The organism is Streptomyces diversicolor (assembly GCF_057537855.1).
Window position 1 is genome coordinate 56,450 of record NZ_BAAJXA010000015.1, and the last position, 57,086, is coordinate 113,535.

Sequence of the window (57,086 nt, forward strand, 5' to 3'; positions counted from 1 at the left end):
CGACCTGCGCATTCCGGCGACTTGATCGGCTATACCACCCGGCGGGACGCCATCCGCGAACTCTGTTGCGCCCGAGACGGGGCCGGCGGCAGGGCGTGATGGGTCAGAGTGCGTGCAGCGTCTTGCGCATGACCGTGCAGGGCCTGCCGTGTGCGCGGTCCGGTCGACGGTCGATCACCTCGTACCCCAGCGCGGTCCAGAAGGCGAGGCCCTTGGAGTTGTTGTCGAGGACGGCGAGCCGGACCGCGGTGCGCCCGGCCGTGCGGAAGCGTTCCTCGACCAGTGCGGCGAACCGCCGCCCGTACCCCCGGCCCTGCACCCCGGCGTGCACCATCAGCAGCCCGATCCACGGGTCCGGGTCGAGCGGATCAGGATGCCGGGCGAGGGTCGCCGCGACGCCGACCAGCCGCCCCTCGCTGCGCGCCAGCAGCACCTCCGCCTCCCGGTGCGCCAGTTCATCGGCCAAGGCCGCCGCCACCTGGTCCTGCCGTACGTCGTCCGGGTCCGGGAAGTCGCCGCTGAGGGCGTGGAAGTCGCGGTTGGAGGCGTACAGCGCGGTGAGTTCGGCGAGCACGGGGGCCGGGATGTCACGGTCGGCGGGCAGGGGCTCCAGGATCACCGGTGCACCGTATCGCCCGTGTCCCGGGCGCCTGTGCCCGGCCGGTACCCGCTCGTCGGCCCCGGCAGCCCCGTCATCCGGCTCGCGCCCTCCGGCGTCGCCCCCGCCGCCGACGCCGGCCGGGGTTGCCTCCGCGAGACCGGACCGGACGACGCGGCCGGGCCGGACCGGTCCTGTCAGCCCGGTTCGGGCCCGGCCGCGTAGGGGTCAGACGTTGACGCCGAAGTCCTGGGCGATGCCGACCAGGCCGGACGCGTAGCCCTGGCCGACCGCGCGGAACTTCCACTCGGCGCCGTTGCGGTACAGCTCGCCGAAGACCATGGCCGTCTCCGTGGCGGCGTCCTCGGAGAGGTCGTAGCGGGCGATCTCGGCGCCGCCGGCCTGGTTGATGATGCGGATGTAGGCGTTGCGGACCTGGCCGAAGTTCTGGCCGCGGTTCTCGGCGTCGTAGATGGAGACCGGGAAGACGACCTTGTCGATGTCGGCCGGGAGGGCCGCCAGGTTGACGTTGATCGCCTCGTCGTCGCCCTCGCCCTCGCCGGTGCGGTTGTCACCCGTGTGGACGATCGTGTTGTCCGGGGTCTGCTTGTTGTTGAAGAAGACGAAGTGACCGTCCGAGTAGACCTTGCCCTGCGTGTTGACCGCGATCGCGGAGGCGTCCAGGTCGAAGTCCGTGCCGGTGGTGGTGCGGACGTCCCAGCCGAGGCCCACGGTGACGGCGGTCAGGCCCGGAGCCTCCTTGGTGAGCGAGACGTTGCCACCCTTGGACAGGCTTACAGCCATGGTTTGGGAGTCCCTTCCCTCGTTACGTACGTACGGCTTCGTACTGGGGACGAAGCTACCGTCACCGGGAAGAACGCCAAGGGGGGTCCAAGAGGTTCCGCATGCCTTTACCTTTTTTACCTTCCGCTAATTCGGGTGACGCGGAGCGGGCGGGGCGCGACCATGGACACATGTCCGGTCCCTACGTCATCCGTGGCTCCGTCTCCCTGCCCGAGGCCGAGCTGATGTGGCGTTTCTCACGCTCCTCGGGGCCCGGCGGGCAGCATGTCAACACCAGTGACTCCCAGGTGGAGTTGCGCTTCGACCTGGCGCGGACCGAGGCGCTTCCCCAGGTGTGGAAGGACCGGGCGTTGCGGCGCCTCGCGGGGCGGCTGACCGATGGCGTCATCGCCGTCCGCGCCTCCGAGCACCGGTCCCAGTGGCGCAACCGGGAGGCCGCCGCGGTGCGCCTCGCGGCGCTGCTCGCGCAGGCGACGGCCCCGCCGCCCAAGCCCCGCAAGCCGACCCGGATCCCACGCGGCATCAACGAGCGGCGCCTACGGGAGAAGAAGCAGCGCTCAGAAACCAAACGAGGCAGATCATCCCGCGACTGGACCTGACCCGCCGCCCCGTCAAGGCGTCCCACTCCGCCCGCCCCACGCCATCACTGCGTCAGCTTCAGTACCCCGACCGTCTGGCCGCCGCTGGTTTCCGTGGTGGTGCTGAAGCCCAGGCGTTGGTAGAAGCTCTCCGGGCCGGTCGGGCCGGGGTGCCAGCTGACGTAGAGGTGGCTGTCGCCGCGGCGGCGGAGTTCGGCGGCGACGGACTCGACCGCGAAACGGCCGTACCCCCGGCCCTGTTCGCCGGCCGCGATGTTCAGCCGCCACAGGCCCGAGCGGACCACGCTCCCGTCGCCGTGCCAGTCGATGCCGAGGAAGGCCATCAGGAAGCCGACCGGGCGGTCGTCGTCGCCGTCCACGATCAGTCGCGGCCAGGCGACGCCCGCGGGGTGCGCGTACGCCTCGGCGAGGGAGTGGGCGACGGGCCGTACCGCGTGCTCCTGCTCGGGCCTGACCCGGATGCCGAGGGCGGCGTCGACGGTGCGCGGTGTGATCTCTGCCAGGCGGGGCGTCATCCCGGCACGCTAGACCGGATGCCGATCACGGACCACGGAATTTCGCCCGCACCGCGCGAACTGTGCCGTTCCCCCCGGCGCTCACCCCAACTGCCGGTAGCGGCCCCGGAAATACAGCAGCGGCCTGCCGTCGGCGCTGGGCAGTTCCGCGGTCAGTACGCGGCCGATCACCAGCGTGTGGTCTCCGGCCGTGACCCGTTGTTCGGTCCGGCACTCCAGGGTCGCCAGGGCGCCGCGCACCAGGGGCGCGCGGGAGACCTCGCCGCGGGCGTAGGGGATGTCCTCGAACAGCAGCCGGTCGCTGAGGCGGCCCTTCATGGCGAACCGGCCCGCGATGTGGCGCTGGCTCTCGGAGAGCACGGAGACGGCCCACAGGGGCTGCTCGGCGAGCAGGTCGTCCATGCGGGCGCCCGTGCGCAGGCTGACCAGGACCAGCGGCGGCTCCAGGGAGACGGACAGGAAGGCCGTGGCCGTCATGCCGGCGTCCTCGCCGGCCGGCGCCCCGGGGTCGTCCGGGTCGAGCGGCGGCTCCTGCGCGGTCACCAGGACCACGCCCGCGGCCAGCCGGGACATGGCGGCCCGGAACTCGTCGTTGCTCACCCCCTCAGCATGCCCGGGAACGGTGGGGGCGGCGGGGGAGGGCAGCGGAGTTGGAGTGTTCAGCACGCCGGAAACGCTAATCTTCGCTGCGAGCGGGTCGCATCGGGCCTCCGCCCGAACCTGGTCCTAGGTCCATGGAACGAAGAAAGAGCGCAGAAGAGCGCAGAACAGCGAAGAAGCACGGCGAAGAGCGCGAAGGCGGACACTCTTCTCAATCGTTCACGTTCTCCTGTGACTTGAGTCACAAGACCGATGAATTGTTGACCCTGTGTACCGAGTGGGCAGCGCGCTGTGATTCAGTGGCGGGGAAGCTGCTGCAAGGGCACCACTGAAGAGAAGCGCCGAAGAGCACCCTTGATTCGCTGCGAGGTCTCGGGGGGAGGGCGAGCATGGAAATGGAGTCGGAGCCCTACGTCCGTCTTGCGTCCCTCCGGCAACTGCACCAGGCCATGGCCGACATGAACACGGCACGCAGCCTGGCGGACACGCTGCAGACCGTCGCCGACGGCGCCGTCACCGCCCTCGGGTACGAGATGGCCTGCGTCAACCTCGTACGCCCCGACGGCGACCTGGTGGTCGCCGCCTTCTCCGGGAACTCCGCCGCCGAGGCCCTCATCACCGGCCGGGTCGGCTCCCGCGAGTCCTGGGAGCGCCGGCTGACCATGGGCGAGGCATGGGGCGACCTGCGGTTCATACCGCACACCGAGGGCTGGGTCCTCGACGACGACGACGTTCCCCAGTGGTACACCGACGGGCCCGCGCCCCGCTTCGAGGACGAGTGGCACCCCGCCGACCGGCTCTTCGCGCCCATGTACGCGCCCGGCGTGCAGGGCGGCGGCTCCGGCGAACTGCTCGGCGTGATCTCCGTGGACAGGCCGCGCAACGGCCGGCATCCGGGCGCCTGGGGCCGCGAGGCCCTTCAGATGTACGCCTTCCAGGCCGCCATCGCGATCAGCAACGCCCGGCTCAGGTCCAACATGCAGCGCGCGCTGGTCCGCCTGGAGCGCGAGCAGCAGGCGCTGCGCGCGAGCGAGGAGAGCTTCCGGCAGGCGTTCGAGTACGCCCCCTCCGGCATGGCGATCGCCGAGATGGGCGGCGACCAGCACGGCCGCATCCTGCGCACCAACGACGCGCTGTGCCGCCTGCTGGGCCGCCCGGCCTCCGCGATGCGCCGCTACTCCTTCTCCGACCTGGTGCACCCCGAGGACATCGGCACGCTGCTGCGCACCTCCGCCGAGGGCGGCCGCGCGGAACTGCGCCTCGGCCGCCGCGACGGCTCCTACGTCTGGGTGTCGCTGCGCAACTCCGTCGTCGCCGACGCCGCCGACGGCCCGCGCTTCCTGCTCACCCACGTCGAGGACATAGAGGAGCGCAAGCGCCGCGAGCTGCAGCTCGCCCACCGCGCCTCGCACGACTCCCTCACCGGCCTGCCGAACTCCGCCGAACTGCGCTCACGCCTGTCGGCCCGCCTGTGCCGGCGTCCCGCGCACGCCGACGAGCTGGACTCCCTGGACGCCGCGTACGGCCATCCCGCCTACGACGTCAACGGCCACGGCTTCGACTTCGCCTCCGGCACGGACGCCTACGACGGCTTCGACCACCATGTGCACACCGTCGCCCCCGAGGACGACCGCGACGACGGCACCAAGGGCCTCGCGGTCCTCTTCTGCGACCTGGACGGCTTCAAGTCGATCAACGACCGGTTCGGGCACAACGCGGGCGACGCGGTCCTCATCGAGGTGGCGCGCCGGCTGTCGCGGGGTGTGCGCGACGGGGACACGGTGGCCCGGCTCGGCGGCGACGAGTTCGTCATCCTGGCCGACGGCCTCGGCAAGGCCGACGCCCAGGACCTGGCCGTACGCCTGCGCAACGAGATCATCCAGCCGATCCGGGCCGAGGGGCGGGCCGTGCGGGTGGGCGCCAGCTTCGGCATCGGCTGGGCACACTGCGGCATGACGGCGGACGAGGTGTTGAAATCCGCTGACGAACGGATGTACGTCGAGAAACGATCTCGTCCCAAACAGCACAGGCGGGCCGGATGAACCCCAGGTCGGTGGGCTGAAGCACATCGCGCCACCCGATTGGGTCAGCGAGAGCGGGTAGGCTCGCTCTTCAATACCCGTCTTCACCTGTCTTCCGTATCCGTACCGCATCCGCCCGCACCTGTTGAGGAGTACCTAGGGATGACGCCCGGCGACAACGGCGCGAGCACGCCCGAGGACGACGACCCGTTCGGCTACCTGTACGCCGATGGGCAGGCCAGGGGAGCCCAGCCGCCGTCCGGTGGCTACGGCTACCCGAACTCGGTCAACAGGGTGCGTGCGGTCGGCGAACGCCAGTACGGCCAGCAGGCCCCGGCCGCCTACGGACAGCAGACCGTGCCCCCGCAGCAGGGCGCCTACGGCCAGCCGAACGCCCACTACCAGGCCCCGGAGACCTTCCCCGGCGGCCCGCCGGCCGGCCAGCAGCCGCCGCCCGGCGGCGGCCGGGGCGGTCGCGGCCCGAACACCAAGGGCCTGCTGATCGGCGCGATCGCGGTGGTCGCCGCGGTTGTCATCGGCATCAGCGTCGCCATGCTCAACGGCAACTCGAACGACGACAAGGCCGACGGCGGCCCCTCGGCTTCTGCCTCGACGGGCAGCGCCGGCTCTCAGGAGTCGGCTTCGCCCAGTCCCTCGGCGACCGCTGCCACAGAGCCAGGTGTCCAGGACGCGGCGGGTCTGCCGCTTGTCGGCGGTGCCAGGGTCAGCACCGAGTTCTCCGGGGCCAGGGCCGACGGCGGCAAGTACGTCGACCAGATGACGCAGGTCGGGGCCTCGGTGACCTGGAAGGTCGACGTGCCCACGTCCGGCACGTACGACCTGTGGATTCGGTACGCCAACGCCGAGAAGGAAGCGGCGAGCGCGACGACCGTGGTCAACGGGAAGCCGCAGAGCTATAAGCCTGATCTGAGGAACTACGGCAAAGAGGGCGACTGGAACGCCTGGTACCGGTCCTACGTCTCCCTCCAGCTGGACAAGGGGACGAACACCGTCGCCATCACCTGCGGCCAGGGAGACGCCTGCCATTTCAACCTGGACCAATTGGCGCTGCTTGAAGAGGGACAGAAGCCTGACTGGTGACGTCTCAGGCGGCAGTGGTCTCGCTGGTTACTGTGACCCGCGGTCGTAGCTCGTCGTACGTCGGGCGGTCGAATTCGCCGGCTGTCGGGGCCGCCACGGTCGCGGCGGACAGGGCTGTCGCGCGGGTCAGGCGGTCCGGCCAGGGGAGGCGTTCCACCAGGCCGGACAGCAGGCCCGCGACCGCCGAGTCGCCGGCGCCGGTCGGGTTGCCGTGCACGGCGGCGGGCGGGGTGGCCCGCCAGTGGCCCTCCGGGGTGTGGGCGAGCAGCCCCCGCGGCCCGAGGGAGGCGACCACCGCGTGCGCGCCCCGCCTGCGCACGTCCCGGGCGGCCCGCAGCGGCTCGTGCGAGCCGGTGAGTTCGGCCAACTCGTCCGCGTTGGGCTTGACGATGTCCGGGCGGGCCGCCACCCCGCGGCGCAGCGGCTCACCGCTGGTGTCAAGGAGCACCGGGACCCCGGCCGACCGGGCCGCCCGTATCAGGCCCGCGTACGCCCCCACCGGCACCCCGGGCGGCAGGCTGCCGCACAGCGCCACCGCCGCGGCCGGCCCGAGCAGACCCGCGTACGCCTCCTGGAACGCGGCCCACTCGGCGGGAGCCACCTGCGGTCCCGGCTCGTTCAACTGGGTGGTGTCACCGGTGCGTTCGTCCACCACGGCGATCGTGCGCCGGGTCGCACCGGCGATCGGGACCAGCGCGTCCGCCACGCCCGGAATGTCCGCGAGCCGGTCGCGCACCTCCCGGCCCGTGCCGCCGCCCGCGAACCCGGTGACCGTCACCTCGTGCCCGAGGGCCGCCAGCACCCGGGCCACGTTCACACCCTTGCCGCCCGGCCGTTCGGCGACCGCGGACACCCGGTGCGAGGCGTGCGGCCGCAGCGACCGCACGCGGTAGGTGAGATCGAGAGCGGTGTTCAGTGTGACCGTGAGGATCACCCGGGCCGACCTCCCTCACTGCCTGAGCTGTGCCGTGTGTTCTGGTCCCGATCATGCCAAACAGTTGGCGACGGGCCCAGACCACGGGCGGTCGACCGGCTCCGGCCGACGCGCTGACCGGGGGACGTATCAGGGCAGTCGGGGATCGACCACCCACGCGCCCTGCCGCATCACGCCCCTGACCTCGAAGTCCGCGTCGAGGAGCACCAGGTCGGCGTCCTTGCCGGGTTCCAGGGAGCCCACCCGGTCGGCCAGGCCGAGCAGCCGCGCCGGGTTGGCGGACAGGGCCGCCACCACGTCCGGCACCGGCAGCCGGTCGACCGTCACCGCCCGCTTGAAGGCGCGGTCCAGGGTCAGGGTCGAGCCGGCGATCGAGCCGCCCCGCACCAGCCGGGCCACGCCGTCGCTGACCTCGACCTCCAGCGGGCCGAGCATATAGCGGCCGTCGCCGGTCCCGGCCGCGTCCATCGCGTCGGTGATGAACGCGACCCGCCCGGCGCCCGCGTGCCGGAACGCCAGTTCCAGCGCGGCCGGGTGCAGATGGGTGCCGTCGTTGATCAGCTCGACCGTGACCCGTTCGTCCGCCAGCAGGGCGGCGACCGGGCCGGGGGAGCGGTGGCCGAGCGGCGGCATCGCGTTGAACAGGTGGGTGGCGACCGTGGCGCCCGCGTCGATCGCCTGCACCGTCTGCTCGTACGTCGCGTCGGTGTGCCCGACGGCGGCGATGACGCCGTGCGCCGCCAGGAGCCGTACCGAGTCGATGCCGCCGGGCAGTTCGGCGGCGAGGGTGACCATCCGGGTCCAGCCGCGCCCCGCGTCGACCAGCCGGCGCACCTCCTCCGGGTCCGGGTCGCGCAGCAGTTCCTCGGAGTGCGCGCCCTTGCGGCACGGCGAGATGAACGGGCCCTCGAAGTGGATCCCGGCGAGTTCGCCCTGTTCGGCCAGCTCGGACAGCAGCCCGGCCTGCTTGACCAGGAAGTCCATGTCGTCGGTGACGGTGGAGGCGAGCAGCGTGGTGGTGCCGTGCTGCCGGTGGGTGCGGATGGCCGTCAGGATCTCGTCGGCCGTGCCCGAGAACGAGGCGCCCCCGCCGCCGTGGTTGTGCAGGTCGACGAAGCCGGGCACCAGCCAGTGCCCCCGTACGTCGATCACCCGGGCGTCCGCGGGGGCGGCGGCCGTGATCCTCGTGCCCTCGACGATCACGCGTCCGTCGGTCACGATCCCGGTGGGCAGCACCACCCGGGCGCCGGCAAGAACCGTACTGGGGGCCATCAGGCGGTTACCTCCGAAGGGTCAGTGGTTTCGAGGAGATCCCGGGCGAGGAGCCCCGCGCCCAGGCAGCCGGCGGTGTCCCCCAGGGCGGCGGGGACGATCGACGGGAGTTTCTGGAAGGTGACGCGGCGCCGGACGGCGTCCCGCAGCGGCCGGAACAGGGTCTGTCCCGCCTCGGCGAGCCCGCCGCCGATGATCAGCGTGCGCGGGTCCAGCAGGGTGAGCGCGGTGACCAGCCCGTCGGCCAGCGCGTCCACCGCCTCCTGCCAGACCCGGACGGCGTTCGGGTCACCGGACGCGACGGCCCGCGCGCAGTCGGCGGCGTCCGCGTCGGGCTTTCCGGAGGCGGCCGCCCAGGCCGCGCTCACCGCCGAAGCGGAGGCGTACCGCTCCAGGCAGCCGCGCTGCCCGCACGGACAGGCGGTACCGCCGGGCCGTACGACGACATGGCCGATCTCGCCCGCGAAGCCGTGCGCGCCGGCCTCCACCCGGCCGTCGAGGCCGATGGCGCCCGCGATGCCGGTGCCCAGGGGCACGAACAGGAAGCGGTCGGCGCCCTGGCCCGCGCCGATCCGGCCCTCGGCGAGACCGCCGGTGCGCACGTCGTGGCCGAGCGCCACCGGGATGCCGAGCCGGTCGGCGAGCAGGGCGCGCAGCGGTACGTCGCGCCAGCCCAGGTTGGCCGCGTAGGCGGCGATGCCGCGTTCCTCGTCGACGATGCCCGGCACCGCGATGCCGGCCGCGACCGCGGGTTCGCCGAACCGTTCGGCGCCGTGGGCGCGCAGTTCGGCGGCGAAGCCGAGGATGCCCTCGACCACCGCCTCGGGTCCGCGTTCGCGGCCGGTCGCGCGGCGGTCCTGGTACAGCAGCTCGCCGCCGTCCCCGACCAGGGCGGCCTTCATCCCGGTGCCGCCCACGTCGAGGGCGATGACATGTCTCACGGAGAACAGTGTGGACCGCGGACCCTCAAGAGGTCTAGTCCACTTACGCGGCGGAGGCGCCACGAGGCCGGGGCGAAGGGCGACTGGGACCACGGGGCAGGGGTACGAACGGCGACTTGGGGCATGGGGCCGGGAGACGAGCGGCGACTTGGGACATGGGCCGGGGGTGAAGGCGGCCGGATTCGCGGGGCTGGGGGTGAAGGGCGGGCGGAACCACGGGGCCGGGGGACGAGTGGCGACTTGGGGCATGGGGCATGGGGCATGGGGCAGGGGGTGAAGGGCGCCCGGATTCGCGGGGTCGGGGGACGAGCGGCGACCGGGACGCGGACGCCATGACGAACGGCGACCGGGACGCGCGGACGCTAGCCCTTCCGCACCGGGACCCCAGGAACGTCACCCCTTCCCGGACCGGGGCCCCCGGAACATCGCCCCTTCCTGGACCGGGACCCTGGGGACGTCATCACCCCTTCCTGGGCCGGGACCCTGGGGACGTCATCCCTTCCTGGGCCGGGGCCCTGGGGACGTGATCCTTCCCGGGCCTGGGCCCCGGGGGCGGGGTGGTGTCGGTGGTCGGCGTTACCGTTCAGGCATGGAAACGGACGACCGCCATGAGCTGGGCCGCCGTGAACAGGCCATTCTCGCGCTGGAGCGCCGGGGCTTTCCGGGGCCCGGCGCCAAGGAACGCGCGATACGCGAGGAGCTGGGCCTGGCCCCGGTCCGCTACTACCAGCTCCTGAACGCCCTGCTGGACGACGGGCGCGCACTGGCCCACGACCCGGTGACGGTCAACCGGCTGCGCCGGATCCGCGAGACCCGCCGCACCGAGCGCTGACCCACGCTGCCAGGCGTGCGGGGCGGTTCGCGTGGATAGGGTCGGGTCATGGGCACCCATATGACGGACTCGACCGAGCCCCAGGACGCGCTTCCGACGCCCGTGACACAGGCCGGGCGGGCCGGGCTCGCCGCCGTGATCGCACGGCCCCGCACCGCGGTGATCGGCCTCGACTTCGACGGGACGCTCGCGCCGATCGTGGCCGACCCCGATCAGGCACGCGCACACCCGGACGCCGTACCCGCGCTCGCCGCCCTCGCCCCGAAGGTGGCCGCCATCGCGGTGGTCACAGGACGCCCGGCCGGCGTCGCGGTCCGCTACGGCGGCTTCGCGGGCGTACCCGGCCTGGAGCACCTGGTCGTCCTCGGCCACTACGGCGCCGAACGCTGGGACGCGGTCAGCGGCACCGTCAGCGCCCCCGCCCCGCACCCCGGCGTCGCCGCCGTCCGTGCCGAGCTGCCCGGCTTCCTCGACCGGATCGGTGCCTGGCGGGGCACCTGGATCGAGGAGAAGGGGCGGGCCGTGGCCGTGCACACCCGCCGCGCCGAGGATCCGCAGGCCGCGTTCGAGGCGCTGCGCGGTCCGCTCGCCGAGCTGGCCACCCGGCACGGCCTGATCGTCGAGCCCGGCCGCCTGGTCCTCGAACTGCGCCCGCCCGGCATGGACAAGGGCGTCGCGCTGCTGGAGTACGTACGGGAGATCGGTGCGGCGTCCGTCGTGTACGGCGGCGACGACCTCGGTGACCTGCCGGCCTTCGCGGCCGTCGACAGGCTCCGCTCCGACGGCGTGCCCGGCCTGCTGGTGTGCAGCGGCAGCAGCGAGGTGACCGAACTCGCCGACCGCGCCGACCTGGTCGTGGACGGTCCGGCCGGAGTGGTGCGGCTGCTGCGGACGCTCGCCGGTCAGCTGGACCGGCCGGCCTGAAGGGCGTGCAGCTGGTCCAGGAACCACTGGGCCGGCGGCAGCGCGGTGGCCGCGGCGGCCAGCCGCTTGGTCCGCTCCGCCCGTTCGTCGCCCGGCAGGGTGAGCGCCCGGTGCAGGGCGTCCGCCGTGCCCCCGATGTCGTACGGGTTGACGGTGATCGCGTCCTCGCCCAGCTCCTCGTACGCCCCGGCCTCCCGGGACAGCACCAGCGCGCAGCCCTGGTCGGAGACGACCGGCACCTCCTTGGCGACCAGGTTCATGCCGTCCCTGATGGGGTTCACCAGGGCCACGTCCGCCAGCCGGTAGGCGGCCAGCGAGCGTGCGAAGTCGTCCTCGACGTGCAGCAGCACCGGCGTCCAGCCCGGCGTCCCGAATCGCGCGTTGATCTCCTCCGCGACGCGCCGCACCTCGGCGGTGTAGTCCCGGTACACGGCCAGGTCCTGGCGCGAGGGGTAGGCGAAGGCGATGTGCACGACCCGCTCGCGCCACTCGGGGCGGTCCGTCAGCAGCTGCCGGTACGCCAGCAGCCCGCGCACGATGTTCTTGGACAGCTCGGTGCGGTCCACCCGCACGATCGCCTTGCGGTCCGCGCCGATCTCCGCGCGCAGCGCCGTCATCCGCTCGGCCACGTCCGGCTCGTGCGCACGCGCGCGCAGGAAGTCCGCGTCGGCGCCCAGACCGTGCACGCCGATGCGGGTGCCGGACGGGATGCCGGGACCGAGGACCAGGTGGCAGCAGTCGGTGAAGGCGTCCGCCCAGCGCCGGGTGAGGAACGCGGCGCGGTCCGCGCCCAGGATGCCGCCGAGCAGTTCGGCCGCGATGTCGTCGGGCAGCAGCCGGAAGTAGTCGGGCGGCGCCCACGGGGTGTGCGAGAAGTGGCCGATGCGCAGGTCGGGGCGGAGCTGCCGGAGCATCCGGGGGGCCAGCGCCAGGTGGTAGTCCTGTACGACGACGGCCGCGCCCTCGGCCGCCTCCTCGGCCAGCGCCTCGGCGAACGCCCGGTTGTAGGTCTGGTACGACGCCCACTGCCGCCGGAACTCCGCGTCGAAGACCGGCTCCAGCGGGGTCTGGTAGAGCATGTGGTGCACGAACCACAGCACCGAGTTGGCGATGCCGTTGTAGGCGTCGGCGTACACGTCGGCCGGAATGTCCAGCATCCGCACGCCGGGCTCGCCGACCCCGCGGCGTACCGCCTCGCGGTCGCCGTCGGACAGCGCCGAGCACACCCACAGGGCGTCCGCGTCGGGGCCGATCGCCGAGAGCCCCGAGACCAGGCCGCCGCCGCCTCGCCGGGCGGCCAGCGAGCCGTCCTTGCGGACGGAGTACGAGACCGGGCCGCGGTTGGACGCGACCAGCACCTGGGCAGCACCGTACGTGAAAGCCATAAGCCCCAACCTAGCCCGCCCCACAAACCCTCAAACGTACGGTCCGCTCCCGTGTGGGCCGGGCACCTCCGGCGTCGGCTTCAGGCCACTTGGCGGGTGGTGTATTCCGTTATCTGGGTCATGGGTGGGCGTTCCTCGGTGTCCACCGGGTAGGTGCGCGGTTCGAAGCCGTGCTCGCCGCGTTCGAACTGGGTGAGGGAGGGGCGTACGAGGTGCCCGCGGGCCAGCCGCAGCTGCGCGGTGCGGTAGATCGCGGCGGCCATCCGGCCCAGCGCCTGCCCGTCCTGGTGCCGGTGCTTGCGCACGCCGACGTCGACCTGGGCGAGGGCGTCCAGGCCCACCAGGTGCAGGGCGTCGATGAGCATGCCCAGTTCGACGCCGTACCCGACGGGGAACGGCAGCCGCTCCAGCAGTGAGCGGCGGGCCGCGTACTCGCCGCCGAGCGGCTGCACGAAACCGGCCAGCTGCGGCCAGTGCAGATTGAGCAGCGGTCGGGCCATCAGCTCGGTGACCCGGCCGCCCTGGCCCGCCGCGCCGGCCAGCGGGCGGTCGTACATGGCCTTGACCAGGTCGACGTCCGGTTCGGTGAGCAGCGGCCCGACGATCCCGGTGACGAAGTCGGCGGAGAACTCCCGCAGGTCCGCGTCGACGAAGCAGACGATGTCCCCGCCGGTGACGAGCAGCGAGCGCCACAGGACCTCGCCCTTGCCGGGCGCGGCGGGCAGCCGCGGCAGGATGGCGTCGCGGTGCACCACCCGGGCGCCCGCCGCGGCGGCCACCTCGGAGGTGCGGTCGGTGGACCCGGAGTCGACCACGACGATCTCGTCGACCAGCGGCGCCTGCCGCATGAGGTCGCGCCGGATGACGGCCACGATGTCGCCGACCGTCCCCTCCTCGTTGAGCGCGGGCAGCACGACGGAAACCGACTGGCCCGTACGCTGTTTCGCGGCGAGGATCTTGTGCAGCGGCCGGTCGGTCACGGACCAGGAGCGGGTGGCCAGCCAGCGCTCGACTTCTTCCAGCACAGTCAGCTGCTCCTCACTGTCGTGATCACACCGGGTGCATGTGTGATCCATCTCGCGGTTCGGACGACTATCTCAACTGTCCTGGCCGTCGGTTACAGTCTTGAACAACGCGGATGACCATCGCATGTCAGGGGTCGTCGGCGTTCACAACCGCATACAGCTCATCCAGAGGGGCAGAGGGACACGGCCCGATGAAGCCCCGGCAACCCTCCAGCCGGTTCTCGTACCGATCGCTGCGCAAGCCGATCGTTTCCGCGAGGCTCCCGGCTAGGGAAGGTGCCAAATCCGTCTCACGGCGAGATGCGTCGTGAGGAAGATGAGGAGAAAGGGCCTCGCCTCACATGGCTGTGCAGACTGTTGCAAGCACCACGAACCAGTCGGTGGACCTCGGTCCCGCCGCGGCCCTGAGCTGCCGCGAGTGCGGTCACCGGGTGCCGCTCGGCCCGGTGTTCGCCTGCGAGGAGTGTTTCGGCCCGCTGGAGATCGCGTACGACTTCTCGGCGTACGACACCGAGGAGCTGCGCCGGACGATCGAGGCGGGTCCCGCGAACATCTGGCGCTATGCGCCGCTGCTGCCCGTCCCCGCGGACGTGGCCGAAAAGCCCAATCTGAACCCGGGCTGGACCAAGCTGGTCCAGGCCGACAACCTGGCCCGCGAACTCGGCGTCACCGGCGGCCTGTACGTGAAGGACGACTCCGGCAACCCGACGCACTCCTTCAAGGACCGGGTGGTCGCCCAGGCGCTGGAGGCGGCGCGCGCCTTCGGCTTCACGACCCTGTCCTGCTCCTCGACCGGCAACCTCGCCGGGGCCGTCGGCGCCGCGGCGGCCCGGTCCGGCCTGCGCTCCTGTGTGTTCATCCCGTACGACCTGGAGCAGGGCAAGGTCGTCATGGCCGCGATCTACGGCGGTGAGCTCGTCGGCATCGAGGGCAACTACGACGACGTGAACCGCTTCTGCTCCGAGCTGATCGGCGACCCGGCGGGCGAGGGCTGGGGCTTCGTCAACGTCAACCTGCGCCCGTACTACGCGGAGGGCTCCAAGACCCTGGCGTACGAGATCTGCGAGCAGCTCGGCTGGCGGCTGCCCGACCAGATCGTCGTGCCGATCGCTTCCGGCTCCCAGCTCACCAAGATCGACAAGGGGCTGCGGGAGCTGATCGCGCTGGGTCTGGTCGAGGACCGGCCGTACAAGATCTTCGGCGCGCAGGCCGAGGGCTGCTCGCCGGTGTCCACCGCGTTCAAGGCCGGTCATGACGTGGTCCGCCCGCAGAAGCCGAACACGATCGCCAAGTCGCTGGCGATCGGCAACCCGGCCGACGGGCCGTACGTGCTGGACATCGCGCGCCGCACGGGCGGTGCGGTGGAGGACGTGACGGACGAACAGGTCGTCGACGCGATCAAGCTGCTGGCGCGCACCGAGGGCGTCTTCGCGGAGACGGCCGGCGGTGTCACCGTGGGCGTGACGAAGAAGCTCATCGACGAGGGCGTCCTCGACCCGGCGCTCACCACGGTCGTCCTCAACACCGGCGACGGCCTCAAGACCCTCGACGCGGTGGCCGGCACCGGCCTGACCGCCACCATCCGCCCGAACCTGGACTCCTTCCGAGAGGCTGGCCTCGCATGAGCGTGACCGTTCGCATCCCGACCATCCTGCGTACCTACACGGGCGGCCTGTCCGAGGTGAGCGCCGAGGGCGCGAACCTCGCGGAGGTGATCGCCGACCTGGAGAAGAACCACACCGGCATCTCCGCGCGCGTCCTGGACGACCAGGGCAAGCTGCGCCGTTTCGTGAACGTGTACGTCAACGACGACGACGTCCGTTTCGAGCAGGGCCTTGAGACGGCGACGCCGGACGGTGCGGGCGTGTCCATCATCCCGGCCGTGGCCGGCGGCTGACGGTCCGTCACCTTCGGTGACTTCGGTTACCGACTGTTCGTCCGATGGCCCCCTCCGTGAGAGAAGCGGAGGGGGTCATTCCGTGGGGTTGAGCGCGGTAGAGTTGGGGAACGCGTCCCCGGCCTCCGGGTCGGAAGCCCCGGATTCAATCCGCACAGCCGCCAAGAAGTCGCCAAAGTCCATGCGTTCTTCGCGGCTTTTATTCCTTTTATAGGGCCCGACTTGCCCTGAATTCTGCCGAATTCTCGGCAGATTCCCGACCGAGTGCGTCCAGATTTCTCGTCCGATTGACCTGTTGCAGACGGCAGTTGGACAGATACATTCAGCCGCGGTCGACGCGTTCCGGCGCACGCCCCCAACCTTGGGGGGTGAGGTCTGACCCGGGTCCGCGAAGTGTGGATCTGTGCAAGGGCCAGTAATAGGGGAGTTAGGCATGGCTCAGGGCACCGTCAAGTGGTTCAACGCGGAGAAGGGGTACGGCTTCATCGCGGTCGACGGTGGTGCGGACGTCTTCGTCCACTACAGCGCGATTCAGATGGACGGCTACCGCACCCTGGAAGAGGGCCAGCGGGTCGAGTTCGAGATCTCGCAGGGCCAGAAGGGCCCGCAGGCCGACATGGTTCGCGTCACCGCCTGAACATTCTCAGCGCGAAGGGTCCGCACCTTCCGGGGTGCGGGCCCTTCGTCGTGCCCGGGCAGCAGGGCCGCGCCGCGGGGCGTGGGCCTGGACCACAGGGTCCATGTCACAGCTCCCATGCCGCATGGGCCGGTGCCGCGGTGTCCGCAGGGGCCGGTGCCGCGGTGTCCGGGTCGTCGCGCCGGGGGGCGCGCGCCCGGCGCGACGACCCGGCCGCGCGCCCCGCGACGGGTCCGCGGCGCGGGCGCACCTTGCACTCGGGTGGGTCGAGTGCTAATCATTGGCGTTAGCACTCTGAAGGTGAGAGTGACAATGATGGACCGGGTCGGTGAGGCCCGTGGGCCGGGTGGGGCAAGGAACCACAAGGCCGGCGAGCCGTCCGTCGCGGGCGCGGGCGCGGTCCGAAGGAATCACCCCCAGTCCTGGAGGGACCACTTCACATGGCCAAGATCATCGCGTTCGACGAGGAGGCGCGGCGCGGCCTTGAGCGCGGTATGAACCAGCTCGCCGACGCCGTCAAGGTCACCCTCGGCCCCAAGGGCCGCAACGTCGTCCTTGAGAAGAAGTGGGGCGCCCCCACGATCACCAACGATGGTGTGTCCATCGCCAAGGAGATCGAGCTGGAGGACCCGTACGAGAAGATCGGCGCCGAGCTGGTCAAGGAAGTCGCCAAGAAGACCGACGACGTCGCCGGTGACGGTACGACCACCGCGACCGTCCTCGCCCAGGCCCTGGTCAAGGAGGGCCTGCGCAACGTCGCCGCCGGCGCCAACCCGATGGCCCTGAAGCGCGGTATCGAGAAGGCCGTCGAGGCCGTCTCCGCCGCCCTGCTGGAGCAGGCGAAGGACGTCGAGACCAAGGAGCAGATCGCCTCCACGGCCTCCATCTCCGCCGCCGACACCCAGATCGGCGAGCTGATCGCCGAGGCCATGGACAAGGTCGGCAAGGAAGGCGTCATCACCGTCGAGGAGTCGCAGACCTTCGGTCTGGAGCTTGAGCTCACCGAGGGCATGCGCTTCGACAAGGGCTACATCTCGGCGTACTTCGCCACCGACATGGAGCGTATGGAGGCGTCGCTCGACGACCCGTACATCCTGATCGCCAACTCCAAGATCAGCTCCGTCAAGGACCTGCTCCCGCTCCTTGAGAAGGTCATGCAGTCGGGCAAGCCGCTGCTGATCATCGCCGAGGACGTCGAGGGCGAGGCCCTGTCGACCCTGGTCGTCAACAAGATCCGCGGCACCTTCAAGTCCGTCGCCGTCAAGGCGCCGGGCTTCGGCGACCGCCGCAAGGCCATGCTCGGCGACATCGCCATCCTCACGGGCGGCGAGGTCATCTCCGAGGAGGTCGGCCTCAAGCTGGAGAACGCGACCCTGGACCTCCTGGGCCGCGCCCGCAAGGTCGTCATCACCAAGGACGAGACCACCATCGTCGACGGTGCCGGCTCCTCCGAGCAGGTCAACGGCCGGGTCAACCAGATCCGCGCCGAGATCGAGAACAGCGACTCGGACTACGACCGCGAGAAGCTCCAGGAGCGTCTGGCCAAGCTGGCCGGCGGCGTCGCCGTCATCAAGGCCGGTGCCGCCACCGAGGTGGAGCTCAAGGAGCGCAAGCACCGCATCGAGGACGCCGTGCGCAACGCCAAGGCGGCCGTCGAGGAGGGCATCGTCGCCGGTGGTGGCGTGGCCCTGCTGCAGACCACCAGCGTCTTCGAGAAGCTGGAGCTGGACGGTGACGAGGCGACCGGCGCGCAGGCCGTGAAGCTCGCCCTGGAGGCCCCGCTCAAGCAGATCGCCGTCAACGCCGGCCTTGAGGGCGGCGTCGTGGTCGAGAAGGTCCGCAACCTCACCCCGGGTCACGGCCTGAACGCCGCGACCGGCGAGTACGTCGACCTGGTCGCCGAGGGCATCATCGACCCGGCGAAGGTGACGCGTTCCGCCCTGCAGAACGCCGCCTCCATCGCCGCGCTGTTCCTCACCACCGAGGCCGTCATCGCCGACAAGCCGGAGAAGGCCGCGCCGGCCGCTCCGGGCGGCATGCCGGGCGGTGACATGGACTTCTGATCCTCCCTGAGGATCGGACCCGTCCGCCACACACCGAGGGCGGCACTCCCTGACCCCAGGGAGTGCCGCCCTCGGGCATGTCACGCCCCGCCGCCGCGGCCTCGGGGGGCGGGCATCGAGCGCCAGAAGGCGCGGGACATCACCTTCTGCTCGTGCTTGGTCTGCTCCGTCGTCAGGTGTTCCTGGAAGTCCCGCCCGTGCACGCCCAGCGCCTCGGCGGTGAGCCAGTCGGCGTACCAGGGGAGCCCGCCTGTCTGCAGCGCGCCGACCAGCGTGGCCAGATCGGCGACGGGCCGGGTCCGCACGACCTGGGTCAGGAGGCGTCGCACCACCTGATCCGTCCGGCGGACGTGGGTGCTCTCGGCGGTCAGTCGCTTCGTCAGCAGCATCAGGTCGAGGACCGGGCAGTCGCAGCAGCACGCGGCGACGACCGCGTCCAGGTGCCCGTCGAGCGACGCTGACTCCAGAGCCAGCAGCAGCGCCGCCAGGGCCGAGGGCGTCATCTCCCGGGCGTGCCGGCACAGGACCTGCCGGCTGCCGTAGTGCGAACCGTCCTGGACCAGGGCCTTGAGGAAGTGCCCCGCGTGCCCGACGAGTTCGTCGTGCACCGTGCAGCGGAAGACGGTGTCGGCCTGCTCCGGCAGCCCGCAGTCGACCATGCGGGTGAGCAGCCGGGCGGCGTCCTGCGGCGAGAGGGTCCTGACCGCCGCCCGCAGCACCGCCTCGGCGCCCGGCGTCATCCCCGAAAGGGCCACGACCGTCTCCCTGACCGCTCTCTCGGACCTGCCGCGCACGGTCTGCAGCAGCAGGTCCGTCGAGAGGTGGTGACGCCCCGTCAGATACAGCTCGCTGATCAGCACCGCGATGTCGGCGCCCGAACGGGACGACGAGACCCCGTGCAGCACGGACCAGACCCGGTGGTCCCGCAGGGCGAGGACGAGCGGGAGCAGATGTCCGACGCCGCGGTTCTGCGTGTGCCGGAAGACGGTCTCGGCGTCCTGCGCGAGCCCGTGCCGGTCCAGGGCGTGGATGAACTCCACCACGTCCGAGGCGGACCGGGCCGCCGCTGCCGTCAGTTGCAGGGCGTCCGCGTAGCGCGGCAGGCAGGCTTCGCGCAGCGCGACGGACAGCGTCACCAGGTCCGCCACCGGGCGTTTCGCCGCGGCGGCGGACACGGCCGTGCCGAGGGCGGCGGCGAGTTCCCCGTCGGACAGGAGCGCCGTCACGGACACCACGTCGGCGACCGGCCGGACCACGGCCACGGCCGACAGCAGGCTCTCGGCGTACTCGGCGAGCCCGGCACGGTGCAGCGTCAGGGTGAGGGCGGCCGCGTCCTCGGGCTGGTGGTACTTCACCGAGGACTGCACCAGGATCAGTACGTACTCCTCCAGCCCCGCGCGGAGCAGCTCCCTGGCCAGAGCACTGGTGTCGTCCACGGACCGCACCATCACCATGGCCGGCAGCGCGGTGCGGGCGTGCGTGTCGAACCCCGCCTGGCGCAGCCCGGACAGCAGGCCGGCGACCTCCTCGACCGTGCGCGACTGGCTCGCCGAGCGGACCAGTTCGCTCGCCACGGCCTGTCGGGTGCGCAGTTCCAGGTCCCCCACGGCCCGCACCAGTTCGGGCACCGAGGATCTGCGGTCCGCCTCCTCCAGCATCGCCGTGATCGACGGGGTCTCGCCCTGCCCCGGACCGTCCCCGCCCAGTTCCTGAAGGGCATCGAGCCGGGCATCCAGCCGGTGGCAGCGGTCCTCGGCGGCGATCAGCTCGGCACGGGTGACCGCCAGCGCCTCCTGGAGGTAGATCACCTGTTCCTGGAGGTCGCCGCACTCCTCCTCCAGTCGTATGTGCTCGCCGCGCCAGAGTTCCATGTCGGCCCGATGGGAGAGCACCTGCTCCGCCATCTGGGTCTCCAGGTTCCGGCACCAGCCGCGCACCTTGGCCAGCCGGTCCTCCCGGTCCAGCAGCATCACGGCCAGGGCGCGCTCACGGGTCGTGATCCGCCGGACCTCCTCGTCGGCCTCGGCCAGCCGGTGCTGGAGTTCCTGCACCTCGCTGCCGTGCCGGTTGGACTTCAGAGCGGCCCGGTGCAGTTCGCGCACGGCCGACTCCGCATCGGGAGTGAGGGCCGCCCCGGACTCCCGCGCGTCCGCGACCAGGCCGGCGACGAAGTCCCACGGGGGGACACGGCCGTTGAGGTAGCGGGTCACGGTGCTCGCGTCCAGGTGCCGGCGCGCGGCATAGCGCCGCACGCTGATGCCCAGGCTGAGGAAGATCTGTCGCAGGTCCTCCGCCAGGTTCCGCCTCTCGGGCGGCAGGTCGTCCTTCAAGGGGCGCAGCCGTACGGGACGGGCCGGGCAGGCCGCGGCTTCCGCGTCACGGGCGGGCGCTGGTGCGTCGCGCATGGTGCCAGTATCGCGCTGCTTCAACTCACGTGGTGCGAAAGAGCGTTGCCGTCCAGAACGGCAACGCCCGGCAACGTTGACACCCGCCACGGCAACGCTGACACCTGCAACGGCAACGCTGACACCCGCCACGGCAACGCTGACACCTGCAACGGCAACGCCGACGGCGTGCTCGCGGGCCCCTGACGAGGGTGCGATCGGCCACCATCGGGCTGTGGGCACAGGCCCCACACCGAGCACGAGGAGAGGTCATGACGAAGTCCGGTGAGGCCGAGCGGTCGCACGTGGTCCGGAAGGCATTCTGGCGAAGGCTCGCCCGGCAGGCGGCCCTCGGTGCCGCCGGTGCCGTCGGTTCCGGGTTCGTCAGCCTGCTGCTGTGGTGGCTGCGTGAGCACTGGACCGTCTGAGGCGACGTGCGGTGCGCGCGTGGGGCGCGGTGGAGTCGGCCACGCGCGTGGCCGGCCGCCCGCGCGGACCCCCGACGGGCGGGTCAGTCGGCCGGGTCGGGTAGCGCGGCGCGTAGATGGCCGTCGGACTGTTCCAGGAGGCGGGCGGCCGTCGGGGCGTCGACACCGGCCAGGATGGCCAGGATCGCGTTCTTCACCTCGCCGCCGGTCTCGGTCAGGGCCCGCTCGATCTCCTCGTCCCCCGCGCCGGTGGCCAGGGCGACGATACGGCGGGAGCGGGCGCGCAGCTTGTCGTTGGAGGCGCGCACGTCGACCATCAGGTTCCCGTACGTCTTGCCCAGCCGGATCATCGTGATCGTCGACAGCATGTTGAGGACCAGCTTCTGCGCGGTGCCCGCCTTCAGCCGGGTGGACCCGGTGATCAGCTCGGGGCCGACGACGACCTCGATGCCGTGCTCGGCCGCCGCCGCTAGCGCGCTGTCCGCGTTGCAGGCAAGGCCGACGGTCAGGGCGCCCAGGGCGCGGGCGTGCTCGACCGCGCCGATCGCGTACGGGGTGCGGCCGGAGGCGGAGACGCCGACCACCGTGTCGTTCGAGCCGAGCGCGAGCGAGTCGAGGTCCTTGCGGGCCAGTTCCTTCGAGTCCTCCGCGCCCTCGACGGAGGTCACCATCGCCTCGGCGCCGCCCGCGATCAGGCCGACGACCCTGGCGGGGTCGGTGTTGAAGGTGGGCGGGCACTCGGAGGCGTCCAGGACACCGAGGCGGCCCGCGGTGCCCGCGCCCGCGTAGACCAGCCGGCCGCCGCGGCCCATGCGCGCGGCGATCGCGTCGATGGCCGCGGCGATCCGCGGGAGGCACGCGGCGACGGCGGCCGGCACCGCGGTGTCCTCGCCGTTCATCAGCCGGGCGATCTCCAGGGTGGGCAGCTTGTCGATGCCGGCGAGTTCGGGCCGGAACGCCTCGGTGGTGAGCGTCTCCAGTTCGGCGCGGAGCTGACGGTGGTCGGACGTGGAGGTCATGAAGGGCGGCTCTTTCTGGTGCTTCCAGTGCTTCCGGTGCTTCCAGTGCTTCCGGTGCTTCCGGTGCTTCCAGGCTGCTTCCGGTGCTTCCGGTGTCTCCAGCGCTTCGCGGTGAACGGGGCGAGCGGAGTCCGCCGCGGTCCGGCGGCGCCCCGAACGGGGCGAGGCTGTGTTGACTACGCGGCTCCGCCGCGTGGGCGTGACCGGCCATGGCGGTGCGGCGGCCGAACGACGACGCCCAACGGCTCGGCCGGCGGAGCACGCGGCGCTCAGCGGTGCCGGTGGGCCAGCGCCTCGTAGGAAGCGGCGAGCGCGGGCGCGGCGGTCTCGTACGTGCGCTGTGCCACTCCGATGAACAGGCAGTCCACGACGAGGAGTTGACTGGTCCGTGAGGACATCGCGGCGGGCCGCAGCTCGCTCTCCCGGGAGATGGAGGTGGTGAGCACGTGGTCGGCGTACTGGGTGACGGGTCCGTCCGGCCGGCCGGTGATGGCGATGGTGGTGGCCCCGTGCTCGAACGCGGCCCGCAGCGGCTCGATGACGTCCCCCGTCGAGCCGGAGTGGGTGATCGCGATGGCCACGTCCCCGGAGCGCAGCTGCACCGCGTTCGTCACCGCGAGATGCGGATCGCTGTGGGCGTGGGCTATCACCCCTATCCGCAGCAGCTTCTGGGTGAGGTCCTGGGCGACCAGCCCGGACGCGCCGATCCCGTACACATCGGTGCGCCGTGCGCCGGCGAGCGCGGCGACCGCCGCGCCCAGTTGCACCGTGTCGAGCCCGGCGGCCGTGTCGGCGAGGGTCTGCTGCTCGTCGTAGGCGAGCTTGGCGACGACGTCGGCGATCGGGTCGTCGACCGCGATGTCGGTGGTGAGCGCGGGGGCGCGGCCGGACTGCTGCTGGGCGGCCAGGCCGGCGAGGGCGAGCCGCAGGTCGCGGTAGCCCGGGTAGCCGAGCAACCGGGCCGTCCGTACGACCGTTGCCTCGCTGGTGCCGGTGAGTTCGGCGAGACCGGTGACCGTGAGGGCCGCGCAGCCCGCCGGGTCGCCCGCCACGGCCTCCGCGACCCGTTGCATCGAACGGGTCATGGACGGGGCGAGCGTGCGCACCTTGGCGGTGAGGGCGGCCGGCGCCGGCGGCGCGTTCCCGATGCCGCCGGGGGTGCCGAAAATTTCCTTCACGTCCTGGGTCACATCTGAAAGGTATTTTCGGCTGGTGTCGGGGTCAAGACCACGCACAATGGGGGCATGGAACCCATCAGCCCGCTGGAACGTGCCCTGCACACGGCCCGCGCCCGCGTGCTCGCCGACCTGGTCGCCGGCGAGGTCGCCGAGGCGGACGTGGTCTCGCTGGTCGAGGACTCGGTCGCGCAGCGCCGTTGGTGGGTGGAGCAGTGGCCGGACGGGGCGGCCTATGTGGCCGGACTCGTCGCGCAGGACGTACAGGACGCGCTGCTTGAGCGGTACGGACGCTGGCCGCTGTGTCCGGTGTGCGGCTCCGGTGACCCGCACGCGCTGGACGTCGAGCCGGAACTCGGCCCCGACCCGCACTGGGTCTGCCACCAGGCGGGCGTGAAGGTCGCGGCGGTCGGCTCCCTGGGCCGAGCCACAGGCGGAGTCCCGTCCTCGTAGGACACCGGCACTGCCGGCATCCCTGGCCCCGCTGAACTGACGCCCGCGGGCGGGGTGGCGACCGGGGCGGCGGCGGTGGCCGCGCGGGCACGGTGGGGGTGCGAGACCGTGACACGGCGCGGCGACCGGCAGGCGGCGCGGTGACCGCGCACCGTGGGGCCGGGCTGCCGGAAGGGCTGCGTGCCGTGGGCCGGGCTGCCGGTAGGGGGTGTGTGCCGCGGACCGGTCTCCCCGAAGGGGCTGCGTGTCGTGGGGTGGTGCCGCCGGAAGGGCCTGCGGGGTGTGGGGCCGTGTCGGCTGAAGGGGGGTCAGGCGCGGCGGACGTACAGGGTGAGTGAGCGGTTCGAGCCGTGTCGTTCGGCGTACGCGGACTCCTCAGCCGCCGCGGCCCGGCCGAATCCGGTGCGGGCCAGCACGCCCTGCGACGGGAGATTGGCGCGGTCGACGCGCGCGAACAGCCGGTCCACCTCGTCCCGGGCCAGCGCCCACTCGGCCAGCGCGCCCAGCGCCTCGGTCGCGTAGCCCCGGCCGCGGGCGGCCTCGACAAGGTCGTAGCCGATCTCCACGCGGCCCTCCTCGTCCGGGGCGGAGTGGAAGCCCAGGCCGCCGACCGCCCGGCCGTCGTCCCGGCGGACCAGCACGAACAGCCCGAACTCGGGCCGGTGCGACCCGGATTCATACGCCTCGACCAGCATCCCGGCGGCATCCCGGGTGCCCTGGTACGGCCCGCCGTCGAGCCAGTCGAAGCCGCCGTCGCCACCCAGCCGCAGATCGCGCGCGGCGGCGGGCCGTACCCCCTGGAGGGTGAGCCGCCCGGCCGGGAGCACCAGGTTGTTGTACCAGCGCCAGTCGGTGACCGGGGCCCGGCCGGGCAACTCGCCGCGGCCGGTCGCCCACAGCAGGGTCGGCCAGGGCGCGGGCCCGGGCCGGACGTGCGGGAAGACGCAGGTCAGGACGGACTCGGCGAGTTCCGCCCGCGGCTCATAGGGCAGCCCGAGCCCCGCGGCCATGTCGTACGTGTGCAGCAGCACCTCGGCGATGCCCATCGCGGCGAAGCCCTGGCGGTCCGCGCTCCCGAAGGGGAACGGGTGGAAGGCGCGCACCTCGCGCGGGGTGGTGCGGACGGTGGTGGCGAGCAGCACGCCGGTGGTCTCGATCACCTGGAGCAGGCCGACGTTGCCGGCCGCGGGCATGCCCTCGTCACCCTCGCCGTCCAGGGTGATGTCGAAGGGGACGTACGCGTCCTGCGCCCGCCCCGCCAACTGCCCGGCGTACGCGATGAGATCGCTCGCGACATGCACGGCGGTCCGCCGGACGCTCCAGTCCAGCCGACCCGCCCGTACCGCCGTCCAGTCCCGGTCCACCGCCGTGCGCAGCGTCGCCACACAGCCCGCGACGGCCTCGTCCACCTGGTCCCCGCCCACTGCCTGCATGCGGCGCAGACTAGATCATCGGACCGGTGCGCGGACCTGGTTTTCCGGCTGGCCGGCGCCGGCCCCGGCGACGACGCGGGACACGGACGCACGGCGGTGCAGCCGCAGGGTCCCCGCCCGCGGTCAGCCGGTCAGCAGCTCCAGCTCGGCGGAGAGGTTGTAGCGGGCGGTCGGCTCCCACGCACGCTGCCCGTACGGCGTGCGGAACAGCCGGGGCAGCTGAAGCAAGTGGCGCAGGATCGCGGCGCGGCCGTCCCGGAAGGCGTCGTTCGGAACGAAGTGGTACTCCTCGCGGATCGCGGCCGTGTAGGCGGCGTACGCGGCCGGCGGCGCCGCCAGGACGGCCAGGTCGGCGTCGCACAGCACCTGTCCGTCACGGTCGTCCGGGGCCGGGTCGTGCGTGACCGTGAGCCGGACCAGCCGGGCCACCTCGGCGGTCCTGTCCGCCGGGACGCCGGCCTCCGGCAGCGCGCGCTCGGCGAGGCGGGCCGACCGCTCCTCGTTCTCGGAGCGGTCGGGGAGGTAGACGGCGTCGTGGAACCAGGCGGCCAGGCGTACGACGTCCGGGTCGGCGGCGTACTCCGCCAGCGTGTCGATGTGGTCCAGGACGCCAGTGAGATGCGCGAGCGTGTGATACCTGCGCTGCGGCTCCTGCCAACGGGCGAGCAGCCGATCGGCATACGGCAACGGATCGGGCCCGCCCCCGCCCCCACGAACCCCGTCCAGGGCCACCCCCCACCGCCCCCGCAACCCCTCGACATCGACCATGCCCCCATTCTCCCCCGCCCCAAAGGCCCGCGGTCCGGCAGCGCCCCGTTAGGGGCGCGGGGCTGTGTTGAATTTGCGGCTCCGCCGCGTGCGCGCGCCAAGCCACAACGCACCCGCACGGCCCCACGATGCAGCAACCCCCCGACCCGCCAGCCACAACGCACCCGAACCATGGTCGGCCAACCCGGCGGAGCCCTACCGTTGGGGCCATGACCGACACACACGAACCCCGGGACCCCGAACTCCCCGGCCGGCTCCTCGCCGTAGAACGCGACGCCCTGCTCCCCCTGCTCCGCTCCCTGCCCGACGCGGATTTCGCGCGGGCGATCGAGGCGTGCCCGGGCTGGACGGTACGGGATGTGGTCGCACACTGTGCGGCCGTGCTGACGCGAGTGGTGGAGCGCCGCTTCGAGCCGGGCGTGTTCTCACCCGAGTCGAACGAGCGGGACATCGCCGAACGGGCCGAGCGCACGCACGCGCAGGTCGTCGACGAACTGGAGCGCGGAATGACCGAGGCCGGGCCGGTGATCGCGCGGGCCGGCGGGGCGCTGGACATGATCGCGCTGGGCGAGTGGGTGCACGCCGGCGATCTGCGGGAGACGTTCGGCGTGCCGGGTGCCTACGCCGGGCCGGGGACGCCGCACGCGCTCACCCTGCTGGCCCGGGTGACCCGCGAGAAGGGGCATCTGCCGGTGCACGCCGACCTGGACGACGTGGACGAACCGCTGCGGCTGGGCGCGGCCGACGGTGCGCGCAACCCGGCCCGCTTCATCGGGGACAGCGCCACGCTGGTACGGCTCTACGCGGGCAGGCCGCTGGCCGGCATCTCGTACGAACTGGTGGGCGCGGCGGCACCGGAGCTGAACATCTTCGGCTGACGGGGGCGATCTCGCGGGGCCGGGTCGGGCGGGCGTACCCTTTCGATTGGACTAGACCTGTAGCGGTCCAGGGGAACACCGTCGGAAAGGGGTCCTATGAGCACGCGTGCAGTCCTGGAGGTGATCGCCCTCGGAGTGGAGGACGCGGTCGCCGCGCAGGCGGGAGGCGCGGACCGCCTCGAACTGGTCACCGACATGGCGGCCGACGGGCTGACCCCGTCGGTGGCGACCTTCACCGGGATCCGTGCCGCCGTCGACATCGACCTGCGCGTGATGCTGCGGCTCTCCGACGGGTTCGCGGCCGGTGGAACGGAGGGCGTGGAGCGGCTGGTGCGGGCGGCGCGGGAGCTGCGGTGGGCGGGGGCCGACCAGTTCGTGCTCGGATTCCTGGACGCCGGCGGCGGACCGGACCTGGGCGCGCTGGAGCGGGTCGTCGCCGCACTGGACGGCTGCCCGTGGACCTTCCACCGCGCGATCGACCGGGCCGCCGACCGGGACGCCCTGCGCAAACAGCTCGCCGAACTGCCCGGCCTCGACGCCTATCTGACCGCCGGATCGGCGGCCGGCGTCGACGACGGGCTGCCCACGCTGCTCGCGGAGGCGCGGCGCGGACAGGAGCCCGGCTACGAGCCGACGGTCATGGTCGGCGGTGGCCTGCGCCTCGACCACGTCCCGGCACTCCGCTCCGCGGGCATCACCGCGTTCCACATCGGCGGCGCGGCCCGCCCCGACGGCTGGACGGGCCCGCTGTCCCCCCGCTCGGTGACGCGCTGGCGCCGAGCACTGGACGAAACCGACGCTTCCTGAAGAGAGCGTGGGCCGAGTGTGCTCGGGCCTTGCGTCTGTTCTGTTTGCTCTGGGCGTCTGGACCTACCATCGGAGTACAGCAGCCGGAGCAAACGCACTGGGGTGGTCGTGAGCAACTGGGCCGATCTTACGAACGGTAAGCGCATCAAGCACCTGCGGGGCTCCGATCTGACGCAGCAGGGGCTCGCCGACGCTGCGGGGTTGTCCCTCGCCCTGGTGCAGAAGGCCGAGCAGGACCGGGGCGAGTTGTCCGTCGGTTCACTGCTCAAACTAGCCCACGCGCTGAACACGGACGTATCCGTGATCCTGGGCCAGCAGGCACCGCGCCGAGGGATGAACCAGGGCGACCGGGCTGCACTGCGCCAACTGTCCGATGCCGTGCACGAGAGCGCCCTCGGTGAGTGGGAAGGCATCGACGACCCGAGCACCGTCGACGAACTGAGTGAGGCCCGCGACCGCGCGTGGGCTGCCTACTGGGCGAGCGATACGGCGACGGTGAGTAGCTACGCCTCGAAGGTCCTCATGGAAGGACAGGCCAGGTACGCCAGCGCCACTGGCAGCGAGCGTGAGCAGTTGGGATCGATCCTGGCGAGCACGTATCGCGTAGCCGCTTCGTGCTCGAACGGATTCGGGCAACGTGACCTTGCGTTGAGCGCGCTCACATCGGCGAAGCACCTTGCGAAGAAAATCGACAACCCCGTCATGACGGCGCTACTTGAATCCACGCTGTCATGGATCTACCTGCGTGGCGCCAAGTTGCCCCGTGCCGTGGCCGTGGCCGAACGTGCGGCACTGGCGATCGAGCCGTCGTTCAGCAACGGGTCTCGCCCGCAGTTGCTCGCGTACGGGCGGCTGATGATCTCAGCGGCCGTGGCGGCGTCGAGGCGCGAGGACGAGAGCGCAGCCGACGACTACATTTCGCAGGCGCACGCCGCTGCCGCGAGGCTCGGCCGAGACGAGAAGCTGTACGGGACCAGCTTCGGCCCAACGGCGGCGAAGACCGAGGCCGTTGGAATCCACGTCGCGCTGAAGAATTACGGGCGCGCGCTCAAGCTGGCCAGTCACCCCGACATGAAGAAGCTCCCCAAGTCCATGTCGAAGGTGGCCCGCAACCGTTACAAGCTCGATGTTGCACTCGCGCAGTGCGCGGCCGGCCTCTATGACCAGGCGGGAGACACGCTGATCGAGGTAGGGCTCGACGCTCCGGAGTGGGTCAGGCATCAGGCGCTGCCCGGTGTCATCGCCAAGCGTCTCGCGAAGGTGTCCACAGCGCGCGTACGGAACATCAGCGAACTCATCGGCGTGCCCTTGATCGTGTGAGTCCTACGGAGCGTACGAGTTGGGGCCGGACGACCTCGCCCGGTCCTACGCCTCATCACTTCACTGTGCGTGATCAAGTGGGCACGATTGATGCATGGTCAGCGTGGAGAGCGGGCAGAGGCAGGGACGGACCAGGGTCCGTCGAACTGAAGGTGACCTGAGACGGCGTCAGGCACTGGCGGACGCGGCGGCGGGTATCACGCCGGGCGAGGCCGACGTACCGGCCGAGGCCGCGCAGATCGAGCGGTTCCGCTGTGTGGTCTACCTGTGTGGTGCTCCCAACACGAACATCGCGGCATCTTGCAAGGAGTGCATGGAGTACGCGGAGGCGTTCGGGTGGGAGATCACGGACGTGATCGAGGAACGCGCAGGGTTGCTGCCGCCGCAAGGGCGTAACGGGCTGGGGCAGGCCGTAGAGCGCATCAAGAGCGGTGAGGCTGGGGCGGTGCTCACGGCGTGGCGCTCGATGATCTCGTCTGTTCCGCAGGAGTACGACGAGGTGGCACGCGAGATCGAGAAGGCAGGGGGCTTCCTGCACGTCACGGACTCGGTGCGCAGCGAGCAGGGGGCGGCGCGGTGACCCGGCGCGTGTTCCGCTACATACCGTTCACCATCGAGCAGGATCAGACGGCGGAACCGGAGTACGAAGCGCATTGCGTGTCCGGCGACGAAACCGAGTGCGGCGCACAGTCCGGAACGCACCGCGACCCGGCACCGGTCGAGGAGTGGCAGCGCAGGCACACGCAGGAGACAGGGCACCGGCGCTACCGCCGGAACTTCGGCGACTACGCAGTGATGCGGCCCCCGGTGGAACTGGCCGCACTCGCGCGGGCGAACGGAGGTACCGCGTGATGTTCGCTCCGGCCGTTGAGCGTCCGTGGCGCGATGTGTGGCCCCTGATCGCGCAGACGGGCGACGGTAACGCGTGGGTGACGGGCGCGTGTTGGTTGTACTGCCGCCGTGAGGGTTTGGCCGTGCTGTGGGTCGGCTCGGTGACCACGCCCGGCGCGACGGGGGACGTGTACGCCTGTGGGCCGTGCATCGCGGAGCTTGACCACATGCTGCGCATCCAGGCGCATGACCGGGATGGGATCACAGACCGCGCCGCGCAGTCCGCCACGCCCGCCGTTCCCGCCCACGTGCCCCCGCCGCGCTCACCGCCCGCGGACGGTTCCGGCGGCCGTCACCGTACGCTCCGCCGCAGACTTGACCTGTACGCCGCGGCCCTGCCGATCGAGGTGGCGCAATGACGAGACCAAGACGTGTGAGCGCTGGCAGACCGAGAAGCGCAACGGCCTTACTGCCGGGATGACTGTCAACCGGCTCTCCCACACAACCTGACAAGGGGCGCCACCAGACGACTCCCGCCCCGGTTACTGCGAGAGGACAGCCCGGTGCCGGGCGGGCCGCAAGTGCACAGCGACGCCGGGAAATCCTCGGCATCGGCAGAGTTCAAGGAGGAATAGCGTGGAAGAGTTCACGCCCCCGCCGAAGCTCGTTCGCCGCTTCGAGAAGTTGTTCACGACCAAAGCGCAGCGGCGGGTGCAGTCACCGGCTGAGACGCACGAGTACAAGAAGGTCTCCGGTTCGTCGGACGGCGCCAAGACATACGACACCACCGCCACCTGAACCGTTCTACCTCAATGCCCGAGGGGACGGAACCTCGCACCCCTCGGGCTCATCCGAAGGGAGAGCACGCATGATCAAGTTACGTCTCACTCCATATGCGAGCACGGTATGGGCGTGGAACGGGCGCTGGTACGTCACTGCCGACGGGACGAGCGAGATCGCTCCATACGATCACCCCTTGGTGGAACACGTCGCTGTGACGGACGGTACCCGCACACTTCTCGTCGTACGTGAGCGCGTCGCGGGCCGGGAAACGCACGATCCAGCACCCCGCAAGGTCACCCCTGCTGAGTTCGAAGAGGCTCGCACTCTGGCGGAGCAGTGGCCCACGGACTACGTACTCGTAGAAACCACTCCCGGCGATCCATGCCGTGTCACCGCAGGCCCCGGAGGCGTCGCGCCGCTCTACGTCGCACACGACCGTACGAGCCTGCACGGTTCGTGGGACATGGCCGACCTTGCCGAACACGCCGTCGGCCTCAGCCCTCGTGAAGTCGCGCGGTTGCTGATCTACCGGCCCCGGTACAGCACCGAGACGGTGTTCCGGGGCATCCACCGCGTGACCGAGCGCGGGACCGCCATCTACGGCGGTCACCTCTACCTGCACTACCCCGAGCCGGTATTGCACAGCGGGCCGCGCGAACTGGCCCCTGATGCCGATGTTCTCGGAGCGTTCGTTGAAGCGATGGATGCTGCCCTCGACCTCCGGCCGATCGACTGCGTGGAGACGGTGCTGCACCTCACGGGCGGGTTCGACTCCGGCACCGTGGGAACCCGTCTCGCCGAGCGGTATCCGGCCCGCTTCCCGACGGCCGCTCTCCTGATCGCCGGCCCGGGGCGCGCACACCAGATCCGCCGCCGCTCGGAGATCATCAAGGCGCTGCAGTTCGCGGAGTCGGATCACCTGGTCGACGCCTTGGAGCACGCGCCGTTGTCGCCGGAGTGCGCCCGGGTGAGGGGCGAGAAGGTCAGTCCGTACGAGGAGCCGCTTCACCGGCCGTTCACCAAGCTCACTGAGGACCTGGCGAACCATGGTGCTCGTGTGGTTGTGACCGGGCTAGGCGGAGACGAGATGGTGGCCCTGTCTCAGGCCGAGTATCCGCACAAGTCCATGGGCGAGACCAGCGATGCCCTGCACTGGATCGGAGACCGAGCGCGCGCCGCGCTGGAGTTCGCCGACGACGGCATTGCCCCGCCTGCTGCCGTCAACTCGATGACCTTGCTCTCGATGGAGACCACAGCACCTGTACTCATGCGGGCGGGCATCTGGCCCGTGCATCCGTTCGCCAACCCGGGCATGGTCCAACTCGGCGAATGGCTCCCCATGCACTGGCGTGAATTGAAGCAGCTTCAACGGCGACGGCTAGCCTCCCTCGGGCTGAGCCCAGACGTCACCGAATCCCGAGCGCGGGAGTCGTTCGCGGAGGTCGTTCAACACACCCTTACCACGATCGCGCGTCCCCTGTTCGCCAAGATGCTCCACGACGGCTCGCCGCTCTTCGACGAGAAGCTGGTGGACCCCAACGGCCTGCGAGTGGCTGTCCGTCAGCTGAGTGAAGGGCCGTACCGCGAGGACGGAGACGCGCAGCTCCTCGAAGTCCTCGACCTCCACTTCGCCGCTCAATCCTTCCTGTAGTCCCACTCAGCCACCAGGAGACAGCGTGTTCAACATGCGTCCCGCCACAGCCGATGACATCCCCGCCGTTGAAGAAATGATCCTCGCCCGCTCCAACTGGCTGGAGGACCGCGGGCTTCCGAGCTGGCGGGAAAGCGCGTCCGAACTCGCGCGGCAGGCGGAGAATTCCGATGGTGACGTGTGGGTCCTCGCCGAGGGCGACGGGCGGATCATCGGATGCACCACCGTTCAGGAACAGACCCCCCCGTGGGGCTGGACGGAAGACGAGTTGAACGAGGCGGCTCATTACCTGTATTCGACCGTCACCGACCCTGCTTACCGCGACAGGAAGCCGGGAACCGTGATGGGGCTGTGGGCGGTGGACCGCGCCGCGCAGGAAGGGCGCACATGGGTTCGCCGTGGCTGCCACTTCCCCGGACTGGTGAGGTACAACGAGACCCAGGGCTTCAAGCTGGTACACGAAGTGCAGCGCACACACGCCAAGGTCTATCTGATGGGCCGCCGGGCCGAGCGCGTCACTGACCTTGACGAGAGGTTCCGGGCGCTGTAGAGGGCTCTGCCCACACCCGTGTGCCGGCGTGCCGGCCGCTGGTGTGTCCTCTCGGCCGACTGCATGTGGCCACGCGGGTTCGTGGTTGCGGCTCTGCCCCAGTCTGCTGTTTTGCCCCGGTCCGCTGTGGTGGCCCTGCGCGCGGGCGGGTGCGGGGCTTTCTTCCCCGCCGTTCCCGCCTTCCCCGCCCGCGCCGTGTCCCGGTGTCAGGTCAGCTGGGGTGGGAGGGGGGTGGTGTGGGTGATGATCAGGCCCGATACCGCTCGGGTCAGGGCCACGTACAGGCGGCGCAGGCCGGTGCGTTCGTCCGGTTCCGCGTCGACCACGGCCCGCGGCTCGTCCAGGACCACGTAGTCGTACTCCAGGCCCTTGGCCAGCGACGCCGGGACCAGGGTGACGCGTGCCTCCCGCGTCGTCTCCTCGCCCGGTGCCAGATAGGTGATCCCGGCCGCCGTGAGCGCATCGGCCAGCACCGGGATCCGCGCGTCGGCCGCGATCAGACCGGTCGAGCCCTCGTTGCGCAGCAACTCCTCGCAGGCCGCGACCACCTCACCGGTGCCGTCGACCGCGCGCAGGTCGAAGAAGCCCGGATTCTCCCGGACCGACGCGACCGGCGTGAGGCCGGGAGCGATGTGCGGCAGCAGCCGGGATGCGTACGCGATGACGTCCGTCGGCACCCGGAAGCCCGCGGTCAGTTCCTCGATCACGCCGTCCGCCTTGCCCAGGTGCGCCAGCGCCTCGTCCCAGCTGCGGGTCGCCCACGGGGTGGTGCCCTGCGCCAGGTCGCCGAGGACGGTCGCGCTGCCGGTCGTGCAGCGTCGGCCCACCGCCCGGTACTGCATCGGGGACAGGTCCTGCGCCTCGTCCAGCACCACATGCCCCAGTGAGTGCGTGCGCTGTACGAGGTCGGTGGCCTCGTCGATGAGCACGGCGTCCGCGGCCGACCACCTGGCCGACTTCACGCTGCGCACCGGCTTCGACCGCAGCAGCGTCTTCTGCTCGTCCTGCGACAGCAGCCCCTCCGCGTGCGCCGCGAGGAAGTCCGCGTCGGTCAGCAGCCGCAGCACCAGCTTCGCCGGATCGACCGGCGGCCAGATCGCCTTGACCGCCGCCTTCACCGCGCTGTTGCGGGCCACCGCGTCCTGCACCCGGTCGTCCGGCGCCTCGCCCGCCCGCTCCATCTGCACCAGCACGGCATGCGCGATCCGCTGCGGCAGGGCCTCGCGGGCGGCCCCGTACCGGATGTCACGGGCCAGCAACTCCCGGACGATCTCCTCCAGTTCGTATGCCGGAACCCGCCAGCGCCGCGAGCCGCGCACCACCACGACCGGCTCGGTGGGCATCGTCACCTGTGCGTACAGGGCCCGCTTCAGCACCTCGGCCAGCCGCGCGTCGCCCTTGACGAGCGCGGTCGCCGCCTCGTCCGTGCCGCGCACCTCCACATGCCCGACCAGGTCGTCGACGGTGGCCTGCCGCACCGCCAGCTCGCCGAGCGCGGGCAGCACCTGCTCGATGTAGTTCAGGAAGGACCGGTTCGGCCCGATGACCAGGGTGCCGGTGCGGGCCAGCCGCTCCCGGTGCGCGTACAGCAGATAGGCGACCCGGTGCAGTCCGACGGCGGTCTTCCCGGTGCCGGGGCCGCCCTGGACGCAGACCGTGCCGGCCAGGCCGGAGCGCACGATCTCGTCCTGCTCTGGCTGGATCGTGGCGACGATGTCCCGCATCGGGCCCACGCGCGGCCGTTCGATCTCCTGCTGGAGCAGCTTGCTGGTGCGGGCCTCCTCCGCCGGGTCCGACAGATGCTCGTCCTCGTACGCCGTCAGATCCCCGCCGGTGTAGCCGAAGCGGCGGCGCAGCGCGACGTCCATCGGGTCCTTTTTGGACGCCCGGTAGAACGGCTGGGACACCGGCGCACGCCAGTCGATGACCATCGGATCGCCCTCGGCGTCGTGCACGTGCCGCCGCCCGATGTAGAACCGCTCGCCCGGCGCGCCCTCGGCCCGGTCCGCGCCCGGCGGGTACAGGTAGTCGAGCCGGCCGAAGAACAGGGGGGTGTCGCTGAGGTCGGCCAGCGCCTTGATGCGCTCGTCGATCTGCCGTGTCAGCACCTCGGCGTTGACCCAGTTCGCGGTGACGTCACTGATGTCGAGGGATTCGACGTCCTCACGCATGGCGCGCAGGGCGGCACGGGACTCGGCGAGGTGGGAGCGTTCCCGGGCGAGCGGGTCGTCCAGCGGATCGTGGGCGGGCGTGGACAAGGCGGTGCCTCCGGTCGGGGTGCTGCGAGGGCGGGTGCACGGACCGTGCGCGGACGGGCGCGGTCGCGTGACGGGAAGCCGTCCGGTTTCCGGCCGGACGGCGGCACTCCGGGAGGGAGGCGGGCAAGAGCGGAGATTCTAATGACGAGCCCCACACCGAAGCCAATGCTTTTTCGTCCCCTAGGGGCCCCTAGGGGACGTCTCCGCCTTGCCTAGGGGAGGGGGGTCCCTCCGGAGAGGTATGTGCGGGGGGCCGGGATTGGCTCCGCAGACCGATGACGACCTGGGGTTCGAAGTTCCACCATGGAGACATGAGCGCTGCAACCATCCACCCGGCCCCCTCCGGCCCGGCCGGCGCCACGGCCGTCGTCGGCAAGCACCATCACCGCCTGGGCAACGTCCTGCGTGCCGTCAAGGTGTTCGCGGAGGCGGCGTTCGGCGTCGTCATCCTCGGTGAGTACGGCGAGGAAGCGGGCGTTCGCCGTAAGTAACCCATAGGTTCACCTCCGTGGCACAACGGACGGTGACGCCTTACGTCCTCCTGACCCTGTCCCTGCTCTCCTTCACCGCCCTGTGCGTCCTGCAACGCGCCCCGATGGCCGACGCGCTGGTCTACCGGGCCGAGGGCGAGGCCGTCGTCCACGGCGGCGACCTGTACGGCTTCACCGTCACCGAGTGGCGGCTGCCGGCGACCTACCCGCCGTTCGCGGCGGTCCTGTTCGTGCCGGCGACCTGGATCCCCCTCCCGGCCATGAAGGCGGCCTTCGTCGCGGGCAACGTGCTCCTGCTCGCCCGTCTCGTCGTCCTCTCGGCCCGGCTCGCGGGCCGGACGGTCCGGGCGCCGCAGGTGTGTGCGGCCACCGCCCTGACCCTGTGGCTCGAACCGGTCTTCCAGACGGTCCTGTTCGGCCAGATCAACCTGGCGCTCGCCTGCCTCGTCCTCGGGGACCTCACCCGCCCGCCGGGCGCCCGCGCCAAGGGCCTCGCCCTGGGTGTGGCGGCCGGCATCAAGCTGACTCCGGCCGTCTTCGTCGTCCATCTCCTGCTGACCGGGCGCCGACGGGAGGCGGCGACGGCCATGGCCGGCTTCGCCGGGACCGTCGCCCTCGGCGCGGTCCTGCTCCCGGCCGCCAGCGCAGAATTCTGGACCGGAGGGCTCTTCGAGACCGGCCGGGTGGGCAAGGTCTGGATCGTCGACAACCAGTCGCTGCCGGGCCTGATCGCGCGGGCGGCGGGCGATGGGGCACCGGGTCCGGCCTGGGCGCTCCCGGTCGCCGTCGTGGCCGTCGCGGGCCTGTGGGCGGCGGCCCGGGCGACGCGGGAGCGGCACGGCATCCTGCTCGCGGCGGGCACCGCCCTGCTGGTGTCACCGATCAGCTGGTCCCACCACTGGGTGTGGTGCGTCCCGCTGCTCGCCGTGCTCCTCGCCGAGGGCCGCATCCCGCTCGCGGCGCTGACGGCGGCCGTGTTCACCGCCCGCACCATGTGGCTGCTGCCGCACGAGGGCGACCTGGACCTGCGGCTCCCGGGGTGGCAGCAGCCGCTAGCGTCCCCGTACCCGCTGCTCGCCCTCGCCCTGCTGGCCGCGACCCTCGTCCCGCGGCGCCGCTCGGTCTCCCGAGCACCCGAAGACCTCCGGACGGGCCGGCAAGCCGTCGGCCTACCGCACGGCACAGCCACCGGACCACCCCCATGACATACCCGTCGAGGACCGCCGGCTCACGCGCACTCGGATCCCCGAAGACTTCCGCTGACCGGGCCACCGGCTCCTCGAAAGGCACCGGGTGGCGGCCGCTCCGTACGAAGTGGTGCACGATCCGGTCCCGGCCGCCGGGCACGGCGTCCCGTAGTCCGCGGGCCGGCGCGGCGGGGGCAGCGGGGGCGCCGCCGTGGTGCGCACGACACGTCGCACATCGAGCACGGAATGGGTCCCGTCCTCGCGCTGCCCAGGCCGTCGACCCGACGGGGCCACCGTGGGCGACAGGTGTGACGAAGGGCGGCTGACGGAGCGCGGCGCGTGGCTCAGGTCTCGGTCAGGATCTCGTCCGCGTCCACGATGCGGTAGGCGTACCCCTGCTCCGCCAGGAACCGCTGGCGGTGTGCGGCGAAGTCCTGGTCGATGGTGTCGCGGGCCACCACGGAGTAGAAGTGGGCCTGGTGTCCGTCGGCCTTGGGGCGCAGCACCCGCCCGAGCCGCTGGGCCTCCTCCTGCCGGGAGCCGAAGGTGCCCGACACCTGGATGGCGACCGTCGCCTCCGGCAGGTCGATGGAGAAGTTGGCGACCTTGGACACGACGAGCACGCTGATCTCGCCCTCACGGAACGCGTCGAACAGCTTCTCGCGCTGCGCGTTGGACGTCTCCCCCTTGATCACCGGCGCATTCAAGTGCTCGCCCAGCTCGTCGAGTTGGTCGATGTACTGGCCGATGACGAGGATCTGCTGCCCGGCGAACCGGCGCACCAGGGCCTCGGTGACCCGGCGCTTGGTGTCGGTCGTCGCGCAGAAGCGGTACTTCTCCTCCGTCTCCGCGGTCGCGTACGCGAGCCGTTCCGCGTCGGTCAGGTTCACCCGGACCTCGACGCAGTCGGCGGGCGCGATATAGCCCTGCGCCTCGATCTCCTTCCACGGCGCGTCGAACCGCTTGGGCCCGATGAGCGAGAACACGTCCGACTCGCGGCCGTCCTCGCGCACCAGCGTCGCCGTCAGCCCGAGCCGGCGGCGCGCCTGCAGATCGGCGGTGAACTTGAAGACGGGGGCCGGCAGCAGATGCACCTCGTCGTAGACGATGAGCCCCCAGTCACGGGAGTCGAACAGCTCCAGATGCGGGTAGATCCCCTTCCGCTTCGTCGTCAGCACCTGGTACGTGGCGATGGTGACCGGCCGGATCTCCTTCTTCGTACCGCTGTACTCCCCGATCTCGTCCTCGGTCAGCGAGGTCCGCCGCACCAGCTCGTGCTTCCACTGCCGGGCCGAGACCGTGTTGGTGACGAGGATCAGGGTGGTCGACTTGGCCTGCGCCATCGACCCGGCGCCGACCAGCGTCTTGCCCGCGCCGCAGGGCAGCACCACGACCCCGCTTCCGCCGTGCCAGAAGTTCTCCACGGCCTGCTTCTGGTAGGCCCGCAGCGCCCAGCCGTCCTCGCGCAGCTCGATCGGGTGCGCCTCCCCGTCCACGTATCCGGCGAGGTCTTCGGCCGGCCAGCCCAGCTTCAGCAGCACCTGCTTGATCTGGCCGCGTTCGGAGGGGTGCACGGCGACGGTGTCGGGGTCGATCCGGGCGCCGACGAGCGGCGCGATCCGCTTGGACCTGAGCACTTCTTCCAGGACCGGCCGGTCGCTGCTGGTGAGCACGAGGCCGTGCGCCGGGTGTTTGCTCAGGGTGAGCCGCCCGTAGCGGTCCATGGTCTCGGCGATGTCCACGAGCAGCGCGTGCGGCACGGGGTAGCGGCTGTACTGCACGAGCGCGTCGACGACCTGCTCCGCGTCATGCCCGGCCGCCCGCGCGTTCCACAGGCCGAGCGGCGTCACCCGGTAGGTGTGGATGTGCTCCGGCGCCCGCTCCAGCTCGGCGAACGGCGCGATGGCCCGACGACAGTCGTCGGCCCGCTCGTGGTCGACCTCCAGGAGCAGGGTCTTGTCGGACTGGACGATCAGCGGACCATTCACGCGCGGCACCCTTTCCCTATGGCCACAGTCTCGGCCAAACGTCCAGTGTGCCCTACCGGCAGGTGATCACGGCGGGGCTCCGGTCAGTCGGCGGCCAGTTCCGCGACGCCCGTGACGCGGTGCAGGGGGTAGGTGCGTACCTCGTCCGCCGTGTGGTCGTACGCCGTCACGAAGCCGCCCTCGACCCGGATGGGCGCGATCACGCGCTGGCTCGCGGCGCCCTCGGCGTTCACGTACCCGATCCACAGCGCCTCGCCCGTCAGGACGGCCGCCTGCATGGTCGCCAGGGTCTCGGCGGAGCTGGTGCGCGGCAGGTCGCCGCCCGCCGTCGCCGCGCCCGCGGGCCTGCGCGGGGTGGTGGCCGCCAGGTCGCCGGCGCGGATCGCGCGGATCGCGGCGGTCAGCAGGGTCGCGTCGGGGACGGGCGGGCCGTCGGGGACCGGTTCGGGGGCGGTGCGGTGCGGGGTGCGGTGGGCGTGGGCGCGGGCGATCAGCACATCGCCCTCGGCGGACTCGGCGGCGGGCGCGTACCCCATCGCGCGCAGGCCATCGAGCAGCGCCGCCGGGTCGGCCTGCGCCGCCAGCACGGTGGGCGCCAGCCTGCGCAGCCGCAGGGCGGCCGACCGGCGGTCGGCGAGGATTTCGTTCAGCAGCGCGTCGTCGTCGCAGCGTACGTACGCGGAGGCCGCGCCCACCCGTAGCCTGCCGTGCTTGCGGGCGACGTCGTCGATCAGGTACGTCAGCGGCTGCGGGACCGGGGTGCGGGAGTGCGCGGCGAGGAAGGCGTGCAGGTCGGCGGCGGTCCGGCCGGCGTCCAGGGCGCGGCGTACGGAGGCGGGCGTGAAGCGGTAGACCGTCGCGCCGCCCTTTGACTCCACGTCCGCGAGCACGCCCAGCGTGGCGGCCAGCGGTCGTTCCAGCGGTCCCGGCGCCACCGCCGTCAGGTCCGCCTGGAGCAGGACGTGGTCCAGCGGCTCGGGCAGCAGCGGCGCGAGCAGCCCGGCGGCCACGGCGGCGGCCGCCGCACGCTCGGCCGGGGGAAGGGGCTCGCGGGGCGCGGGCGGGCGCCGACGGTGGTGCGCGGGCAGTTTGTCCCCGGGCCCGTCCGCCGGGCCACCGGCACCCCGGCCACCGTCTGCCCGGCCACCGTCTGCCCGGCCACCGTCTGCCTGGCCGTCGGCCCCCCGGCCACCGGCACCCTGGCCACCGTCTGCCCGGCCACCGTCTGCCTGGCCGTCGGCCCCCCGGCCACCGGCACCCTGGCCACCGTCCGCCTGGCCACCGTCCGCCTGGCCACCGTCTGCCTGGCCGTCGGCCCCCCGGCCACCGGCACCCTGCCCACCGTCCGCCTGCCCACCGGCCGTCGGGCCGGCCGCTCCCGGGCCGCCGTCGGACCGGCGGCGGCCGCTCGGCGCGGGCGCCGCGGTGGCCGTGCCCGCGGGCACGGATGCGCCGAGCAGCGCGCGGCCGTGGGCGGACAGGGCGCCGCGGCCGGTGACGCCCAGCAGCTCCGCCTCCGCCGGTGTCCAGCGCGCGATCCGGGAACGCAGGTCCTCCTCGCCGCCCCGCGGCCGGCCCCCCTCGCGCTCCGGGGCGCCCACCGGGCCGCGCAGCGGACGCTCCCAGCGCAGCCGGGCCAGCACCGAGTCGAGGTCCGGCGCGGCGCCCTCCGGCAGCGCGGCCAGCAGCCCCAGCACCCGGCGCCGCACCTCGGGCGCCACGGAGCGGTCGAGACCCGGCCCGAGCGCCGCCAACGTACGGTCCTTGGTGTCCCGCCCGCCGACCAGACCCGGCGTCCGGGTCGCCGTCAGCCACGCCTCGGCGAGCCGCGCCCAGCGCTCGGCCGGGGGCAGCTCCAGCCACTCGTCGTAGGCCGGGGTCGCCGCGTACCGCTCGTCGGCCTCGCCGTCGGAGGCCAGCAGGCCCGCCGCGTAGGCCAGTTCGACCCAGAACGCGGCGACCGGTTCGGACACGTCGAGGGCGACGGCCGTACGCTTCAGATCGCGGACGCTGAGCCCGCCGGCCCGCAGCACCGTCGGACCGCCCTCGTCCCAGTCCTTGAGCAGGTCCTCCACGGTCGCCAGCGCGGTGTACGCCTGCCCGGCCGCCGTCGCGTCCACGATCCGCGCGGGATGCGTCGCGGCCGTCTCCACCGGCGGCGGTACGGCCTCGGGCGCGCGGTGCGCGCGGCCCGCGCGCAGATGCAGCGCGACCTCGCGGGGCAGTACGACGGTGCCGGGCGCCGTCGGCAGCAGCAGACCGCGGTCGAGCAGCCAGCGCAGATGGGCGGCCGGCTCGGACGTGACCTGGCCGTACGGCGGCCCCCAGACGAGCCGGGCCAGCACCTCGCGGGACTCCGCCGGGGCGCCGGACAGCAGCGCGGCCATCCGGGCGCGGTCGGTGAACAGGGCGCTGAGCGCGGTCACGGCGGAGACCGAGTCATGGGTCGACGGCAGGCCCGCGGCCGTGACGATCTCCTGGATCCGGCCCGGCGACATGCCCGCGGTGGCTTCCCGCACGGTCGGGCCGAGGCCGGTCGGGGACGGGTGCTGCGGGGTCGGGGCCAGCACCTCACGGGCCGTGCGGACCAGCCGCAGCCGGTCGTCGGCGCCCCACACCAGGGCCTGTTCGCGCAGGGTGGCGAGGGCGTCGGGCAGGGCGGCGGCGACGGTCCGGTCGCCGGCGTCGCCCGCCATCAGGCCCAGCAACTCGTCGTAGGACGCCGGGTCCGCCGCCACGGCCAGGGCCTGGGCCGTCTGCAGCACGAACAGGTCGAGGCGCTCCAGGGCGCGCAGCACCGAGGCCCGGGTGCCGGCCCGGGTGGCGAGCTGGGTGAGGTCGCCGGGCACGGGGGTGACGAGGTCGGGCCGGCTGCGCAGCAGCGCGGCCAGGGAGGCGTCGTCCCTGGCGCGGAGCGCCTCCGCGAGGGAACGCGGCGGTGTTGCCGGGTTGCTCATCCGACCCACGGTAGCGGGTACGGGGTCGACGCCGGGAGCGCATGCCCCCGGCGACGGCATCCGCCGCGGCCCCGCGCACCGCCCCCGCCCGACGACGCGCTGCCCGCGGGCGTGCGCGCCGACGTGCGGGGCGGCCTGCGCTACCGTCGTCCCGACGGGGTATCCAACGCACCGGCCCCGGAGGGGACTTCGTGGGTATCGAGAGCGACCGGGTCGTCTACGAGTATCTGAGCCGCGTCGGCGACATCGCGCAGCAGCGCCAGTTGCCGTCGGCCGACCGCATGCGCCTGGTGTCCGAGCTGCGCAACGAGATCGACCGGCACCGGGCCAGGACCACCGTGGACAGTCCCGCCGCGGTGCGCCGCATCCTCGCCCGGCTGGGCACGCCGGACGAGGTCGTGGCGGCGGCCGGCGGGGGCGGCGGGGTGCCGCAGTCGCCGCCCGCCGCCGTGCCGGTGCAGCCCGCGCCGCGCGAGCCCGGGCCGAAGGGGTTGCTGGGTCCGAAGGGGCTGCTGGGGCAGTGGGGCTCGGGGGAGAAGGGCAACGGGGGCGACGCCGAGGGGCCGCGGGAGAGAGGGAAGGGGCTGCGTCGGGTCGTGCCCCGGCCGCGTCCCGCGGAGCCGGCGGCCCCGGCCCGTCCGGACGCCCCCTCACCGCCGCACCTCGCCGGGGAGGACGAACTCGGCGACAGCGCCCTGCAACCCGACTGGTGGCGGGTGGACGACAGCCCGTTCGGGGCCGGGGACAGCGTGCCCGGGTTCGTCGGGGGAGTGGAGATCCCCGAACTCCTCAAGCCGCCGCCGAAGGAACCGGAGGCCGAGCCGAAGGAGGCCGCGAAGGCGGAGACGGCGCCCGCGGCGGCGCCCGAACCCGCCGTGCCCGAGACGGCCGACCTGCCTCCGCGCCGCCGGCTGCCGCTGCCCCGCCCCGCCGCGGGCTGGACCAACCCGCTGCTCCTGCTCGCCGCCGCGGCCCTGGTCGCCGGGGCGGTGCTGGGCAACTGGTTCGCGCTGATCGTCGGCTGGCTCATCGCCTACGGCTCCCGTCGCCTCACCGCGGCGGAGAGCAAGTGGGCCGTCATGGGCCTGCCCGGCCTGGCGCTCGCGGGCGGCCTGGTCTGGCTGTGGGGCAGGAACGAGGGCCGCTGGGGCGACCCCATCGCCCAGGGCCAGATGAGAGACGCCCTGGCCGAGACGTGGCCCTGGACGGTACGGGCCGCGGCCCTCACCTCGGCCGCCTACCTCCTCTGGCGCTCCCAGCGCCGCCGCTGACCGCGTCCGCGGCTTCGACGGGACGGTCCGATACGGTCGGCCGGGTCGGCTGCGACACCGGACGTGCAGCGCCGACCCGGCCGCGCCTGGCCGTTCCCAGCGCCGCCGCTGACCGCGTCCGCGGCTTCGGCGGGACGATCCGGTGCGGTCGGCCGGGTCGGCTGCGACACCGGGCGTGCAGTGCCGACCCGGCCGCGCCCGGCCGCTTCATGCCCCGGCCGCCCCGAGCGCGCACCTGGTGCCGCAACAGGCGCCCTCTCGCCGCACCGGCCGAAAGCCCACGTACGTCCAGCAGGTCCAGTACGAGGACTTCCGTCCGGCACGCCGAGAGCAAGCACCGGACGCCGCTCCTTGACAGGCGGTGCCTGCCGCGGCACTGGTCGGCACGCCTGGTGCCCGCTGTCCGCAGGGGGTGGCCCGGGTGGCCGCGGAGGGGTGGGGCGGTCGGCCGGCGGGGGCGGTGGGCACAATGGCGGGCATGAGTTCTCGCGTGCTGACCGTCGGGTTCGACCTCGACATGACCCTGATCGACTCCCGGCCCGGCATCCACGCCTGTTACACGGCGCTGGCGGAGCGTACGGGAACCCACATCGACGCCGATCTGGCCATCACCCGGCTCGGCCCCCCGCTCGCCGACGAGTTGGTCAACTGGTTCCCGGCCGAGCAGGTCGCCCCGATGGCGGACCTGTACCGCGAGATGTACCCGGCGATCGCCATCGCCGCGACCCCCGCGATGCCCGGCGCCCGCGAGGCGATCGAGGCGGTGCGCGCATCGGGCGGCCGGGCGATCGTGGTCACCGCGAAGTACGAGCCGAACGCCAAGCTGCACCTCAGCCACCTCGGCATGGAGCCCGACGCGGTCGTCGGCGACCTGTGGGCGGAGGGCAAGGCGGAGGCGCTGCGCGAGCACGGCGCGAGCGTCTACGTCGGCGACCACGTCGGAGACGTACGCGGTGCCCGTGCCGCCGGCGCCCTCTCCGTGGCCGTGGCCACCGGCCCGTGCGACGCGGAGGAACTGCGCACCGCGGGCGCGGACGTCGTCCTCGACGACCTGTCCGCCTTCCCGCGCTGGCTGGCCGGCTACCGCGAGGCGCCGCGCGCCTGACGCCGTCCGGCCGCGATCGACCGCAGCACCCCCGCGCCGGCCACGAGGAATCCGACTCCCATGAGCATGCTCAGGCCGAACATGTACGTCGGAAAGGGCTGCGCGCCCAGGAACAGCGGGGCCACGGTGACGAGAGTGGCCACGGCACCGAGGAAGAAGACGACGGCACCGGCGCGGATCAGCCCGTCACCGGGCGCGGCGGAATTCGCTTGGGTTGTTTCACGCACCGCACCAGGGTAGTTCCCGGCCGGGCGCGGGTATTGCGGGGGTTGAACGGCGAAGAAAACATGAGTATTTCCGGAAAGGCGGCTCTCAGGGCCGGCGGGAGGGGGAAAAGCCGCCCGACGAGTTGACGTGCCGGAGGCGTATGCCGTCACCCGGTCGGCGGCCACTTCGCTGCCCTCCGCTCGAAGACCGCCGTATCCGGAAGCTTGGCCGCCGCATCGGGTGGTCATCACACTTCCCTCACCTCGCTGAGCCGCTATCCCGCCACTCGTGGCGCATGGCAGCCCCGTGCCGTTTTAAGGCATGTCCCGCTGGAGAGACCCCCGGTAAGGTGTCATGACGGCAGTTCAACCGGCGTCTGGGGCGTCCGGGACCGATCGAGGGAGCGTGTGCTTTGCCGACTGGCAAGGTCAAATGGTTCAACAGTGAGAAGGGCTTCGGCTTTCTCTCCCGTGACGACGGCGGTGACGTCTTCGTCCATTCCTCGGTTCTCCCCGCCGGAGTCGATGCGCTCAAGCCGGGACAGCGCGTGGAGTTCGGGGTGGTCGCCGGCCAGCGGGGCGACCAGGCCCTGTCGGTCGTCGTCCTCGACCCGACCCCGTCGGTCGCGGCGGCCCAGCGCAAGAAACCGGACGAGCTGGCCTCCATCGTGCAGGACCTGACGACGCTCCTGGAGAACATCACCCCGATGCTGGAGAAGGGCCGTTACCCCGACAAGACCTCAGGCAAGAAGATCGCCGGTCTGCTGCGCGCGGTCGCCGACCAACTGGACGTATAGCCCGCGGCCCGCGGAGCATCCCGCCCCGGGCCGCGCCCGGTCAGGGGAAGTCGAGCGCGGTCGGGCGGAGGGCGGGTACGAGCCCTTCGGCCGCCGCGCGGGTGAGCAGGCCCCGGATCGCCGCGTACCCGTCCTCACCGAGGTCCGACGTGAACTCGTTGACGTACAGCCCGATGTGCTGGTCGGCGACGGCGGGATCCATCTCCTGGGCGTGTTCCATGACGTAGGGCCGCGATGCCTCGGGGTCGTCCCAGGCGGCGTGCACGGACGCGTGGACCGACTCGGCGAGCAGCCGCAGCGTGTCCGCGCCCAGCGACCGTTTGGCGACGATCGCGCCGAGCGGGATCGGCAGCCCGGTCGTGGCCTCCCAGTGCTCGCCCATGTCGGCGAGTTTGTGCAGCCCGTAGTTCTGGTAGGTGAACCGCGCCTCGTGGATCACAAGCCCCGCGTCGATCTTCCCGTCCCGCACGGCCGGCATGATCTCGTGGAACGGCATGACGACGATCTCTCCGACGCCCTGCGGCAGGGTGTCCGCGGCCCACAGCCGGAACAGCAGATAGGCGGTCGACCGCTCGCTCGGCACGGCCACCGTCCGCCCGGTGAGGTCCGCATCCGGCTCCCGGGTGAGCACGAGCGGCCCGCAGCCCCGGCCCAGCGCGCCGCCGCAGGGCAGCAGCGCGTACTCGTCGAGGACGTACGGCAGCACCGCGTACGACACCTTCAGCACGTCGAACTCACCGCGTTCGGCCATGCCGTTGGTGATGTCGATGTCCGCGAAGGTGACGTCGAGCGCGGGCGCGCCGGGGATCCGGCCGTGGGCGAGGGCGTCGAAGACGAAGGTGTCGTTCGGGCAGGGGGAGTAGGCGATCTGCAGCGGTCGGCTCTCAGGGCTCATGCGGGTTCCAACTCTCCAGTGCGGGCGCGAGCTTCCCGAAGCCCTCGGTGAGGGCCGCGAGGGCGTCGCCGATGCGCCAGGCGGCGCGGTCGCGCGGGCCGACGGGGTTGGACACCGCGCGTACTTCGAGGACGGGCACCCGGTGCGCTGCGGCCGCTTCGGCCACCCCGAAGCCCTCCATGGCCTCCGCGAGCGCCCGGGGATGGCGGGCGCGCAGCGCGTCGGCGCGGGCCGCGGTCCCGGTCACGGTCGAGACGGTGAGCACGGTCCCGGCGCGTGCCCCGGTCGCCGCGGTCACCTCCCGTACGAGTGTTTCCGGCGGACGGTGGCTGACGGTGCCGAAGCCGAGCCCGGTGACCGGGACGAAGCCGTCGGCGGTCTCGGCGCCCAGGTCGGCCGCGGTGATCTCGTCGGCGACGATGAGCGAGCCGACGGGCGCCGCGGGCCGGAAACCGCCGGCGATCCCGGCACTGACCACGAGCGCGTACGGGGCGCCGTGCAGGGCAGCGGCGGTCAGGGCGCCGGCGGTGCGGGCGGCGGCGAGGGCGGGGCCGACACCGGCGGCGAGCAGGTCGTAGGTGTGCGCGCCGGTGATCCGGTGGAGTGTGCCGCCCGGCAGACGCACCTCGCGTGCCGGTCCGGCGAGCGCCTGTGCCACCGCGTCCCGCTCGGCGGGGACCGCGGTGGCGACGAGGAAACGCTTGCCGGACGTGGTCAGGATGCCTTCTTCAGCTTGAAGGACCACAGTCCCTTGACGGTCTTGTCGCCTTCCTTGACCGACACCAGGGTCGAGTTGCCCTGTGCGCCGTACTGGGCGTTGAAGAAGACGCTGCCGGGGATGGTGCGGTACGTCTTGGTGCTGGACTCGGTGAGCGGCTGACCGTTCATCAGGATCGTCCAGCCGCTGTCGGCGATCTTCGGGTCGACGCCGAAGCGGACGGTCTCTTCCGGGTCCACCGTGATGGACTTGATGCCGGTGTCCTTGAGGCAGTTCCCGAGGGCGGCCGTGTCCAGGGCCTTGCCGTCGTTGTAGCAGGTCGCTTCGGAGTTGACCGAGCTGGTGCCGACGGTGACCGTTGCGATCGGGGTCGGCTTCTCGCAGGCCGTGAGGACGAGCAGTCCGGCGGAAACGGCGCCGGCGGCGGCGACGGCGCGGCGGCGTCGCGGAGCGGATTGCATGGTCATGGCCGAAGGCTATCGGGCGCCCCTGGGGCGCCCCCCACCTGGGGGCGGCGTGCCCGGTTCGTTACGCCACTCGCGGCCGGGCCGCCCCGCCGTGCCGGGCCGAGGCGAGCAGCCCGCGCACGGTCGTCAGCCAGCCGGCGGCCACGAGGACGGCGGCCACGGCCAGGCCCAGGGTGCCGTTGAGCGGCATCACGATGCCGACGGCGCCGCCGAACACCCACGCCATCTGCAGGAGCGTCTCCGACCGCGCGAACGCCGACGTGCGGACCGGCTCCGGCACGTCCCGCTGGATCAGCGCGTCCAGGGACAGCTTGGCCAGCGCCTGCGCGAACCCGGCGACCGCCGCCAGGCACGCCACCAGGAACGCGCCGAAGAACACCGCGGCGACGACCGCCGTGCCCAGCGCCACCGCGACCACCGTCACGATGATGATCTCCGGTGCCCGGGACCGCAGCCAGGCCCCGACCGCCGTGCCGAGCGCGTTGCCCGCGCCGGCCGCGACACCCACTATCCCCAGCGAGACCGCCGCGCTCTCACCGGTCAGCGGATGCTCACGCAGCAGGAAGGCGAGGAAGAAGATCAGGAAGCCGGACAGACAGCGCAGCGCGGCGTTCGCGCCCAGCGCGTGCGTGACGGCCGGGCCGACCGTGCGCAGCCCCGGACGCCTGGCGCCGGTGCGGCGCGGGCCGCGCAGATGCTCCGCGTCCGCGGCGAGCAGCGCGACGTCCTCGCCCTTGGCGGAGTCGACCTTCCGCGGCAGCGAGAACGACAGGAACGTACCCGCCGCGAAGATCACGAAGGCGCCGTACAGCGGCCAGGGGTCGCCGAGGGCGTGCAGGCCCGCCCCGATCGGGGCGGCCACCCCGGTGGCCAGCAGCCCGGCGAGGGTCACCCGGGAGTTCGCCTTCACCAGGGAGAAACGGGGCGGCAGCAGCCGGGGCACGACCGCGCTGCGCACCACGCCGTACGCCTTCGACGCCACGAGCACCCCGAGCGCGGCCGGGTACAGCTCCAGGCTGCCGCTCGCGACCGCCCCGGAGATGATCAGCGCCAGCAGGGCACGGGCCAGCATCGCGGCGGCCATCGCGGCGCGCCGGCCGTGCGGCAGCCGGTCGAGCAGCGGGCCGATCACCGGCGCGAGGACCGTGAACGGGGCCATGGTGATCGCGAGATAGAGCGCGACCCGGCCGCGGGCCTCGTCCGTCGGCACCGAGAAGAACACGGTGGACGCGAGCGCCACGGTGATCATCACATCGCCGGCGCCGTTGACGGCGTGCAGTTCGATCAGCTTGCCGAGCCCGGACTCGCCGGCGCCGTGCGCGTGCGTGGCCCTCCTGATGCCGCGGGCCGCGCCGGCGACCGGGAGGTGCAGGGCACGGCCGACCGCGCGGACGGCACCGCCCACACGGCCCGCACCGCCACCTCGACTGCTCCCCTTCACGCCGCCGACGCGGGCGGTGCCCTGGGGCGACCTCGCGGCTGCCACGACGTTCATAGTGCCCTGAGAATCCTTTTCCTAGAGCACTTGTCGCCGAGCGAGTCGGCGGGAGCACAACCGTGGAGTGGGTGAAGGACCGGCCGAAGAGCGGGGGACGTCGCTGGTGAGACGGGTGGCGGGGCCCGCCAAGGGTGCGGGTCCGCAGCGCGGGAACCGGCGGCGGGGCGGCCGTACGGCCGGTGGCGCCACGGCCCGCCGAGGACTCGGAGGCGGTCCGGAAACGGCCTTGGGCGGCAGGGAAGCGGCCGTCGGTGTAGGCCGAGCGCACACGAACAGGTAGCGTGCGTATCTCAGCCATCCCGCAGAATGGATGGCAGAGGTGCGCCCGAGCGCGATCGGACGCGGACGTCGATGCGGCCCACAGGTCCGCTCCGTCCGCCCCACCGCCTTCAGGCAGGCGCACCCGTGAGACGGCGTAGGAGAGAAGCGATACCTGTGAGCGCAGCGACAACGCGAAGCCGCACCCCCGACCGCCTGTGCGCCGAGGCCGTCGACCTCGCCCGCGCCGCAGCCGAGGAGGCGGCCGCGCCCGGCGTGGTCGGCGAGCACACCGGGCTGGTGTCCGAGGGCGACCGTGTTGTCACGCACTTCTTCGAGTGCAAGGAACTGGGCTACCGGGGCTGGCGCTGGGCGGTGACCGTGGCCCGGGCCTCGCGCGCCAAGGTGGTCACCCTCGACGAGGCGGTCCTGCTGCCCGGCCCCGACGCGCTGCTCGCGCCGGAGTGGGTGCCGTGGAGCGAGCGGCTGCGGCCCGGCGACCTGGGCCCCGGCGACCTGCTGCCCACCGAGTCCGAGGACCTGCGTCTGGAGCCGGGCTACACCGGCGAGGAAGAGCCGCCGGTGCACTCCGCGGTCTCCGAGGAGATGGCGGAACTGGCCGAGGCGGAGGACGCGGAGGTCACCGCGGGCGCCCCCGCGACGCTCCCGGCGGCGCCGTCCCGCGGGTCGATCGCGGCGGTGGCGGAAGAACTCGGCATGCGCCGCGCCCGGGTCCTGTCCCGTTACGGCCTGCACCTGGCCGCCGACCGCTGGGAGGAGGCGTTCGGCGCCCGGACGCCGATGGCGCAGGCGGCGCCCGCGCCCTGCGTCAGCTGCGGCTTCCTGCTGCCTCTCGGCGGCTCCCTCGGGCAGGCGTTCGGCGTCTGCGCGAACGAGTTCGCCCCGGCGGACGGCCGCGTGGTCTCCCTCGCGTACGGCTGCGGCGGCCACTCCGAAGCGGCCGTCATGCCCAAGCCGCCCCAGCCGGCGGCGCCGGTCATCGACGAGACCCGGGTGGACCCCTTCCCGCTGCGCCCGGCACCGGACTCCGGCTCGGTACCGACGATCACCGACGAGTCGACGGCGGAACTCGGCCACTCGTAGCCTCGGGCTCCGTTCGCCGCGCACTGTCTGGTCGCTCGGGGTTGTCATCCGCTCGCCTGTGCCGTCGGTCGTGTGCGGCGCCGTCGTGGTTGTTCGCGCAGTTCCCCGCGCCCCTTTGGGGCGGCTCCGGGCGTGGGTCTGTGCCCGCCCGTGCGCGGGCTGTGAGCGGCTTGCCTGGGTTGTGGGGTCGCTTGGGGGGTCATGTGCTTGCCTGTGCCGTCGGTCGTGTGCGGCGCTGTCGTGGTTGGTCGCGCAGTTCCCCGCGCCCCTTTGGGGCGCTTCGGCGGGCCTGCTTGCTGGGGCACCGCCGTGCGCGGGCGTGCGGGGCTACCTTGGCAGCACACCGTGGCACGGGTCCGCCGTTCGCCCGGCCGGACCCGGCACCCCGGTGCCCAAGGAGCGGTACCTTCGTCGTCACCGCCCCGACGAGGAGAGTGAACGTGAGCAAGTTCGTGCGGCCCGCGGCCGAGGGTGCCGACCCCTTCGGCACGGCCCGTCTGCGCCGCGGTGTCCTCGACGCCTGGGCCACCAGCCCCGCCCGCTTCCGCGAGGACGCCAACGCGGAGGAGGACCTGGTCCTCGGCGGCTACCGCGACCGGCTCGTGATCGAGCTGGCGCAGAACGCCGCCGACGCCGCGGCCCGCGCCCACGTGCCCGGCCGGTTCCGTCTCACCCTCCGCGACGGCGTCCTGTTCGCCGCCAACACCGGCGCCCCCCTGGACGCGGCCGGAGTCGAATCGCTCGCCACCCTCCGCGCCTCCGCCAAACGCGATGCCGACGCCGCCACCGACGCCGCCAACACCGGCGCCACCGGCGCGGGACACGGCACCGTCGGCCGCTTCGGCGTCGGCTTCTCCGCCGTGCTCGCCGTCACCGACGAACCCGCCGTCGTCGGCCGGCACGGCGGCGTCCGCTGGTCGCTCGCCGAGGCCCGCCAACTCGCCGCCGACACCGCCGGGCGCAGCCCCGGCCTCGGCGACGAGATCCGGCGCCGCGACGGACACGTACCGCTGCTGCGGCTGCCGTTCGCCGCCGAGGGCACCGCACCGGACCCCTACGACACGGTCGTCATCCTGCCGCTGCGCGACGCGGCCGCGGCCGACCTCGCCGAACGGCTCCTGCACGCCGTGGACGACGCCCTGCTGCTCGCCCTGCCCGGCCTTGCCGAGGTCGTCGTCGAGATCAACGACGACGCCCCGCGCACCCTGCGCCGCGGCACGGACGGCACCGGCACGGTCGTGGCGGACTCGCGCGACGGCACCACCCGCTGGCGTACCGTCGCCGCGCACGGCCCGCTCACCCCCGACCTGCTCGCCGACCGCCCCGTCGAGGAACGCCTGCGCCCGCACTGGTCGGTGACCTGGGCCGTACCGGTCGGCCCCGACGGCGCCCCGGCCCGCCCCCGCACCGCGCCCGTCATGCACGCCCCCACCCCCAGCGACGAGCCCCTGGGCGTGCCCGCGCTGCTGATCGCCTCCTTCCCGTTGGACACCACCCGCCGGCACGCCGCGCCGGGCCCGCTGACCGACTTCCTGGTGCAGCGCGCGGCGGACGCGTACGCCGAACTCCTCGCCGGCTGGCGGCCGGTGACCGAGGGCATCATCGACCTGGTGCCCGGACCGCTCGGCAAGGGCGAACTCGACGGTGCGCTGCGCCAGGCCATCCTGGAGCGCCTTCCGCGGACCGCGTTCCTGCCGCCGGCCGCCGAGGCCAAGGAGGACGACGCCGAGGACCTTCCCGAGACGCTGCGCCCCAGGGACGCCGAGATCGTCGAGGGCGCGGGCGCCGACACCGTGCACGTGCTCGCCGAGGTGCTGCCCACGCTGCTGCCCGGCGGCCTCGAACGCCGGGTGGAGCTGCGCACGCTGGGCGTCGCCCGGCTGCCGCTCGCCGACGCGATCGACCGGCTGGCCGGGCTGGAGAAGGAGCCCGGCTGGTGGCGGCGGCTGTACGACAGCCTTGCCGGGGTCGACCCGGACCGGCTGTCCGGACTGCCCGTCCCGCTCGCCGGGGACACCGGCCAGGGCCAGGGCCCGGGAGCGGTGCGTACCACCATCGGCCCCCGGCAGGTGCTGCTGCCCACCCCGGACGCCGCCCGCATCGATCCGGGGACGCTCGCCCGGCTCGGCCTGAAGGTCGCACACCCCGACGCCGCGCATCCGATCCTGGAGAAGCTGGGCGCGCTGCCCGCGACCCCGCGCGCCGTGCTGACCACGCCCCAGGTGCGTGCCGCGGTCGCCGCCTCCCTGGACGAGGAGGGCGCCGTCGGCTGGGAGGAGGACGCGCCGGACGCGGAGGAACTGGCGGACACCGTCCTCGCCCTGGTCCGCGACGCGGGCCTGGAACCGGGCGACGAACCCTGGCTGGGCGCCCTGGCGCTGCCCGACGAGGACGGCGAACTCGCCCCCGCCGGTGAACTGGTGCTGCCCGGCAGCCCGTTCGCCCGGGTCATCCGCGAGGGAGAACTGGCCGCCGTGGACGCCGAATTGGCGCAGCGGTGGGGCGAACAGCCGCTGGCCGCCTGCGGGGTGCTGGCCGACTTCGCGCTGGTGCGGGCCACCGACGTGGTGCTCGACCCGGACGAACTGGAGCCCCGCGAAGGGGACTTCGCCGAACCGGACGACGCGGGACTGCTGGACGCCGTGGACGTGTGGTGCGAGGACGTCCTCGACCGGTTCCCGGACACGCCGGTGCCCCCGGTCGCCACCGAACTCGTCGCCGTGCGCGACCTCGACCTCGTCGACGACGACCACTGGCCCGAGGCGCTTGCCCTGCTCGCCCGCCCGCCGCTGCGCGACGCGCTCACCCAGCCGGTGCGCATCCTGCTGCCGGACGGCACCCACGAGGTGGTACGGCCGTACACGGCGTGGTGGCTGCGCGGGCACCCCGTGCTGGACGGCCGGCGGCCCGCCGGGCTGCTCGCGGCGGGCGGCGACCCGCTGCTCCACGGGCTGTACGACGAGGCCGACGCGACCGGCTTCGCCGACGAGCAGGTGCTGCGGGCCCTCGGCGTGCGCACGTCGGTCGCCGCGCTGCTCGACGAACCGGGCGGGGCCGCCGAGCTGCTGGACCGGCTCGCCGACCCGGACCGGCCCGTCACCCCCGCCCAACTGCACGGGCTGTACGGTGCGCTGGCCGAGCTGGAACCGGAGCAGGTGACCCTGCCGGACGAGCTGCGGGCCGTCGTGGACGGCCGGGTCGAGGTGGTCGACGCTGCCGACGCCGTCGTCGTCGACTCGCCCGACCTGCTGCCCTTCACCGCGGGTGTCCCGCTGCTGCCGGTGCGGCCCGCCCGGGCCGCGGAGCTGGCGGAACTCTTCCAGGTACGGCGGCTGAGCGAGTCCGTCACCGGGCAGGTGGACTCGGCCGGAACCGAGCACGAGGTGCCGGACGCGGTACGGGTGCTGCTCGGCCCGCGCACCCCCGGCAGCTATGTCGAGCACGAGGAACTGGTGGTCGACGGCGTCGACATCGACTGGCGGCTGACGGCCGACGGCGTGCTGCACGCCGCGACCCTGGAGGGCGTCGCCGCCGGACTCGCCTGGGCGGCCGGCCAGTGGCCGCGCCGCTTCGAGGTGGCGGCCCTCCTGGAGGACCCGTCCCGCACAGAAGAACTGTCCCGCAACCGCTGGTTCGACTGACCCCGCAGGCCAGGACCATCCCCCACCCCGGGGCGCCCGAACCACACCTACCGCCCGCCCCACGCCGGACTGTGCCCACCCCGCACCGGCCGGGCCGACCCCAGGCCGGCTCCGGGAGCCACCCGGTCGACCGACCCGGGCAGGCCCCCGCCGAACACGCTCCCCCACCCAAACCGACCCCCAACCCAGGCCCCCGGCCGCCCGGGCCACCCCCGGCGGCGAGCCGCACCCACCGCCCGGCCGCACCGCCCGGCCGCACCGCACCCACCAACTGAGCCACCTCCACCGCCCAGTCCACCCCCGGCGGCCGGGTCGCGTCGACCGTTCGGGCTGCCACCTGGCGGTCGGGTCACACCTGTCGCCCGGCCCAGCCCCGGCGGCGAGCCGCACCCACCGGCCAGGCCGCACCCGCCGACTGAGCCACCCACCGCCCAGACCCCCACCGCCCGGACCACCCACCGCCCAGACCACCCACCGCCCGGACCACCCACCGCCCGGACCACCCACCGCCCGGACCACCCACCGCCCGGACCACCCACCGCCCGGACCACCCACCGCCCGGACCACCCACCGCCCAGTCCACCCCCGGCGGGCGGGCCGTGTCCGCCGCTCAGGCCCCGCCCGGCGGCCGAACCACTAGGACGCTCACAATTTCTTCAAATTGCGTACAACCATCGCCCGCCGCCGTGGATCTGATCACCTGAGTCAACAGACTCCACGATCACTTGGGCCCCGCGGCGACGAGCCGCGTGCGACGACCGCCGGCGGGGTCCCTCTCTCCATGCAGGGGAACGCATGCGCATTCGTGCCACCGTGGCCGCCGTCACCGGCGCCCTGGCCCTGTCCGCCCTCGCCGTTCCGGCGGCGCACGCCGCCGGCGGCTCCTCGTACGACCGCGACGACGTCGTGAAGGCCGTGCAGGCCGCCCACCGGGCCGCCGCCGGCAAGTCCGCGTTCAGCACCGCGGGCGCCCAGGACACCGGCGTGCCCTACGCGCTGGACCTCTCCTTCTCCAACGTGAAGATCAACAAGGGCAAGCCGATCGTCGTCGGGACCACCAACAAGGTCCGCGTCCCGGTCAGCTACACCGTCACGCACGCCGCCGACATCGACCTCCAGGCGCCCGACTTCGTGCTGGACGTCGAGATCTACCGCGGCTCCTACACCGCCCCGAAGAACGTCCTGATCGGCGACGACTGGCCGACCTGCGTCGACAACTCGGCGACCAAGGCCACCTGCAAGGGCACCATCGACGTCTACCCGGACTTCGAGCTGACCAACGCGGACGCCACCACCTGGAAGGCGAACGGCTACGCGATCGACTTCAACGACCAGGACCCGACCTCCGACAACATCGACTTGAGCAAGGTCGGTTACGCCGAGCAGGACGCCCTGGCCACCACCAAGCTCCAGCGCTTCTCCAAGCTGACCGTCGACGCCTCGCCGGAGCCGGTCAAGAAGGGCAAGACCATCACGGTCACCGGCAAGCTGTCCCGGGCCAGCTGGGACGACGGCAAGTACCACGGCTACGCCGGCCAGTCGGTCAAGCTCCAGTTCCGCAAGAAGAGCTCCAGCACCTACACCACGCTGAAGACCATCAAGTCGAGCTCGACGGGCGCCCTGAAGACCACCACCAAGGCCACGGTCGACGGCTACTACCGCTACAGCTTCGCGGGCACCTCGACCACCCCGGCGGTCAGCGCCACGGGCGACTACGTCGACGTGAAGTAACCCCCAGCGCGGACACCACCCCTTTCGGCCCCGGGAAACCCCGGGGCCGAAACGTTGCCGCACGCGCCGCCCGGCCGGAAACCCTGAAAACCGGCCTATACGGGGAAGCGGTGGTCGACCCATTTCCACAGGAGTTCCAGGGCCGCCGCGCCGAGTACCGCGATGCCCACCGCCGTCCACGGCATCGTGACGCCGACCAGCTTCAGCGCGAAGAAGTCCTGAAGGGCGGGTACGGCCAGGACGAACAGGAAGGCCACGCCCATCGCGGCGACCAGGGCCACCCGCCACCACGTGTAGGGCCGGGCGATGATCGCCAGCACCCACATGGAGATCAGGAACAGCGTGAGGGTGGCCGCGCTGGTCTGCGCGGACAGCGCGTCGGGGCCCGTGTAGTGGTGCCGGGCGAGCAGGTAGGTGACGAAGGTGGCGACGCCTGCCACCACCCCGCCCGGGATCGAGTAGCGCATCACCCGCCGCACGAAGTGGGGTCTGGCACGCTCCGTGTTCGGGGCGAGCGCCAGGAAGAAGGCCGGGACGCCGATGGTCAGCGTGGACAGCAGGGTCAGATGCCGGGGCAGGAAGGGGTACTCGACCTGCCAGCACACCACCAGCAGGGCCAGCAGCACCGAGTAGACGGTCTTCACCAGGAACAGCGTGGCCACCCGGGTGATGTTGCCGATGACCCGGCGGCCCTCGGCGACCACCGACGGCAGCGTGGCGAAGCTGTTGTTGAGCAGCACGATCTGGGCGACCGCGCGGGTGGCCTCGGAGCCGGAGCCCATCGAGACGCCGATGTCGGCGTCCTTGAGGGCGAGGACGTCGTTGACCCCGTCGCCGGTCATCGCGACCGTGTGCCCGCGGTGCTGGAGCGCGCCGACCATATCCCGTTTCTGCTGCGGGGTGACCCGGCCGAAGACGGTGGCCTTGTCCAGCGCGTCCGCCATCTCGCTCCGCTCGACGGGCAGCCGGCGCGCGTCCACCGCCGCCCCGCTCAGCCCCAGCTTGGCGGCGACCGCTCCGACCGACACGGCGTTGTCGCCGGAGATGACCTTGGCGTGGACGTTCTGGTCGGCGAAGTAGCGCAGGGTGTCGGCCGCGTCGGGGCGCAGCCGCTGCTCCAGGACGACCAGGGCGGTGGCGTGGGCGCCCTTGGCGACGTCGGTGTCGTCGAGGTCGCGGACGGCGCGGGCGAGCAGCAGGACCCGCAGGCCCTGTTCGTTGAGCCGTTCGGTCTCGGCCAGGGCCGGGTCGCCGTCGGTGAGCAGGACGTCCGGGGCGCCGAGCAGCCAGGTGCTGTTCTCGCCGTCCGCCTCGCTGAACGTGGCCCCGCTGTACTTGCGGGCGGAGGAGAACGGCAGCGACTCCACGCAGCGCCACTCCTCGCTGTCCGGATAGGCGTCGATGATCGCCTGGAGGGAGGCGTTGGGCCGCGGGTCCGACTCGCCGAGCGCGCCGAGGACCTTGCGTACGTACGTCTCGTCGCTGCCGCCGAGCGGGCGCAGCTCGGTGACGTCCATGCCGCCCTCGGTGAGAGTGCCGGTCTTGTCGAGGCAGACGGTGTCGATGCGGGCCAGGCCCTCGATGGCGGGCAGTTCCTGGACGAGGCACTGCTTGCGGCCGAGCCGGATCACACCGATCGCGAAGGCGACGGAGGTGAGCAGGACCAGGCCCTCGGGGACCATCGGGACGATGCCGCCGACGGTGCGGGCGACGGCGTCCTTCACGTTGTTGTCCTTGACGACGAGCTGGGTGATCACCAGGCCGACGGCGGCCGGGACCATCATCCAGGTCACGTACTTCAGGATGGTGGAGATGCCGGTGCGCAGCTCGGAGTGGACGAGGGTGAAGCGGGACGCCTCCTCGGCGAGCTGGGCGGCGTAGGCCTC

51 protein-coding genes and 1 riboswitch (1 of these 52 cut by a window edge) are annotated in these 57,086 nt (G+C 72.5%); of the genes, 28 read left to right on the forward strand and 23 right to left on the reverse strand.

Annotated elements, in window-relative coordinates:
• Positions 1–103: 103 nt before the first annotated feature.
• Together AC27LF_RS19270 and AC27LF_RS19275 are read right to left on the reverse strand one after the other, a co-directional pair.
• On the reverse strand, positions 104–619 hold the full coding sequence (locus tag AC27LF_RS19270; protein WP_479657504.1) for a GNAT family N-acetyltransferase: 516 nt from the start codon (positions 617–619) through the stop codon (positions 104–106).
• A 207-nt stretch (positions 620–826) separates the two neighbouring features.
• A complete protein-coding gene (locus tag AC27LF_RS19275; protein ID WP_479657503.1) occupies positions 827–1,402 on the reverse strand; it encodes a TerD family protein in 576 nt (191 codons plus the stop codon).
• A gap of 170 nt (positions 1,403–1,572) precedes the next feature.
• On the opposite strand from AC27LF_RS19275, the gene arfB reads away from it, so the two are divergent.
• A complete protein-coding gene (gene arfB, locus AC27LF_RS19280) occupies positions 1,573–2,001 on the forward strand; it encodes an alternative ribosome rescue aminoacyl-tRNA hydrolase ArfB (protein ID WP_479657502.1) in 429 nt (142 codons plus the stop codon).
• 44 nt (positions 2,002–2,045) lie between these two features.
• Here arfB and AC27LF_RS19285 read toward each other — a convergent pair whose 3' ends face one another.
• Both AC27LF_RS19285 and AC27LF_RS19290 read right to left on the reverse strand, forming a co-directional pair.
• Positions 2,046–2,516, reverse strand: coding sequence for a GNAT family N-acetyltransferase (locus AC27LF_RS19285; protein WP_479657501.1), 471 nt, complete (start codon positions 2,514–2,516; stop codon positions 2,046–2,048).
• Positions 2,517–2,597: 81 nt separating this feature from the next.
• Positions 2,598–3,182 carry a flavin reductase family protein gene (locus tag AC27LF_RS19290; protein WP_479657500.1) on the reverse strand — a complete coding sequence of 195 codons (585 nt, stop codon included), beginning with the start codon at positions 3,180–3,182 and terminating at the stop codon, positions 2,598–2,600.
• Positions 3,183–3,505: 323 nt separating this feature from the next.
• Between AC27LF_RS19290 and cdgB the strand changes: the two genes are divergently transcribed.
• Together cdgB and AC27LF_RS19300 are read left to right on the forward strand one after the other, a co-directional pair.
• Positions 3,506–5,158 (forward strand): diguanylate cyclase CdgB, encoded by a 1,653-nt coding sequence (gene cdgB / locus AC27LF_RS19295; protein WP_404034346.1) that lies wholly within the window; start codon positions 3,506–3,508, stop codon positions 5,156–5,158.
• A gap of 141 nt (positions 5,159–5,299) precedes the next feature.
• Positions 5,300–6,238: a carbohydrate-binding protein gene (locus AC27LF_RS19300; RefSeq protein WP_479657499.1), complete on the forward strand. Its 939-nt coding sequence runs from the start codon at positions 5,300–5,302 to the stop codon at positions 6,236–6,238.
• Positions 6,239–6,242: 4 nt separating this feature from the next.
• On the opposite strand, the gene AC27LF_RS19305 is transcribed toward AC27LF_RS19300, so the two are convergent.
• From AC27LF_RS19305 to AC27LF_RS19315, 3 genes are all read right to left on the reverse strand, one after another.
• Positions 6,243–7,172: a 1-phosphofructokinase family hexose kinase gene (locus AC27LF_RS19305; RefSeq protein ID WP_479657498.1), complete on the reverse strand. Its 930-nt coding sequence runs from the start codon at positions 7,170–7,172 to the stop codon at positions 6,243–6,245.
• Between the two features lie 129 nt (positions 7,173–7,301).
• Positions 7,302–8,444: an N-acetylglucosamine-6-phosphate deacetylase gene (gene nagA, locus AC27LF_RS19310; protein ID WP_479657497.1), complete on the reverse strand. Its 1,143-nt coding sequence runs from the start codon at positions 8,442–8,444 to the stop codon at positions 7,302–7,304.
• A complete protein-coding gene (locus AC27LF_RS19315; RefSeq protein ID WP_479657496.1) occupies positions 8,444–9,385 on the reverse strand; it encodes an ROK family protein in 942 nt (313 codons plus the stop codon). Before AC27LF_RS19315 ends, nagA begins: the two co-directional genes overlap by 1 nt.
• Positions 9,386–9,974: 589 nt before the next feature.
• Between AC27LF_RS19315 and AC27LF_RS19320 the strand changes: the two genes are divergently transcribed.
• On the forward strand, positions 9,975–10,217 hold the full coding sequence (locus AC27LF_RS19320) for a DUF3263 domain-containing protein (protein ID WP_479657495.1): 243 nt from the start codon (positions 9,975–9,977) through the stop codon (positions 10,215–10,217).
• 48 nt (positions 10,218–10,265) lie between these two features.
• Entirely contained in the window at positions 10,266–11,141 is an 876-nt protein-coding gene (gene otsB, locus AC27LF_RS19325) for a trehalose-phosphatase (RefSeq protein WP_479657494.1), read from the forward strand.
• On the opposite strand, the gene AC27LF_RS19330 is transcribed toward otsB, so the two are convergent.
• Together AC27LF_RS19330 and AC27LF_RS19335 are read right to left on the reverse strand one after the other, a co-directional pair.
• Positions 11,120–12,526: an alpha,alpha-trehalose-phosphate synthase (UDP-forming) gene (locus AC27LF_RS19330; protein ID WP_479657493.1), complete on the reverse strand. Its 1,407-nt coding sequence runs from the start codon at positions 12,524–12,526 to the stop codon at positions 11,120–11,122. The genes otsB and AC27LF_RS19330 overlap by 22 nt on opposite strands.
• Positions 12,527–12,606: 80 nt before the next feature.
• Positions 12,607–13,551, reverse strand: a complete 945-nt coding sequence (locus AC27LF_RS19335; protein WP_479657492.1) for a glucosyl-3-phosphoglycerate synthase — start codon at positions 13,549–13,551, stop codon at positions 12,607–12,609.
• Between the two features lie 158 nt (positions 13,552–13,709).
• Positions 13,710–13,874, forward strand: a riboswitch (SAM riboswitch).
• Between the two features lie 18 nt (positions 13,875–13,892).
• On the opposite strand from AC27LF_RS19335, the gene thrC reads away from it, so the two are divergent.
• From thrC to groL, 4 genes are all read left to right on the forward strand, one after another.
• Positions 13,893–15,176 (forward strand): threonine synthase, encoded by a 1,284-nt coding sequence (thrC, locus tag AC27LF_RS19340; protein ID WP_479657491.1) that lies wholly within the window; start codon positions 13,893–13,895, stop codon positions 15,174–15,176.
• Positions 15,173–15,448 carry a MoaD/ThiS family protein gene (locus tag AC27LF_RS19345; RefSeq protein WP_479657489.1) on the forward strand — a complete coding sequence of 92 codons (276 nt, stop codon included), beginning with the start codon at positions 15,173–15,175 and terminating at the stop codon, positions 15,446–15,448. Before thrC ends, AC27LF_RS19345 begins: the two co-directional genes overlap by 4 nt.
• Positions 15,449–15,881: 433 nt before the next feature.
• Positions 15,882–16,085, forward strand: coding sequence for a cold-shock protein (locus tag AC27LF_RS19350; RefSeq protein WP_004986573.1), 204 nt, complete (start codon positions 15,882–15,884; stop codon positions 16,083–16,085).
• Between the two features lie 440 nt (positions 16,086–16,525).
• Positions 16,526–18,148, forward strand: a complete 1,623-nt coding sequence (gene groL, locus AC27LF_RS19355) for a chaperonin GroEL (RefSeq protein ID WP_479657488.1) — start codon at positions 16,526–16,528, stop codon at positions 18,146–18,148.
• Between the two features lie 80 nt (positions 18,149–18,228).
• Here groL and AC27LF_RS19360 read toward each other — a convergent pair whose 3' ends face one another.
• Positions 18,229–20,553: a coiled-coil domain-containing protein gene (locus AC27LF_RS19360; RefSeq protein WP_479657487.1), complete on the reverse strand. Its 2,325-nt coding sequence runs from the start codon at positions 20,551–20,553 to the stop codon at positions 18,229–18,231.
• Between the two features lie 251 nt (positions 20,554–20,804).
• Here AC27LF_RS19360 and AC27LF_RS19365 point away from each other — a divergent pair, with 251 nt between their 5' ends.
• Positions 20,805–20,960: a hypothetical protein gene (locus AC27LF_RS19365; protein ID WP_479657486.1), complete on the forward strand. Its 156-nt coding sequence runs from the start codon at positions 20,805–20,807 to the stop codon at positions 20,958–20,960.
• Between the two features lie 83 nt (positions 20,961–21,043).
• On the opposite strand, the gene murQ is transcribed toward AC27LF_RS19365, so the two are convergent.
• Positions 21,044–21,979 (reverse strand): N-acetylmuramic acid 6-phosphate etherase, encoded by a 936-nt coding sequence (murQ, locus tag AC27LF_RS19370; RefSeq protein ID WP_479657485.1) that lies wholly within the window; start codon positions 21,977–21,979, stop codon positions 21,044–21,046.
• 269 nt (positions 21,980–22,248) lie between these two features.
• Positions 22,249–23,169 carry a MurR/RpiR family transcriptional regulator gene (locus AC27LF_RS19375; RefSeq protein WP_479657484.1) on the reverse strand — a complete coding sequence of 307 codons (921 nt, stop codon included), beginning with the start codon at positions 23,167–23,169 and terminating at the stop codon, positions 22,249–22,251.
• A gap of 54 nt (positions 23,170–23,223) precedes the next feature.
• On the opposite strand from AC27LF_RS19375, the gene AC27LF_RS19380 reads away from it, so the two are divergent.
• Complete coding sequence (locus AC27LF_RS19380; protein WP_404034375.1) at positions 23,224–23,607, forward strand: hypothetical protein; 384 nt, start codon at positions 23,224–23,226, stop codon at positions 23,605–23,607.
• A gap of 308 nt (positions 23,608–23,915) precedes the next feature.
• On the opposite strand, the gene AC27LF_RS19385 is transcribed toward AC27LF_RS19380, so the two are convergent.
• Complete coding sequence (locus tag AC27LF_RS19385) at positions 23,916–25,040, reverse strand: GNAT family N-acetyltransferase (protein ID WP_479657483.1); 1,125 nt, start codon at positions 25,038–25,040, stop codon at positions 23,916–23,918.
• A 123-nt stretch (positions 25,041–25,163) separates the two neighbouring features.
• Positions 25,164–25,808 (reverse strand): HD domain-containing protein, encoded by a 645-nt coding sequence (locus tag AC27LF_RS19390; protein WP_479657482.1) that lies wholly within the window; start codon positions 25,806–25,808, stop codon positions 25,164–25,166.
• A 209-nt stretch (positions 25,809–26,017) separates the two neighbouring features.
• On the opposite strand from AC27LF_RS19390, the gene AC27LF_RS19395 reads away from it, so the two are divergent.
• From AC27LF_RS19395 to AC27LF_RS19435, 9 genes are all read left to right on the forward strand, one after another.
• Positions 26,018–26,686 carry a maleylpyruvate isomerase family mycothiol-dependent enzyme gene (locus tag AC27LF_RS19395; protein ID WP_479657481.1) on the forward strand — a complete coding sequence of 223 codons (669 nt, stop codon included), beginning with the start codon at positions 26,018–26,020 and terminating at the stop codon, positions 26,684–26,686.
• A gap of 96 nt (positions 26,687–26,782) precedes the next feature.
• Positions 26,783–27,493 (forward strand): copper homeostasis protein CutC, encoded by a 711-nt coding sequence (locus AC27LF_RS19400; protein WP_479657480.1) that lies wholly within the window; start codon positions 26,783–26,785, stop codon positions 27,491–27,493.
• Between the two features lie 108 nt (positions 27,494–27,601).
• Positions 27,602–28,813 (forward strand): helix-turn-helix domain-containing protein, encoded by a 1,212-nt coding sequence (locus AC27LF_RS19405; RefSeq protein ID WP_479657479.1) that lies wholly within the window; start codon positions 27,602–27,604, stop codon positions 28,811–28,813.
• Between the two features lie 94 nt (positions 28,814–28,907).
• The gene (locus AC27LF_RS19410; protein ID WP_479657478.1) at positions 28,908–29,393 is read left to right on the forward strand and encodes a recombinase family protein; all 486 of its coding nucleotides are present in this window, start codon (positions 28,908–28,910) and stop codon (positions 29,391–29,393) included.
• Positions 29,390–29,665 (forward strand): DUF7848 domain-containing protein, encoded by a 276-nt coding sequence (locus tag AC27LF_RS19415; protein WP_479657477.1) that lies wholly within the window; start codon positions 29,390–29,392, stop codon positions 29,663–29,665. Before AC27LF_RS19410 ends, AC27LF_RS19415 begins: the two co-directional genes overlap by 4 nt.
• Positions 29,665–30,063, forward strand: coding sequence for a hypothetical protein (locus AC27LF_RS19420; RefSeq protein ID WP_479657552.1), 399 nt, complete (start codon positions 29,665–29,667; stop codon positions 30,061–30,063). The genes AC27LF_RS19415 and AC27LF_RS19420 overlap by 1 nt, the downstream gene beginning before the upstream one ends.
• Positions 30,064–30,280: 217 nt before the next feature.
• A complete protein-coding gene (locus tag AC27LF_RS19425) occupies positions 30,281–30,442 on the forward strand; it encodes a hypothetical protein (protein ID WP_479657476.1) in 162 nt (53 codons plus the stop codon).
• A gap of 181 nt (positions 30,443–30,623) precedes the next feature.
• Positions 30,624–32,078: an asparagine synthase-related protein gene (locus tag AC27LF_RS19430; protein WP_479657551.1), complete on the forward strand. Its 1,455-nt coding sequence runs from the start codon at positions 30,624–30,626 to the stop codon at positions 32,076–32,078.
• Positions 32,079–32,112: 34 nt separating this feature from the next.
• Positions 32,113–32,628 (forward strand): GNAT family N-acetyltransferase, encoded by a 516-nt coding sequence (locus AC27LF_RS19435; RefSeq protein WP_479657550.1) that lies wholly within the window; start codon positions 32,113–32,115, stop codon positions 32,626–32,628.
• Positions 32,629–32,834: 206 nt separating this feature from the next.
• On the opposite strand, the gene AC27LF_RS19440 is transcribed toward AC27LF_RS19435, so the two are convergent.
• Entirely contained in the window at positions 32,835–34,886 is a 2,052-nt protein-coding gene (locus tag AC27LF_RS19440) for a HelD family protein (protein ID WP_479657475.1), read from the reverse strand.
• A gap of 311 nt (positions 34,887–35,197) precedes the next feature.
• Here AC27LF_RS19440 and AC27LF_RS19445 point away from each other — a divergent pair, with 311 nt between their 5' ends.
• Complete coding sequence (locus AC27LF_RS19445; RefSeq protein ID WP_479657474.1) at positions 35,198–35,377, forward strand: hypothetical protein; 180 nt, start codon at positions 35,198–35,200, stop codon at positions 35,375–35,377.
• Positions 35,378–35,481: 104 nt separating this feature from the next.
• Positions 35,482–36,582, forward strand: a complete 1,101-nt coding sequence (locus AC27LF_RS19450; protein WP_479657549.1) for a glycosyltransferase 87 family protein — start codon at positions 35,482–35,484, stop codon at positions 36,580–36,582.
• A 326-nt stretch (positions 36,583–36,908) separates the two neighbouring features.
• Here the strand turns inward: AC27LF_RS19450 and AC27LF_RS19455 are convergent, their stop codons facing one another.
• Both AC27LF_RS19455 and AC27LF_RS19460 read right to left on the reverse strand, forming a co-directional pair.
• Positions 36,909–38,552: a DNA repair helicase XPB gene (locus AC27LF_RS19455; RefSeq protein ID WP_479657473.1), complete on the reverse strand. Its 1,644-nt coding sequence runs from the start codon at positions 38,550–38,552 to the stop codon at positions 36,909–36,911.
• 83 nt (positions 38,553–38,635) lie between these two features.
• Positions 38,636–41,509, reverse strand: a complete 2,874-nt coding sequence (locus AC27LF_RS19460) for a helicase-associated domain-containing protein (protein WP_479657472.1) — start codon at positions 41,507–41,509, stop codon at positions 38,636–38,638.
• A gap of 191 nt (positions 41,510–41,700) precedes the next feature.
• On the opposite strand from AC27LF_RS19460, the gene AC27LF_RS19465 reads away from it, so the two are divergent.
• Positions 41,701–42,780 carry a hypothetical protein gene (locus AC27LF_RS19465; RefSeq protein WP_479657471.1) on the forward strand — a complete coding sequence of 360 codons (1,080 nt, stop codon included), beginning with the start codon at positions 41,701–41,703 and terminating at the stop codon, positions 42,778–42,780.
• Positions 42,781–43,249: 469 nt separating this feature from the next.
• The gene (locus AC27LF_RS19470) at positions 43,250–43,885 is read left to right on the forward strand and encodes an HAD family hydrolase (RefSeq protein ID WP_479657470.1); all 636 of its coding nucleotides are present in this window, start codon (positions 43,250–43,252) and stop codon (positions 43,883–43,885) included.
• Here AC27LF_RS19470 and AC27LF_RS19475 read toward each other — a convergent pair.
• Complete coding sequence (locus AC27LF_RS19475) at positions 43,861–44,112, reverse strand: hypothetical protein (RefSeq protein ID WP_479657469.1); 252 nt, start codon at positions 44,110–44,112, stop codon at positions 43,861–43,863. The two genes, AC27LF_RS19470 and AC27LF_RS19475, sit on opposite strands and share 25 nt — an antisense overlap.
• Positions 44,113–44,504: 392 nt before the next feature.
• Between AC27LF_RS19475 and AC27LF_RS19480 the strand changes: the two genes are divergently transcribed.
• On the forward strand, positions 44,505–44,888 hold the full coding sequence (locus AC27LF_RS19480; protein WP_452980511.1) for a cold-shock protein: 384 nt from the start codon (positions 44,505–44,507) through the stop codon (positions 44,886–44,888).
• Positions 44,889–44,928: 40 nt separating this feature from the next.
• Here AC27LF_RS19480 and AC27LF_RS19485 read toward each other — a convergent pair whose 3' ends face one another.
• The 4 genes from AC27LF_RS19485 to AC27LF_RS19500 form a co-directional block, all read right to left on the reverse strand.
• Positions 44,929–45,783, reverse strand: coding sequence for a 1,4-dihydroxy-6-naphtoate synthase (locus AC27LF_RS19485; RefSeq protein WP_479657468.1), 855 nt, complete (start codon positions 45,781–45,783; stop codon positions 44,929–44,931).
• Positions 45,773–46,528: a futalosine hydrolase gene (locus tag AC27LF_RS19490; protein ID WP_479657467.1), complete on the reverse strand. Its 756-nt coding sequence runs from the start codon at positions 46,526–46,528 to the stop codon at positions 45,773–45,775. Before AC27LF_RS19490 ends, AC27LF_RS19485 begins: the two co-directional genes overlap by 11 nt.
• Entirely contained in the window at positions 46,498–46,968 is a 471-nt protein-coding gene (locus AC27LF_RS19495) for a DUF2771 domain-containing protein (RefSeq protein WP_404034403.1), read from the reverse strand. Before AC27LF_RS19495 ends, AC27LF_RS19490 begins: the two co-directional genes overlap by 31 nt.
• Positions 46,969–47,029: 61 nt before the next feature.
• Positions 47,030–48,454, reverse strand: a complete 1,425-nt coding sequence (locus tag AC27LF_RS19500) for an MFS transporter (protein WP_479657466.1) — start codon at positions 48,452–48,454, stop codon at positions 47,030–47,032.
• Positions 48,455–48,901: 447 nt separating this feature from the next.
• On the opposite strand from AC27LF_RS19500, the gene AC27LF_RS19505 reads away from it, so the two are divergent.
• The 3 genes from AC27LF_RS19505 (at position 48,902) to AC27LF_RS19515 (ending at position 55,200) form a co-directional block, all read left to right on the forward strand.
• Complete coding sequence (locus AC27LF_RS19505; protein ID WP_479657465.1) at positions 48,902–49,828, forward strand: DUF3027 domain-containing protein; 927 nt, start codon at positions 48,902–48,904, stop codon at positions 49,826–49,828.
• A gap of 440 nt (positions 49,829–50,268) precedes the next feature.
• Positions 50,269–53,469 carry a sacsin N-terminal ATP-binding-like domain-containing protein gene (locus AC27LF_RS19510; RefSeq protein ID WP_479657464.1) on the forward strand — a complete coding sequence of 1,067 codons (3,201 nt, stop codon included), beginning with the start codon at positions 50,269–50,271 and terminating at the stop codon, positions 53,467–53,469.
• 795 nt (positions 53,470–54,264) lie between these two features.
• On the forward strand, positions 54,265–55,200 hold the full coding sequence (locus tag AC27LF_RS19515) for a hypothetical protein (protein ID WP_479657463.1): 936 nt from the start codon (positions 54,265–54,267) through the stop codon (positions 55,198–55,200).
• 95 nt (positions 55,201–55,295) lie between these two features.
• Here AC27LF_RS19515 and AC27LF_RS19520 read toward each other — a convergent pair whose 3' ends face one another.
• On the reverse strand, positions 55,296–57,086 hold the 3' portion of the coding sequence (locus AC27LF_RS19520) for a cation-translocating P-type ATPase (RefSeq protein WP_479657462.1). 606 nt of this gene lie beyond the right edge of the window; 1,791 of the gene's 2,397 nt are visible here — the last part of the coding sequence; the start codon falls outside the window, past its right edge — the gene reads right to left on this strand; the stop codon is at positions 55,296–55,298.

Bases quoted from the DNA above. Each gene is read 5' to 3' on its own strand.
- AC27LF_RS19445 (WP_479657474.1), top strand. From the start codon at position 35,198: ATGAGCGCTGCAACCATCCACCCGGCCCCCTCCGGCCCGGCCGGCGCC.
- AC27LF_RS19365 (WP_479657486.1), top strand. From the start codon at position 20,805: ATGACGAAGTCCGGTGAGGCCGAGCGGTCGCACGTGGTCCGGAAGGCA.
- groL (WP_479657488.1), top strand. From the start codon at position 16,526: ATGGCCAAGATCATCGCGTTCGACGAGGAGGCGCGGCGCGGCCTTGAG.
- murQ (WP_479657485.1), bottom strand. From the start codon at position 21,979: ATGACCTCCACGTCCGACCACCGTCAGCTCCGCGCCGAACTGGAGACG.
- AC27LF_RS19285 (WP_479657501.1), bottom strand. From the start codon at position 2,516: ATGACGCCCCGCCTGGCAGAGATCACACCGCGCACCGTCGACGCCGCC.
- AC27LF_RS19470 (WP_479657470.1), top strand. From the start codon at position 43,250: ATGGCGGGCATGAGTTCTCGCGTGCTGACCGTCGGGTTCGACCTCGAC.
- AC27LF_RS19485 (WP_479657468.1), bottom strand. From the start codon at position 45,783: ATGAGCCCTGAGAGCCGACCGCTGCAGATCGCCTACTCCCCCTGCCCG.
- AC27LF_RS19380 (WP_404034375.1), top strand. From the start codon at position 23,224: ATGGAACCCATCAGCCCGCTGGAACGTGCCCTGCACACGGCCCGCGCC.
- otsB (WP_479657494.1), top strand. From the start codon at position 10,266: ATGGGCACCCATATGACGGACTCGACCGAGCCCCAGGACGCGCTTCCG.
- AC27LF_RS19395 (WP_479657481.1), top strand. From the start codon at position 26,018: ATGACCGACACACACGAACCCCGGGACCCCGAACTCCCCGGCCGGCTC.
- AC27LF_RS19300 (WP_479657499.1), top strand. From the start codon at position 5,300: ATGACGCCCGGCGACAACGGCGCGAGCACGCCCGAGGACGACGACCCG.
- AC27LF_RS19275 (WP_479657503.1), bottom strand. From the start codon at position 1,402: ATGGCTGTAAGCCTGTCCAAGGGTGGCAACGTCTCGCTCACCAAGGAG.
- AC27LF_RS19420 (WP_479657552.1), top strand. From the start codon at position 29,665: ATGTTCGCTCCGGCCGTTGAGCGTCCGTGGCGCGATGTGTGGCCCCTG.
- AC27LF_RS19390 (WP_479657482.1), bottom strand. From the start codon at position 25,808: ATGGTCGATGTCGAGGGGTTGCGGGGGCGGTGGGGGGTGGCCCTGGAC.
- AC27LF_RS19450 (WP_479657549.1), top strand. From the start codon at position 35,482: ATGGCCGACGCGCTGGTCTACCGGGCCGAGGGCGAGGCCGTCGTCCAC.
- AC27LF_RS19385 (WP_479657483.1), bottom strand. From the start codon at position 25,040: ATGCAGGCAGTGGGCGGGGACCAGGTGGACGAGGCCGTCGCGGGCTGT.
- AC27LF_RS19350 (WP_004986573.1), top strand. From the start codon at position 15,882: ATGGCTCAGGGCACCGTCAAGTGGTTCAACGCGGAGAAGGGGTACGGC.
- nagA (WP_479657497.1), bottom strand. From the start codon at position 8,444: ATGGCCCCCAGTACGGTTCTTGCCGGCGCCCGGGTGGTGCTGCCCACC.
- cdgB (WP_404034346.1), top strand. From the start codon at position 3,506: ATGGAAATGGAGTCGGAGCCCTACGTCCGTCTTGCGTCCCTCCGGCAA.
- AC27LF_RS19360 (WP_479657487.1), bottom strand. From the start codon at position 20,553: ATGCGCGACGCACCAGCGCCCGCCCGTGACGCGGAAGCCGCGGCCTGC.
- AC27LF_RS19460 (WP_479657472.1), bottom strand. From the start codon at position 41,509: ATGAGCAACCCGGCAACACCGCCGCGTTCCCTCGCGGAGGCGCTCCGC.
- AC27LF_RS19320 (WP_479657495.1), top strand. From the start codon at position 9,975: ATGGAAACGGACGACCGCCATGAGCTGGGCCGCCGTGAACAGGCCATT.
- AC27LF_RS19410 (WP_479657478.1), top strand. From the start codon at position 28,908: ATGGTCAGCGTGGAGAGCGGGCAGAGGCAGGGACGGACCAGGGTCCGT.
- arfB (WP_479657502.1), top strand. From the start codon at position 1,573: ATGTCCGGTCCCTACGTCATCCGTGGCTCCGTCTCCCTGCCCGAGGCC.
- AC27LF_RS19515 (WP_479657463.1), top strand. From the start codon at position 54,265: ATGCGCATTCGTGCCACCGTGGCCGCCGTCACCGGCGCCCTGGCCCTG.
- AC27LF_RS19330 (WP_479657493.1), bottom strand. From the start codon at position 12,526: ATGGCTTTCACGTACGGTGCTGCCCAGGTGCTGGTCGCGTCCAACCGC.
- thrC (WP_479657491.1), top strand. From the start codon at position 13,893: ATGGCTGTGCAGACTGTTGCAAGCACCACGAACCAGTCGGTGGACCTC.
- AC27LF_RS19435 (WP_479657550.1), top strand. From the start codon at position 32,113: ATGCGTCCCGCCACAGCCGATGACATCCCCGCCGTTGAAGAAATGATC.
- AC27LF_RS19495 (WP_404034403.1), bottom strand. From the start codon at position 46,968: ATGACCATGCAATCCGCTCCGCGACGCCGCCGCGCCGTCGCCGCCGCC.
- AC27LF_RS19345 (WP_479657489.1), top strand. From the start codon at position 15,173: ATGAGCGTGACCGTTCGCATCCCGACCATCCTGCGTACCTACACGGGC.
- AC27LF_RS19400 (WP_479657480.1), top strand. From the start codon at position 26,783: ATGAGCACGCGTGCAGTCCTGGAGGTGATCGCCCTCGGAGTGGAGGAC.